The 56,503-nt window shown below is 60.5% G+C and carries 52 protein-coding genes (2 of these 52 only partly in view); 23 read left to right on the forward strand and 29 right to left on the reverse strand.

Translation table 11 applies throughout. The annotated features are described in order from the left end of the window. From smc to FPL22_RS00605, 7 genes are all read left to right on the forward strand, one after another. Positions 1 to 2,272: the 3' portion of a chromosome segregation protein SMC gene (gene smc, locus FPL22_RS00575; RefSeq protein ID WP_144228176.1), read on the forward strand. 1,589 nt of this gene lie to the left of the window's left edge; only the last 2,272 of its 3,861 coding nucleotides appear in the window; its start codon lies beyond the left edge, outside the window; the stop codon is at positions 2,270 to 2,272. A gap of 13 nt (positions 2,273 to 2,285) precedes the next feature. Further along, positions 2,286 to 4,259: a tetratricopeptide repeat protein gene (locus FPL22_RS00580; protein WP_144228177.1), complete on the forward strand. Its 1,974-nt coding sequence runs from the start codon at positions 2,286 to 2,288 to the stop codon at positions 4,257 to 4,259. Positions 4,260 to 4,441: 182 nt separating this feature from the next. Further along, positions 4,442 to 4,915, forward strand: a complete 474-nt coding sequence (locus tag FPL22_RS00585) for a redoxin domain-containing protein (RefSeq protein WP_144228178.1) — start codon at positions 4,442 to 4,444, stop codon at positions 4,913 to 4,915. Positions 4,916 to 4,991: 76 nt separating this feature from the next. Then, on the forward strand, positions 4,992 to 7,682 hold the full coding sequence (gene acnA, locus FPL22_RS00590) for an aconitate hydratase AcnA (protein WP_203235090.1): 2,691 nt from the start codon (positions 4,992 to 4,994) through the stop codon (positions 7,680 to 7,682). An 89-nt stretch (positions 7,683 to 7,771) separates the two neighbouring features. After that, a complete protein-coding gene (locus tag FPL22_RS00595) occupies positions 7,772 to 8,281 on the forward strand; it encodes an STAS domain-containing protein (protein WP_144228180.1) in 510 nt (169 codons plus the stop codon). 120 nt (positions 8,282 to 8,401) lie between these two features. Further along, positions 8,402 to 9,625 (forward strand): tryptophan synthase subunit beta, encoded by a 1,224-nt coding sequence (trpB, locus tag FPL22_RS00600; protein WP_144228181.1) that lies wholly within the window; start codon positions 8,402 to 8,404, stop codon positions 9,623 to 9,625. A gap of 81 nt (positions 9,626 to 9,706) precedes the next feature. After that, positions 9,707 to 10,579, forward strand: a complete 873-nt coding sequence (locus tag FPL22_RS00605) for a YicC/YloC family endoribonuclease (RefSeq protein ID WP_144228182.1) — start codon at positions 9,707 to 9,709, stop codon at positions 10,577 to 10,579. Positions 10,580 to 10,596: 17 nt separating this feature from the next. Here the strand turns inward: FPL22_RS00605 and FPL22_RS00610 are convergent, their stop codons facing one another. The 7 genes from FPL22_RS00610 to hemF form a co-directional block, all read right to left on the reverse strand. Then, the gene (locus FPL22_RS00610; RefSeq protein WP_144228183.1) at positions 10,597 to 12,591 is read right to left on the reverse strand and encodes a polysaccharide lyase family 8 super-sandwich domain-containing protein; all 1,995 of its coding nucleotides are present in this window, start codon (positions 12,589 to 12,591) and stop codon (positions 10,597 to 10,599) included. A gap of 26 nt (positions 12,592 to 12,617) precedes the next feature. Continuing rightward, positions 12,618 to 13,187: a signal peptidase II gene (gene lspA / locus FPL22_RS00615; protein WP_144228184.1), complete on the reverse strand. Its 570-nt coding sequence runs from the start codon at positions 13,185 to 13,187 to the stop codon at positions 12,618 to 12,620. Continuing rightward, entirely contained in the window at positions 13,184 to 14,239 is a 1,056-nt protein-coding gene (locus FPL22_RS00620) for a TraR/DksA family transcriptional regulator (protein WP_162525143.1), read from the reverse strand. The genes lspA and FPL22_RS00620 overlap by 4 nt, the downstream gene beginning before the upstream one ends. 100 nt (positions 14,240 to 14,339) lie before the next feature. Then, entirely contained in the window at positions 14,340 to 17,201 is a 2,862-nt protein-coding gene (gene ileS / locus FPL22_RS00625; RefSeq protein WP_144228186.1) for an isoleucine--tRNA ligase, read from the reverse strand. 76 nt (positions 17,202 to 17,277) lie between these two features. Further along, positions 17,278 to 18,657: a protoporphyrinogen oxidase gene (gene hemG / locus FPL22_RS00630; protein WP_238991269.1), complete on the reverse strand. Its 1,380-nt coding sequence runs from the start codon at positions 18,655 to 18,657 to the stop codon at positions 17,278 to 17,280. Positions 18,658 to 18,724: 67 nt separating this feature from the next. Beyond that, positions 18,725 to 19,756, reverse strand: coding sequence for a uroporphyrinogen decarboxylase (gene hemE, locus FPL22_RS00635; protein WP_144228188.1), 1,032 nt, complete (start codon positions 19,754 to 19,756; stop codon positions 18,725 to 18,727). A gap of 8 nt (positions 19,757 to 19,764) precedes the next feature. Next, a complete protein-coding gene (hemF, locus tag FPL22_RS00640) occupies positions 19,765 to 20,682 on the reverse strand; it encodes an oxygen-dependent coproporphyrinogen oxidase (protein ID WP_144228189.1) in 918 nt (305 codons plus the stop codon). Between the two features lie 152 nt (positions 20,683 to 20,834). On the opposite strand from hemF, the gene FPL22_RS00645 reads away from it, so the two are divergent. Beyond that, positions 20,835 to 21,563 carry a sulfite exporter TauE/SafE family protein gene (locus tag FPL22_RS00645; RefSeq protein WP_144228190.1) on the forward strand — a complete coding sequence of 243 codons (729 nt, stop codon included), beginning with the start codon at positions 20,835 to 20,837 and terminating at the stop codon, positions 21,561 to 21,563. A gap of 13 nt (positions 21,564 to 21,576) precedes the next feature. On the opposite strand, the gene FPL22_RS00650 is transcribed toward FPL22_RS00645, so the two are convergent. Both FPL22_RS00650 and FPL22_RS00655 read right to left on the reverse strand, forming a co-directional pair. Further along, the gene (locus FPL22_RS00650) at positions 21,577 to 22,611 is read right to left on the reverse strand and encodes a D-alanyl-D-alanine carboxypeptidase family protein (protein WP_144228191.1); all 1,035 of its coding nucleotides are present in this window, start codon (positions 22,609 to 22,611) and stop codon (positions 21,577 to 21,579) included. 51 nt (positions 22,612 to 22,662) lie between these two features. Next, positions 22,663 to 24,306 carry a peptide chain release factor 3 gene (locus tag FPL22_RS00655; protein WP_144228192.1) on the reverse strand — a complete coding sequence of 548 codons (1,644 nt, stop codon included), beginning with the start codon at positions 24,304 to 24,306 and terminating at the stop codon, positions 22,663 to 22,665. Between the two features lie 170 nt (positions 24,307 to 24,476). On the opposite strand from FPL22_RS00655, the gene FPL22_RS17640 reads away from it, so the two are divergent. From FPL22_RS17640 to FPL22_RS00670, 4 genes are read left to right on the forward strand one after another with little or no spacing between them, the layout of a single operon-like run. Further along, positions 24,477 to 24,626: a hypothetical protein gene (locus FPL22_RS17640; RefSeq protein WP_162525144.1), complete on the forward strand. Its 150-nt coding sequence runs from the start codon at positions 24,477 to 24,479 to the stop codon at positions 24,624 to 24,626. A gap of 36 nt (positions 24,627 to 24,662) precedes the next feature. Continuing rightward, entirely contained in the window at positions 24,663 to 25,844 is a 1,182-nt protein-coding gene (locus tag FPL22_RS00660) for a class I SAM-dependent rRNA methyltransferase (protein WP_144228193.1), read from the forward strand. A 23-nt stretch (positions 25,845 to 25,867) separates the two neighbouring features. Further along, positions 25,868 to 26,662, forward strand: a complete 795-nt coding sequence (locus tag FPL22_RS00665; protein ID WP_144228194.1) for an alpha/beta hydrolase — start codon at positions 25,868 to 25,870, stop codon at positions 26,660 to 26,662. Between the two features lie 14 nt (positions 26,663 to 26,676). Further along, positions 26,677 to 27,060, forward strand: a complete 384-nt coding sequence (locus FPL22_RS00670) for a response regulator (protein WP_144228195.1) — start codon at positions 26,677 to 26,679, stop codon at positions 27,058 to 27,060. A gap of 79 nt (positions 27,061 to 27,139) precedes the next feature. Here the strand turns inward: FPL22_RS00670 and eno are convergent, their stop codons facing one another. Both eno and FPL22_RS00680 read right to left on the reverse strand, forming a co-directional pair. Beyond that, positions 27,140 to 28,456 carry a phosphopyruvate hydratase gene (gene eno / locus FPL22_RS00675; RefSeq protein ID WP_144228196.1) on the reverse strand — a complete coding sequence of 439 codons (1,317 nt, stop codon included), beginning with the start codon at positions 28,454 to 28,456 and terminating at the stop codon, positions 27,140 to 27,142. A gap of 189 nt (positions 28,457 to 28,645) precedes the next feature. After that, positions 28,646 to 29,677: an ankyrin repeat domain-containing protein gene (locus FPL22_RS00680; protein WP_144228197.1), complete on the reverse strand. Its 1,032-nt coding sequence runs from the start codon at positions 29,675 to 29,677 to the stop codon at positions 28,646 to 28,648. 121 nt (positions 29,678 to 29,798) lie between these two features. Between FPL22_RS00680 and FPL22_RS00685 the strand changes: the two genes are divergently transcribed. The 7 genes from FPL22_RS00685 (at position 29,799) to FPL22_RS00715 (ending at position 35,563) form a co-directional block, all read left to right on the forward strand. Then, positions 29,799 to 30,239 (forward strand): response regulator, encoded by a 441-nt coding sequence (locus FPL22_RS00685; protein ID WP_144228198.1) that lies wholly within the window; start codon positions 29,799 to 29,801, stop codon positions 30,237 to 30,239. A 142-nt stretch (positions 30,240 to 30,381) separates the two neighbouring features. Next, the gene (locus FPL22_RS17895; protein ID WP_144228199.1) at positions 30,382 to 31,035 is read left to right on the forward strand and encodes a prepilin-type N-terminal cleavage/methylation domain-containing protein; all 654 of its coding nucleotides are present in this window, start codon (positions 30,382 to 30,384) and stop codon (positions 31,033 to 31,035) included. Beyond that, entirely contained in the window at positions 31,019 to 31,645 is a 627-nt protein-coding gene (locus FPL22_RS00695; protein WP_144228200.1) for a prepilin-type N-terminal cleavage/methylation domain-containing protein, read from the forward strand. The genes FPL22_RS17895 and FPL22_RS00695 overlap by 17 nt, the downstream gene beginning before the upstream one ends. A 40-nt stretch (positions 31,646 to 31,685) precedes the next feature. After that, positions 31,686 to 32,381 carry a prepilin-type N-terminal cleavage/methylation domain-containing protein gene (locus FPL22_RS00700; RefSeq protein ID WP_162525145.1) on the forward strand — a complete coding sequence of 232 codons (696 nt, stop codon included), beginning with the start codon at positions 31,686 to 31,688 and terminating at the stop codon, positions 32,379 to 32,381. Continuing rightward, the gene (locus FPL22_RS00705) at positions 32,378 to 32,905 is read left to right on the forward strand and encodes a hypothetical protein (protein WP_144228202.1); all 528 of its coding nucleotides are present in this window, start codon (positions 32,378 to 32,380) and stop codon (positions 32,903 to 32,905) included. Before FPL22_RS00700 ends, FPL22_RS00705 begins: the two co-directional genes overlap by 4 nt. Then, complete coding sequence (locus FPL22_RS00710; protein WP_144228203.1) at positions 32,902 to 33,840, forward strand: PulJ/GspJ family protein; 939 nt, start codon at positions 32,902 to 32,904, stop codon at positions 33,838 to 33,840. Before FPL22_RS00705 ends, FPL22_RS00710 begins: the two co-directional genes overlap by 4 nt. A gap of 256 nt (positions 33,841 to 34,096) precedes the next feature. Further along, a complete protein-coding gene (locus FPL22_RS00715) occupies positions 34,097 to 35,563 on the forward strand; it encodes a UDP-N-acetylmuramate--L-alanine ligase (RefSeq protein ID WP_144228204.1) in 1,467 nt (488 codons plus the stop codon). A gap of 5 nt (positions 35,564 to 35,568) precedes the next feature. Here FPL22_RS00715 and FPL22_RS00720 read toward each other — a convergent pair whose 3' ends face one another. Together FPL22_RS00720 and FPL22_RS00725 are read right to left on the reverse strand one after the other, a co-directional pair. Then, entirely contained in the window at positions 35,569 to 36,111 is a 543-nt protein-coding gene (locus FPL22_RS00720; RefSeq protein ID WP_144228205.1) for a DUF1802 family protein, read from the reverse strand. Between the two features lie 351 nt (positions 36,112 to 36,462). Then, a complete protein-coding gene (locus FPL22_RS00725; RefSeq protein WP_144228206.1) occupies positions 36,463 to 37,506 on the reverse strand; it encodes a small ribosomal subunit Rsm22 family protein in 1,044 nt (347 codons plus the stop codon). Positions 37,507 to 37,623: 117 nt separating this feature from the next. Here FPL22_RS00725 and FPL22_RS00730 point away from each other — a divergent pair, with 117 nt between their 5' ends. Both FPL22_RS00730 and FPL22_RS00735 read left to right on the forward strand, forming a co-directional pair. Continuing rightward, entirely contained in the window at positions 37,624 to 38,496 is an 873-nt protein-coding gene (locus FPL22_RS00730) for a DUF2092 domain-containing protein (protein ID WP_144228207.1), read from the forward strand. Between the two features lie 111 nt (positions 38,497 to 38,607). Further along, complete coding sequence (locus FPL22_RS00735; RefSeq protein WP_144228208.1) at positions 38,608 to 40,569, forward strand: S1 family peptidase; 1,962 nt, start codon at positions 38,608 to 38,610, stop codon at positions 40,567 to 40,569. A 36-nt stretch (positions 40,570 to 40,605) separates the two neighbouring features. Here FPL22_RS00735 and FPL22_RS00740 read toward each other — a convergent pair whose 3' ends face one another. The 13 genes from FPL22_RS00740 to coaD form a co-directional block, all read right to left on the reverse strand. Continuing rightward, the gene (locus FPL22_RS00740; RefSeq protein ID WP_144228209.1) at positions 40,606 to 41,832 is read right to left on the reverse strand and encodes a class I SAM-dependent methyltransferase; all 1,227 of its coding nucleotides are present in this window, start codon (positions 41,830 to 41,832) and stop codon (positions 40,606 to 40,608) included. Positions 41,833 to 41,839: 7 nt separating this feature from the next. Next, positions 41,840 to 42,838, reverse strand: coding sequence for an ABC transporter substrate-binding protein (locus FPL22_RS00745; RefSeq protein WP_144228210.1), 999 nt, complete (start codon positions 42,836 to 42,838; stop codon positions 41,840 to 41,842). Further along, complete coding sequence (locus FPL22_RS00750; RefSeq protein WP_144228211.1) at positions 42,835 to 43,659, reverse strand: aminotransferase class IV; 825 nt, start codon at positions 43,657 to 43,659, stop codon at positions 42,835 to 42,837. Before FPL22_RS00750 ends, FPL22_RS00745 begins: the two co-directional genes overlap by 4 nt. A gap of 5 nt (positions 43,660 to 43,664) precedes the next feature. Next, entirely contained in the window at positions 43,665 to 45,593 is a 1,929-nt protein-coding gene (pabB, locus tag FPL22_RS00755; RefSeq protein ID WP_144228212.1) for an aminodeoxychorismate synthase component I, read from the reverse strand. Next, the gene (gene folB / locus FPL22_RS00760) at positions 45,535 to 45,924 is read right to left on the reverse strand and encodes a dihydroneopterin aldolase (RefSeq protein ID WP_144228213.1); all 390 of its coding nucleotides are present in this window, start codon (positions 45,922 to 45,924) and stop codon (positions 45,535 to 45,537) included. The genes pabB and folB overlap by 59 nt, the downstream gene beginning before the upstream one ends. Before the next feature lie 46 nt (positions 45,925 to 45,970). Next, positions 45,971 to 46,807, reverse strand: coding sequence for a dihydropteroate synthase (gene folP / locus FPL22_RS00765; protein WP_144228214.1), 837 nt, complete (start codon positions 46,805 to 46,807; stop codon positions 45,971 to 45,973). After that, positions 46,807 to 47,601, reverse strand: a complete 795-nt coding sequence (locus FPL22_RS00770; protein ID WP_144228215.1) for an ABC transporter permease — start codon at positions 47,599 to 47,601, stop codon at positions 46,807 to 46,809. The genes folP and FPL22_RS00770 overlap by 1 nt, the downstream gene beginning before the upstream one ends. Next, complete coding sequence (locus tag FPL22_RS00775) at positions 47,598 to 48,365, reverse strand: ABC transporter ATP-binding protein (protein ID WP_144228216.1); 768 nt, start codon at positions 48,363 to 48,365, stop codon at positions 47,598 to 47,600. The genes FPL22_RS00770 and FPL22_RS00775 overlap by 4 nt, the downstream gene beginning before the upstream one ends. Positions 48,366 to 48,434: 69 nt before the next feature. Next, the gene (locus tag FPL22_RS00780) at positions 48,435 to 49,310 is read right to left on the reverse strand and encodes a tetratricopeptide repeat protein (protein WP_144228217.1); all 876 of its coding nucleotides are present in this window, start codon (positions 49,308 to 49,310) and stop codon (positions 48,435 to 48,437) included. After that, on the reverse strand, positions 49,307 to 50,515 hold the full coding sequence (locus tag FPL22_RS00785) for an ABC transporter permease (protein WP_144228218.1): 1,209 nt from the start codon (positions 50,513 to 50,515) through the stop codon (positions 49,307 to 49,309). The genes FPL22_RS00780 and FPL22_RS00785 overlap by 4 nt, the downstream gene beginning before the upstream one ends. A 5-nt stretch (positions 50,516 to 50,520) precedes the next feature. Next, a complete protein-coding gene (locus tag FPL22_RS00790) occupies positions 50,521 to 51,291 on the reverse strand; it encodes an ABC transporter ATP-binding protein (protein WP_144228219.1) in 771 nt (256 codons plus the stop codon). A gap of 17 nt (positions 51,292 to 51,308) precedes the next feature. Continuing rightward, positions 51,309 to 52,652 carry an efflux RND transporter periplasmic adaptor subunit gene (locus tag FPL22_RS00795; protein ID WP_144228220.1) on the reverse strand — a complete coding sequence of 448 codons (1,344 nt, stop codon included), beginning with the start codon at positions 52,650 to 52,652 and terminating at the stop codon, positions 51,309 to 51,311. A gap of 164 nt (positions 52,653 to 52,816) precedes the next feature. Further along, positions 52,817 to 53,308, reverse strand: a complete 492-nt coding sequence (coaD, locus tag FPL22_RS00800) for a pantetheine-phosphate adenylyltransferase (protein ID WP_144228221.1) — start codon at positions 53,306 to 53,308, stop codon at positions 52,817 to 52,819. 121 nt (positions 53,309 to 53,429) lie between these two features. Between coaD and pgsA the strand changes: the two genes are divergently transcribed. Further along, entirely contained in the window at positions 53,430 to 54,020 is a 591-nt protein-coding gene (pgsA, locus tag FPL22_RS00805; protein WP_144228222.1) for a CDP-diacylglycerol--glycerol-3-phosphate 3-phosphatidyltransferase, read from the forward strand. After that, positions 54,017 to 54,544, forward strand: a complete 528-nt coding sequence (locus FPL22_RS00810; RefSeq protein ID WP_144228223.1) for a phosphatidylglycerophosphatase A family protein — start codon at positions 54,017 to 54,019, stop codon at positions 54,542 to 54,544. The genes pgsA and FPL22_RS00810 overlap by 4 nt, the downstream gene beginning before the upstream one ends. A gap of 12 nt (positions 54,545 to 54,556) precedes the next feature. Here the strand turns inward: FPL22_RS00810 and nusG are convergent, their stop codons facing one another. From nusG to FPL22_RS00825, 3 genes are all read right to left on the reverse strand, one after another. Further along, positions 54,557 to 55,063 carry a transcription termination/antitermination protein NusG gene (gene nusG / locus FPL22_RS00815; RefSeq protein ID WP_144228224.1) on the reverse strand — a complete coding sequence of 169 codons (507 nt, stop codon included), beginning with the start codon at positions 55,061 to 55,063 and terminating at the stop codon, positions 54,557 to 54,559. Further along, entirely contained in the window at positions 55,060 to 55,488 is a 429-nt protein-coding gene (aroQ, locus tag FPL22_RS00820) for a type II 3-dehydroquinate dehydratase (RefSeq protein ID WP_144228225.1), read from the reverse strand. Before aroQ ends, nusG begins: the two co-directional genes overlap by 4 nt. Positions 55,489 to 55,716: 228 nt before the next feature. Then, positions 55,717 to 56,503: the 3' portion of a type III polyketide synthase gene (locus FPL22_RS00825; protein ID WP_144228226.1), read on the reverse strand. The gene runs 260 nt beyond the window's last position; 787 of the gene's 1,047 nt are visible here — the last part of the coding sequence; its start codon lies beyond the right edge, outside the window; it ends in the stop codon at positions 55,717 to 55,719.

A 56,503-nucleotide genomic window follows, 5' to 3' on the forward strand; every position in this document is an offset into this window, starting at 1 on the left:
CACCAAGGGGCTCGAAATCGCTCCGGCCCACGCCAAGGCCATCGAAGCGCTCCTCGGTTCCGCCGTGGAAGCGATCAACGTTGCTGACGTCGCCACCGCGCAAAAAATCCTCGCCCAGCTCGAATCCGAGCAGATCGGCGCGGCTGTTCTTCAGGTGTCCGGACTGGCCCCGCAGGCCACCGCCGCCGGTTCGCTGCCGGCCGGGGTCACCCCCGCGACCGCCGCGCTGCTGAATCTGGATCCGTCTCATCCCGCCGCCGCGCTGCTCGGCTCGTGCTACGTGGCCGAGAACCTGCACGCGTTCCTCGATTTCTGGCGCGAGAATCCCTCCTTCAGTTTCCTCGCCGTCGCCACCGCCAAGGGCGAAATCGTCGACCGTCGCGGTCTCGTGTTTGGCGGCTTCGCCAAGAAGTCCAACAACAGCATCGTCCAGCGCGAAATCGATCTGCGCGAAACCGCCCGTCAGCTCGCCGACGACCAGAAGGCGCATGACGAGCAGAAGGCGATCATCGACAGCCTTAACGCCCGCCTGGCCGAGGCCGAGACCACGCTCGAAGCCAAGCGCGCCGAGGTGCTCGAAGCCTCGCAAAACGTCGCCACCGTCCAGTCCGAAGAGCGCAACGCCCAGCGCGCGCTCGAAGAGATCGGCACCAAGGCCAACCGCATGGATTCCGAGCTGCAGGGTCTCGAAGCCCAGCGCAACGAAACACTCGCCCGTTTCGAGCGTGCGCAGGCCGCACTCACCGAGGCCAGCACCTCCGTGGAGGCCGGTCGCATCCGTATTCAGGAAATCGAGACACGCATCACCGAACTGCGCACGGATCGCGATGTGAAGCGCGACACGCTCGCCCAGGCGCGTCTCGAACTGGCAGACCGTCGCCAGAAGGTGGAAGTCCTCGACCGAGGTATTGCCGACATGGAGCGCCGCCGCCGCCAGTTGTCCGAAATCCTCGTCCAGCGTCAGCAGGAGATCGAAGTCTGGACCGAGCAGATCGCGTCCCTCGAAGCCGAGAGCGATAACCAGAAATCCCGCGCCGCGCAGATCGCCGAAACCCTCGTCGTCGCGCAGCAGCAGGTGGAGCAGATCCGCATGGAGTTGACGGAGGTCGAGCGCGAGATCGGTGGTGTCGAGAATTCGCAGGAAGGCATCCGCACCGATGCCGAAAAAGCGCAGACCGACTTCAGCCGCTGTGAAGTCGCTCTCGCGCAAAACAAGTCCCGCGCCCAGTTCATCGAGGAAGATGTGCAGCGCGAATTCCAGATTCGTGTCGGCCAGTATGACTGGCGTGCGCTCTTGTGGCGCTCCGAGGATGATCCGCCTGACTTGAAGGCGCTCGATCTCGATGACGACGAGGATGACAACGATGCCGGCCACGCCGCGCCTGCGGTTGCCGCCGTCGTTGAGGCAACACCCGCCGTTGAAGGCGAAGCCACCGAACAGACTGCGGAAACCGCCGAGGGTGCTCCGGTCAAACGCCGCAAAAAGAAAGGCCCGAAGCCCGATCCGACCGAGGAAGATCTTGTCGCGTTGGAAAGTTCCGCCGATTGGGATTCCGTCAAGGCCGAGGTCGATGCCCTGCGTCAGCGTCTCGCCGGCATGGGCGCGGTCAATACCGGCGCCATCGAAGAATACGCCGAACTCAAGCAGCGCTACGATTTCCTCAAGGGTCAGAGCGACGACTTGAACACGGCGAAGGGCGATCTGGTGAAGACCATCGACGAGATTAACAAGACCTCGATGGAGCAGTTCCAGATCACGTTTGACCAAATTAAGAAGAACTTCGTCTACACGTTCCAGACGTTGTTCGGCGGCGGTATTGCCAACCTCGAACTCATCGTCACCGACGATATTCTGGAGTCGGGTATTGAGATTACCGCGCAGCCGCCCGGCACAAAATTGAAGGGCATCACGCTTCTCTCCGGCGGACAAAAAACGCTCACCGCCGTGGCGCTACTCTTCGCGCTCTACATGGTAAAGCCATCGCCGTTCTGTTTGCTCGACGAGTTGGACGCTCCGCTCGACGAATCGAACATCGGCCGTTTCACGAACCTCCTCGGCAAGTTCGTGGACAACTCCCAGTTCATCATCATCACGCACAACAAGCGCACGGTTTCGGCCGCGCAGGCGATCTACGGCGTGACGATGGAAGAACGCGGTGTGTCCAAGACCGTCTCGATGAAGTTCAACCAGAACAAGAGCGACATCGAGCCGCACCAGGAAAACATCGCGGAGTCGGTGCGCGGTGCCAAGTCCACCATCGGCGCGTCCTGATTGAATCGAACCGATGGCACTGCCCAAGGTTAAGCTCTGCTGGAACGGGAAGCGCGTCGAAGCCGACTGGCATCTCGGGCTTTTCGGTTTCTACACGCGCGGCACATCGGGCAGTCGTTTGCAGGGCATCGTTATCAGTGGACGCGGCCTGCTGGCGTGGCTGGCGGGCCTTGCCGTGGTGGCGTATTTCACCGGCGCGGCGGCTCTTTGGTTCTGGCTGGACCGGCGCCCGTATAACTACGTCAGCTACACCGATCTGGTGCTGCCGACGCGCTGGAGCGGCATTGAAAAACTGCGTGGCCAGGCGCTGATCGCCGAAGGCATGGACGACATCAAGGCCCGCAAATGGAGCGAAGGCTTGCAGAAACTTCGCGTGGGCATCGCACGCAATCCCGAAGAAATCAAAGGCCGCCTGGTGCTCGCGGAAATCTTCCTCGCGATGAAGGCCCGCAAGCAAGCCATCGAGATTTACGACGGAGGTCTCGGCACCCAGTATCCGGGGCGCGACTACGTCGAGGCCATGCTCAAATCGGCCGCGCAAAGTGAAAACTATGAGTGGTGGTTGCGCACGTGCGATCGCGCGCTGGCCCTGATCGGAAACAATCCGGCCCACGCCGCCGACCACCGCTGGCTCATTCAGCAAAAACTCAGCGCGTTGCTCGCTGCCGACCGCCCGGCGGAGGCCCTCGTGCTGGCCGAGGCCGAAGGTGAATCGGGCAGTCCCACGATCAGCGAATTCCGCGTGCTCGCCTTGCTCAAGGAAGGTAAGCCCGATGCGGCGCTGGCATTCTTGAACGAATGGCAGAACCGTGCCGGTTCGCGCCTTGATCCGCAGATTTTGCGCCTGCAAGCCCGCGCCTTCCGTGAAGCGAAAGATGCCGCCTCAATGGATCGCGCACTCGAGGAGTTGCGTGAGTTGTCGCCGGCCGATCCGCGTCCGTATGTTTACGGCATCGTGCAGCGACTGCTGGCCGGCCGTCGTGACGAGGCTTTCGCTTCGCTCGATTCGTTCCTGCTGCGGTTCGGAAGCACGCCCCAGTATTTGCAAATGCTGGCTGCGCCGCTGGCGGAGATCGCCGAACGGCCGATGCTCGAAAACCTGGTGAAGTATGCAGCCCAGCAAGGTTTCGATCTGGAGCCGTTCCGCCGGTTTCTTCTGCAAGCGTTGATGGAAAAAGGGGAGTGGCGCGAGGCCTCGACGGTGTTGGCCGAGGCCAAAGGATCGGATAAAAAAGCGGAGTCGGTCGCCCTGTGGTATGACCTGATGGATGCGCAAATCAAAGCCGCCCTCGATTCTGGTGAAGCCGCGCAGTCGAACCTCGTGAGCCTGGTGCGCGGGCGACAGTTCGCGCTTAGCTTTTACAAGGATGCCATCACCAACATGCGGCGCGCCGGCCGGCTCACGACGGCGCGGGAGATCGTTACGTTTGCCCAAGGTATGTATCCGCAAAACAACGTCATCGAGACGTGGCGCAAGGAGCTCGACATCGAGCTCGCTGCCGCCGCCGAACTGGTTTCGAAGCCGGTGGTGACATTGCCTCGTCCGCAGGTTGCGGCGGCGACCGTGGTTGCGCCGAGCACCCCGCGAGTCGAAGTGACGACAGCTGATTTTGAGGCCCGACTCGAAGCCCTGACGAAGACCGGTGATTATGCGGGCGCGTTGCAATACCTTCGCGAGATTCGTGTCACCAAACCGGCTTGGCTCGACGCCCGCGAGGCGGACCTGTCCCGTGACGAAGTGCGTTTCAGCGGTCGGGCAGGGGACTTGGTGGCGTTGCGGTCGTCGGCGCGGCTTTACATCAATGGCGATCGGTTGCGCTCTGCGCGCACGATTGAGATCGCCCGCGAATTGCATGCCGCTGGGCGCATACCCGAAGCCGTTTTCCTGCTCAAGGAATTGCTGGCCAAGGTGCCGGATTACCCCGTCGCCCAGCGTCTGCTGGCCGAGTGGGTTCCGAAGCCGGTCCCGACAGCCGCGACGCCCTGATTGGGCATTCGCTGGTCTGCTCCTCGTCCGCAGCGGAACTAATGCTGGTTCAAGGAAAACTAGAATCGTCGCTTCTAGAGGTAAAAACGGATTGCGGGCGCCCGTCCGCGGGTCCTATTGTCGCCGCTCTTGTTCACGCGCAAGCTGCGCCGCTTAACGACCTTAACTCAAACACCTCGCCCATGCCCATCGCTGTCGGCTCCCAAGCTCCCGATTTCACCCTCAAGACGAAGACCTCGGAAGGTCTCAAAGACATCAAGCTGAGTGACAACTTTGGCAAAAAGCCGACCGTTTTGCTGTTCTTCCCGCTCGCCTACACCAGCGTCTGCACCGACGAGCTTTGCGACGTTTCCAATGGCTTGAGCGGCTACACCCGTTTTGGTGCCGACGTGATCGGCATCAGCGTTGACAGCCCCTTCGCTCAAGAAGCTTGGGCCAAGGCCAGCAACATCAAGATTACACTGGTCTCCGATCTGAACAAGGAAACCACTAAGGCTTACGACGTCCTTTTCCCCGGTCTCGCCGGCATCGGTGACACCTCCGCCCGCGCCGCGTTCGTCATCGGCATTGATGGCGTCGTGAAATATGCCGAGCAGACCGAGTCGCCCAAGCACCTGCCGAATTTCGAAGCCGTCAAAGCGGCCCTCTCCAAGTAACTCTTCATCGCGCCCTGTTGCAGTGGCGCGGTTTTATTTTCCACCAACCGACAACCTGACCAGACCCGACCTTTCCGTGAGCCTTCCCAACCCGTTCAACACGCTCCAGTCCTTCACCGCCAACGGAGCTTCCCATCAATTCTATTCGTTGCCCGCTCTCGAGCAGGCCGGCTTTGCCATCAGTAAGTTGCCCGTCTCGATCCGCATCGTGCTCGAGTCGCTCCTGCGCAATTGTGACGGCAAGCGAGTCTCCGAGCTCGCCATTCGCGATCTCGCCCGCTGGCAGGCCAAGTCCGCCCGCACCGAGGAAATCCCCTTCGTGGTTGCCCGCATCGTCCTTCAGGACTTCACCGGCGTGCCGCTCCTCGTCGACCTCGCCGCGATGCGCTCGGCCGTCGTCAAACTCGGCAAGAATCCCAAGATCATCGAGCCTCTCGTGCCGGTCGATCTCGTGGTGGACCACTCCGTCCAGGTGGATTTCGCCGGTTCCGCCGACGCCCTCGCGAAGAACCTTGATCTCGAGTTCTCCCGCAACCGTGAGCGCTACCAGTTCCTGAAGTGGGGCATGCAGGCCTTCGACACTTTCAAGGTTGTTCCCCCCGGCATCGGCATCGTGCACCAGGTGAATCTCGAGTATCTCGCCAAGGGCGTCCTCAAAGACACCCACGGCGTTTACTATCCCGACACGCTCGTCGGCACCGATTCGCACACCACGATGATCAACGGTATCGGCATCGTTGGCTGGGGCGTCGGCGGCATCGAAGCCGAGGCCGGCATGTTGGGCCAGCCCGTGTATTTTCTCACGCCTGACGTCGTCGGAGTGCACCTCACCGGCGCGCTCAAGGAAGGCGTCACCGCGACCGACCTTGCCCTCACGCTCACGCAGCTCCTCCGCAAGCACAAGGTCGTCGGCAAGTTCGTCGAGTTCTTCGGCCCCGGCGCCACCGCGCTGCCCGTCGTCGACCGCGCGACCATCGCCAACATGGCGCCCGAATACGGTGCGACCATGGGCTTCTTCCCGATCGACGCCGAGTGCTCCAACTACCTTCGCGCCACCGGCCGCCTCGATGCCGACATCGAAACCTACGAGGCCTATTACAAGGCCCAGAATCTCTGGGGCATCCCGGCGAAGGGTGACATCGAATACTCGGCCGAGCTCGAGTTCGATCTCTCCAACGTCGTCCCCAGCGTCGCCGGCCCGAAGCGTCCCCAGGACCGCATCGAGCTTACCGCGATGAAAGACGAATTCATCACCGCCTTCTCCCGTCCCGTGAATGAAAACGGCTTCGGCAAAAAGATGGATGAGTTCGTCACCGTCAAAGCTCACGTCGCTGGCACCGATATCCGCCACGGCAGCGTGCTGATCGCCGCCATCACGAGCTGCACCAACACCTCCAACCCGAGCGTCATGCTCGCCGCCGGTCTGCTCGCTAAGAAAGCCGTCGAACACGGCCTCACGGTCAATCCGCTGGTCAAGTCCTCGCTCGCCCCCGGTTCCCGCGTGGTCACCGATTATTTGGAAAAGACCGGCCTCGCCCCGTATCTCGACCAGCTCGGTTTCCAGACCGTCGGCTACGGTTGCACGACCTGTATCGGCAACTCCGGCCCGCTCGATCCGCGCATCGAAGAGGCCGTGGTGAAGAACGATCTCGTCGCCGCCTCCGTGCTCTCCGGCAACCGTAACTTCGAGGCCCGCGTCCATCAGAATATCAAGTCGAACTTCCTCATGTCGCCTCCGCTGGTCGTGGCCTTCGCGCTGGCCGGCCGCGTGGACATCGATCTCGCCACCGAGCCCCTCGGCACGGACAAAAAAGGAAAGCCCGTTTACCTGAAGGACATCTGGCCGACGCTGAAGGAAGTGCGCAACCAGATGCAGGCCGCGCTCAAGCCCGAGGTCTTCCGCAAGCTCTACAGCGACTTCGCCGAGCAGAACCCGAAGTGGAACGAAATCCCTTCGACCACGGGCAACGTTTACTCGTTCGAAGCGAATTCGACCTACATCCAGGAGCCCCCGTTCTTCACGAACTTCTCGCTCACGCCCGGCACGATCAACGAGATCCACGGTGCGCGCGCGCTCGGCATCTTTGGCGATTCGGTCACGACCGACCACATCTCGCCCGCCGGTGCCATCAAGAAGAGCTCGCCCGCCGGTCGCTTCCTCCAAGAAGCCGGCGTTTCGTTCGAGGACTTCAACTCCTACGGCTCGCGTCGCGGTAACGACCGCATCATGACGCGCGGCACCTTCGCCAACGTCCGCATCAAGAACCTCATGCTCGGTGGAGAAGAGGGTGGTAACACCATTTATCAACCCACGGGCGAGAAGCTCGCGATCTTCGACGCAGCCGCCAAGCACAAGGAAAACGGCACGCCGCTTATCGTGATCGCCGGCCAGGAATACGGCACCGGATCGTCCCGTGACTGGGCCGCCAAGGGCACGAACCTTCTTGGTGTTAAGATCGTCGTCGCCCAGAGCTTCGAGCGTATCCACCGCTCCAACCTCGTCGGCATGGGCGTCCTCCCGCTCCAGTTCAGCGAAGGCACCACGGCGCAGACGCTCGGCCTCGACGGCACGGAGACCTACGACGTGATCGGCCTCGGCATGACGATCAAGCCGCAGCAGGATTTGACGCTCCGTATCACCCGTTCGGATACTTCGGTGAACAACATCACGGTGCGTTGCCGCATCGATACTCCGATCGAGATCGATTACTACCAGCACGGCGGCATCCTGCCGTATGTGCTCCGCCAGATCATCGCGGCTAACTAAGCACGCTAATAAAAGCGCAAGGCTGCGGGTAGTATCCCTCAGTCTTGCGCCTTTGCATTTCGTCCGGTTTAGATTAATTTATTCAGACCATGGCAGATGCCACCAAACCCACGTTCCTTGTTGATGCCGGTTCCGACCCTGTCGCGATCCGTATCGAAGGCCGCGCCTCGTTTCAAAACAGCGCCTGCCTGAACGACTTCTTTAGCGAACTCATCGCGGCGGGGAAAACCCGTTTCATGATGGATTTTCTCAACTGCACCAGCATGGACAGCACCTTTCTCGGTGTGCTGGCCGGTGTGGCCCTCAAATTGCGCAAGCAGACGCCTCCGGGCAGTCTCGTGCTTTGCCGCATGGCGCCGCGTAATCTCGAGCTCGTCCGCAATTTGGGTCTTCATCGTCTGCTGACCGTCGATGCCGATACCGCAGACCTGAATCTCAACACCACGTCGGCACTGCCCTGTTCTCCTGACAAGGGGGAACTGGAGAGCGCGCGTCTGGTGCTCGCTGCGCACGAAAATCTCGTCGCCGCCGACGAGGATAACCGCGCCAAGTTCCAGGACGTGCTCGCGTTCTTGAAGAACCGCGTTTCGCAGGGCTGATTCGCCGAATCGGGAACCGTCGGTTGGCTTTGGGTTCAGTAAACGGGTGGACCTTGCGGTCCTCTTTTGACCAAAACCCGTTTGCGTCCTCCTGTCTTCGTCGCTCCATTCATTTTTCCCATGTGCGCCGCCACCTCACCGATTGATTGCCACTCCCTGCCTGATGCCGCCGGACATTTCGGCCAGTTTGGCGGAGTCTATGTGCCCGAGACGCTCATGACCGCGCTGCAGGAGCTGACCGCCGCCTATGAACAGGCCAAGGCGGATCCCCTTTACCGCGCCGAACTGCGACACCACCTCAAGGAATTCGCCGGCCGTCCGACCGAACTTTATTACGCGGAGCGCCTGACCACTCACTGCGGCGGCGCGAAGATTTTTTTTAAGCGCGAAGATTTGCTGCACACCGGTGCGCACAAAATCAACAACGCCATCGGCCAGGTGTTGCTCGCCATCCGCATGGGCAAGAAGCGCATTATTGCCGAGACGGGCGCGGGTCAGCACGGCGTAGCGACCGCCGCAGTCTGCGCGAAATTTGGACTGCAGTGCGTCATCTACATGGGGGCCGTCGACATGGAGCGCCAGGCCTTGAACGTGTTTCGTATGCGTCTCATGGGCGCTGAAGTTCGCGGCGTGGAAGCCGGCCAGAAAACGCTCAAGGACGCCGTGAACGAAGCGATGCGTGATTGGGTGACCAATGTGCGCGACACCCATTACATCCTCGGCTCCGCGCTCGGTGCACATCCGTATCCGATGATGGTGCGCGATTTTCACCGCGTGATCGGCCAGGAGGCCAAGGAGCAGATCATCGCACGCGAGGGACGCTTGCCCGACGAGATTGTTGCCTGCGTGGGTGGCGGTTCCAACGCGATCGGCGTGTTCTTCGATTTCCTGCAGGAGGCCACGGTCAAACTCATCGGCGTCGAAGCCGGCGGTCGTGGCATCAAACTGGGCGAGCACGCCGCGCGTTTTGAAGGCGGAAAACTGGGCGTCCTTCAAGGCTCCAAGACCTACATTCTCCAAAATCCGGATGGCCAGATCGAGCTCACGCATTCCGTGAGCGCCGGTCTCGACTACGCGGCGATCGGGCCGGAGCACGCCTATTACCGTGACATCGGCCGCATCGGCTACGCCTACGCGACGGATGACGAGGTGATGGAAACCTTCCAGCTCGTTTCCCGTCTCGAAGGCATCATTCCCGCGCTCGAATCGACGCATGCGATTGTCGAAGGTCTGAAGCGCGCCAAGGCTTTGCCGAAGGATAAGATCGTGCTGATCAACCTGAGCGGTCGCGGCGACAAGGACGTGAATCAGGTCGCGAAGATGCTGGGCGTAAAATTGTTCTAACCTCGGCTGCGCGCGTGCGCGCGGGTGGGGGTGAAGGATTTTAGCCGTGTTATCCGCGCAATCGCCGGTTAGTGATTGGGTATGAAATCGATGACCGGCTACGGCCGCGCTTCCGCTCCCCTCGGCACGCATACGCTTACTGTTCAAGTCAGCTCGGTGAATCGCAAGACGCTCGACCTGACCGTCAAACTTCCGCGCGAATGGGAAAGTCTTGAGCCCCTCGTCGGCGAACTCGTCCGTCAAAATGCGATGCGTGGAAAAGTGCATGTTGATGTCGAGCTGACTGGTGCCGCCGGTGTGACCGAGATCGATTGGGACGAGACGGCCGCAGCCGCGTTGTTCAAGCGCCTCGCGCAATTTGCCTCCAGTCGCGGTGTCACGTTCACGCCCACGCCCGAGTTGTTGCTCACGTTGCTCAACAGCCAGCGCAAGGGATCGTCGCTACCCGATGTCGAGATCGCCGAGCCGGTGCTGGCTGAGACACTGGCCGAGGCCTTGAAAAGTTTTGCCTCCATGCGAGCCAAGGAGGGATCGACGCTGCTCGTCGATTTTATGAAGCGTTTGGAAACGCTCACCGGTCACGTGAATGCGGTGGCGGCACGCGCACCTCAGGTCGCTGCCGGCTATCGTGATGCGCTGCACAAGCGTCTGCGCGAAGCGGGCCTCGAGCTCGATGTGAGTGATGAACGCGTGCTCAAGGAAATCGCGCTGTTTGCAGATCGTTGCGACATCACCGAAGAACTCACGCGTCTACGCAGTCACTTTGACCAGTTCACCGCGCTGCTGAAATCCGGCGGCGAAATCGGCCGTAAGTCCGAGTTCATTTTGCAGGAAATCGGTCGCGAGGTTCACACGATCGGCAGCAAGGCCAACGACCTCGAAATCTCGAAGAACGTGATCGAGCTCAAGAATGAGCTCGAACGCATCCGCGAGCAGATCGCCAACGTGGAGTAATCCACGCGGGCCTGCGGTTATAGCGTGATGCGGGCGGTCTGACCGAGGTAATCGCCTTCAGGGAAAATGACCGTGCCTTGTTTGCTTGGGCCGGACGGACTGCTCAATTCGACAGACAGGCGTCCGCCGAATTGTTTGATATCCGCGGCGTCCAACGTCCATCCGCCCGAGCCATCGGATTGAAGCATCACGCAGCATTCGCGATCCACGGTGAGCGTGCAGCCGGGCAGCCACGACACCGAACCGGGGGAGAAAAACGAGACTTGAAGCAGGTGGGTTTCCGGCCACCACACGGCCTGGCAGCTATCGGTGTTGGCGGCGATTTGGAAAGCGGGGGATGCGGCGAGTGTCGTGAGTTCGTCAGCCGAGGCATCGGTCGTCACGAGGTAGGCGTAGGTGGCGTTATCCGGCGTGTCGCCATGATTCACATACGCGAGGAAGACGTCGGCTTGCGCGGCGTCGCTCAAGCTGCTGCCGATCAAATCCCATGAGCCGGTCTTCGGTCCGCATTCGACCGTGACCTTGGTCGCTTCGGGGAAAATAAATCCCCACGGGCCGTGGCGGAGCCAGCGGTCACCACGCTCGACCTGACCTTGGACGATGCTCTGATCGAGGGTTGTCACCACGGGACCGGCGAAGGAACTGCGGATGCCGGCACCGAGACAAACGACTCCGCCGGGACCGAAGAACCAACTCTTGTGCGCGTTGAGGTGATCGGAGCGCAGGTGCTGCATGCAGGCTCCATGGCGACCATTGCTCACGCCACCGACGAGATCGGCGTTACCGCGGTTGCCCACGGTCTGACGCGGTTCGGGTTTCGGAGTCTGCAGACAGGTGATGCCAGGGAGCTTCTGCCAGTCCCAAACCGGAAAGATGTCCTGATACTCCGATCCATCGCGCAACAGGTAGGTGAGGCCGTCGGCGACGTGGTGGGTGAGCTTGCCCTCGTCGTTGCAACATTCGGCGCGGATGGTGCGCTTGGAGTGCATGCGGACGGAAATGCAGGCCGCCGCTTCGTGCTGCACCATGAAATCGGCGCGGTAAAACATCCGGTTGCCTGACAGGCAGCCCGGTGCTGCACCCGTGCGTAGGGCATCGGCCAGATCGCGGAGCTCGGCCTGACGTGTGCCGCCAGCTTCGGCGAGAAACGCTGCGACCGGAGCGAGGCTGATATTGGTCTGGCGCGGGCGGGTGATTTCACGGTCGCGGCAGCCGTGATTGTAATCCTCGCCGCGCAACATCCAGCGCGTGCCATCGAGGAGGAAATTGGCGATCAGCTCGTGGTAGTGCGGCTCCGGGGCCCAACGAGTGCCGTGGGTGCTTTCAAAAAAGAAAAGTCCCTCGCAGAGAAAGGAGTTTCCGTAGCCGCCGTTGTAGAGCAACGGGCCATGTTGGTGGAAGCTGCCATCGACTTGAATGCCTTCTTCGGTGCGGGGGGAAATCCGCACTTCCTGCAAGGCGGCGGAGACGGCGGAGCCGATGAGGGCTTCGTCGCCGGTTAACGCACCGGCGAGAACCTGGTTGGCGGAAATCCAAAGGAGATTGGCGCCCGTCCAGGTAAATGGAGAACGGGATACGTTATCTTCCTTCAGAACAAAGTTGCCGGCACGGTCGAAAATTTTGCGACTGCGGGCGAGAACATCGGGCGGCACGTGCTCACCGAGCAACAGCATCGAGTGGGCGAGCAGACGTGGAGAGCCGATCTGATTGTGCCACCAGTTGGCGGACATCGGATCGTTTTCGATCCACCATTTCAGCGCGGCGACGGCTAAATTGATATGGGCGGTGTTGCCGGCGGCGGTCGCTTCGGTGACCAGCTTCTGCATGCGCAAAAGGTGGAGGCGCGGCATCCAGACTCCGCGTGCGCGGGTGGAGTAATCAATGTCTGCCCAATTTCCAGCCGGTGTCGGGGGCTCGCCGGTGACGACGGGGAAGTCCGAATTATGCGGAGACACTGAAAGGATCTGACGACGAAGCTGGTCACGAAGACGCTGCAGGTCGGGGGAAGCCATAAAGAAAAGCTAGGGTGCGCTGGGCTTCAGCTCTGTGCGGGGGCACGCAGGCTGTAGATCAAATAAATCACGACGCCCACGCAGATGCCGGCATCGGCGACGTTGAAAGTTGGATACACATAGTCGCCAAAGTGAAAATCGAGGAAATCGATCACGTGACCGTGGATCAAGCGGTCAACCAGGTTGCCGATGATGCCGCCGCAGAGCAGGCCGAAGGCGAATTGGATGGGGCGTTTTTTGAGCTCAAGGGCGCGGCGCCAATAATAGATTCCGCCGAGGGTGATCAGGGCGAGCAAGGCGAGCATCGTGGTCTGGCCGGCAAACAGGCTCCACGCCGCGCCGGTGTTGCCGACGTGGGTGATGTAGAAAAAACCATCGATAACGGTGATCGCGCCGTCGGAGGGGTCGTAGGTGGGAAACGGCAGGGTCGCGGAGATCCACGCCTTGGTGAGCTGGTCGAGAACGAACACGCCGAGGCTGAGCCACCAGAGAAGTTGATACGCGTGAAGGCGCTCCCAACGCGAAACCGCCACTTGAGGAGTGGCGGTCGGCGTGGGTTGGATATCTGGAGGAGGCGTGATGGACGCGGGGCTCATTCGTCGTCGCCGTCGCCGCTGCTGCCGGCGGACAACGTGCCGCCTTCTTCGCCGAGTTCTCCGAAGAGGCCGGCTTGGGAACGGGAGCGCATGCGGTTGCGCTCGATATCTTTTTGGGCTTCGGCCGAGTAACGGGTAAACGGCACGGCGAGCAGACGCTCCTTGGCGATGGGCTTCTGGGTGTTTTCGCAGATGCCGTAGCTGCCGTCTTTGATGCGCTTGATGGCGGACTCGACTTCGGAAAGGGCTTCCTGTTCGGAGGACACGAGGGAGAGCGCGAAGTCGCGGTCAAAGGTGTCGGTGCCGGCGTCGGCCATGTGCTGGCCGTAGCTGGAGAGATCGCCCGAGTCGTCTTTGGACGAACGCTTCAGGGTCTCCTCGGAGTGGGTGTCGATCTGGCCGGTGAGGTGGTTGCGCAGCTCGATCAGGAGTTTGTAGTAGCGCAGGAATTTCTCGGGGATGTCCAAGGAGTCGTCGTGCGGGACCTGTTTTTTCTTGGGATTGAAGCCCAGGATGTCGGCGAGGGAGGCGGCCTTGATGTGATGGGGCTGCGCGGGCTTGGCGATGACCGTCGAAGCGGTGATCAGCTTGGTGGTCTTGGTGGTGGTCTTCGCGGCGACCGACTTGGTGTCGACCTCGACTTTGGCGGTCTTGGCGATTTCGCGAATCTCATCGAGGGAGAAGGCGATCGGGCGGACTTTTTCCTTGGCCTTGCTCTTTTCGAGGATGCGGCTGCGCAGGCTGTCGCGTGCCGAGGACTTGGCCGAGACGGCGGCCTTGGGAGCGGCGGCGGCGGGCTTGACGGGAGTTTTTTCGACTTTGGAAGAAGAAGGAGCGGGTGCTTTGGATTTGTCGGACTTCACAGGTGCTACGGACTTAGGGGCCGGCTTGGCGGCGGGAGAGGATTTTGATTTGGTGACGGGTTTGGCCACCGGTTTCTTGAGGATTGCTGGTTTCTTTGTGACCGCTTTGGCGGCAATCGGTTTCTTGGCGGGAGCTTTTTTTGGAGAGATTTTCGAGGCCTTGACGGGCTTCGGTGGAGACTTTTTCACGGCCGGTTTAACAGGTTTGCCAACGGACTTCTTTTTTGGAGCGGGAGCGGGCTTTTTAGTTTTTTTGGCCATGATGTTAGTTGATGGACTGAGGTAAGTGTTACGGGGCGTGCAAAGCTTCGGCGCAGCGGGAGCAAAGCTCGCCGTGCGTGGTGTTTTCCAGGGCCGGCACCCAGCGCCAGCAGCGCGGGCACTTGGCGTCGCCCAGTTCTTCGCAGTTGCGGACGGCCGCCGTGAGCGGGGCTCCGGTGGCGGGCGTCAGCGTGACGTGCGAGACGATGAACAACTCTGGCAGGAAATCGCGGTGCTTCTCGAGGGTGCCGAGCGTGGTGTCGGCCGAGTCGGCGGAAAGGGTGATGGAGGCGTCGAGGGACTTGCCGATCTTGCCGGCCTGACGGGCGGGCTCGATGGCCTCGGTGACCAAGCTGCGAACCTTGAGGAGCGCGGCCATGTCGGCCTCGATCTCGGGGTTCGTCCACGCGGCGTCGGCCACGGGCCAGTCCTGAAGGTGGATCGGGTTGTCGGTGAACTCGGTCTTGGTCGTTGCGTAGGCCCAGGCTTCGTCGGCGGTGAAGGTGAGGACGGGGGCGAGGATTTTGACGAGGACTCCGAAAATGTGGTGGATCGCGGTCTGCGACGAACGGCGCAGCGGATTGGTGGTGCCGAGCGTGTAGAGACGATCCTTCAGGATGTCGTGGTAAACGGCCGAGAGCGTGGTGGCGCAGAACGAACTCACCGCCTGGATGACGCGGTGGTATTCATAAGCATCATACGCGGCGGTCGCCTCGGCGAGGAGTTTGGCGGTCTGGTGGAGCGCCCAGCGGTCGAGCGTGTCGATCTGCGCGTAAGGCACGGCATCGGTCGCGGGATCGAAGTCGCTGAAGGTGGAGAGCTGGTAGCGCAGGGTGTTGCGCAGGTTGCGGTAGCCCTCGGCGGCGTTGTTGAGGATTTTCTCGGAGAGCGTGATGTCCTGCGTGAAATCCTGGGAGGCGATCCAGAAGCGGATGACGTCGGCACCGTATTGCGCGATGAAGTTGTCGGACGTCGGGGGCTTCTCGTATTGGCCGGACTTGGAGATCTTCTTGCCGTCTTCACCGACGATGAAGCCGTGGGTGAGAACGGCTTTATAAGGCGCTTCGTTGAAGGCGATGATGCTGGTCCATAGCGAAGACTGGAACCAGCCGCGGTGCTGGTCGGAGCCTTCGAGATAAAGATCGGCGGGTGCGGAGGTGTTGCCCTGATGGTTGCGAAGGACGGCGGCGTGGGAAGAGCCGGAGTCGATCCAGACATCGAGCGTGTCGCGGCCGATGGTGAGCGTGGACGGCGCGGGCCAGCCGGCAGGAAGCGCGACGCCATCGAGGATCTCGGAGGCGGGGGCGTCATACCAGAAGTTGGTGCCCTTGGTGGCGATCTTGTCGGCCACGGCGCGGATCACGCCGGCATCGATGAAGGCGTTTTTATCGGCGTCGTAGAAGGCGATGATGGGAACGCCCCATGAACGCTGGCGGCTGATGCACCAATCCGGACGGGCTTCGACGGCGCCGGTGATGCGGGCCTGGCCCCAAGTCGGAACCCACTGGACAGCGGGAATGGAGGCGAGGGCGGTTTCGCGGGGAGAAGCCGGAGTGGCAGAGGACGTGCGGTCGAGGCCGACGAACCACTGGTCAACGGCGCGGAAGATGATCGGGGTCTTTGAGCGCCAGCAGTGCGGGTAGCTGTGGACGTATTTGGCCTTGGCGAGGAGAGCGCCGGCGCCGGCGAGTTTTTTGAGGACGGCGAGGTTGGCGGGCGAAGGCTTCTTGGCGGCGATGTCCTCGATGGTTTCGAGGGTGCTGATGCCGACGAGATCGGCGGGGACTTGTCCGTCGTCGAGGTAGCGGCCGTCGCCGCCGACGGGGCAATAGATATCCAGTTTGTATTTGAGGCCGGTGAGATAGTCGTCGGCACCGTGGCCGGGGGCGGTGTGGACGGCGCCGGTGCCGGAGTCGGTCGTGACATAGTCGGCGAGGACGACGGGCGAGGCGCGGTCGATGAACGGATGGCGGGGGGCGAGTTTTTCGAGCTCGGCGCCCTTGACGGTTTTGACGATGGCGGGGGCGGCCTCAATCTTGGCAGCGGCGAGCACGGCGCCGAGCAGGGCCTGAGCGACGATGATGCGTTCGGCCCCGAGGTCGGCGACGACGTATTCAACTTCCGGATGCAGGGCGATCGCGAGGTTGGCCGGGATCGTCCACGGGGTGGTCGTCCAGATGACGACGAAGAGTGGCTTGTCGGAGGGAAGGTTGAACTTCGCGGATTCCTCGGCGGGCACGGCGAACTTTACCCAGATCGCGGTCGAGACGTGGTCTTTATATTCGATCTCGGCCTCGGCGAGGGCGGTTTCGAAGGGGATGGACCAGTAAACGGGTTTCTTGGAACGGTAGACCAGGTTCTTTTCGACGAAGGCCGAGAAGGTTCGGATGATGTCGGCCTCGTAGGCGGGAGCCTTGGTCTTGTATTGGTTGGCCCAGTCGGCCTGCACGCCAAGACGTTTGAATTGTTTGGTCTGGGTGGTGATCCAGCTCTCGGCGAAGGCGTCGCAGAGGGAGCGCATTTCGGCGGTGGAGACCTGCTTGTTTTCGGCCTGGAGGCCGCGCATGACCTTTTGCTCGATGGGAAGGCCGTGGCAGTCCCAGCCCGGCACGTAGGGCGTGCGGTAGCCGCGGAGAGATTTGTAGCGAAGCGTGATATCCTTGAGGGACTTGTTCAGGGCGGTGCCAATGTGGACATCGCCGTTGGTGAACGGGGGACCGTCATGGAGGACGAACGTTTTGCCGGTATTCGCGTTCTTGCGCTGAATGGCGGCGTAGAGATCCAGTTTCTCCCAGTGGGCGAGGCGGGAGGGCTCGCGCTGCACGAGATTTGCCCGCATGGGGAAATCGGTTTTAGGAAGCTGGAGAGTGTCTTTCAGGTCTTGCGCCATGCCAAAGAAAAGCGGCGAAGGCTACCCCCGGCACCTCGGTAGTCAAGGCCCGCGAACGACTCGTTTTGGGAAGAAGTTACGCCAAGGCGCGGACGGCCAGTTTTTCGCCGGCGGCGAGGCAGTTAGGAAGCGAGATGCCGTCGCGAACGTGTCCGCCGATCAAAAGTCCGGGGCGGGCGGCCTCGGTGCGGGCGATAAGGTCGAGAAAACGCTCGTAACCGAGATTGTATTGGGGGATGGCGTGCGCCCAGAAACTGCGGCGGATGAAGGCGGGGGCACCGCTCACGCCGAGGAGTTCGGAGAGTTCTTTTTGGACGAGGGTGAGCAGGGAAGGCTCGTCAAGACGGGCGAGGTCGGGGCGGAGGGCGCCGCCGCTCATGACTGTGAGGGCAACGTGGCCGGCGGGGGCGCGTCCGGGGAAAAGCGTGGAGTTGAACAGGACGCCGAGGATGGAGCGGCTTTCGGCGGGCGGGACCAGCATACCGAAGCCGTCGAGCGGGTGGGTTACCTGTTCGCAGCGATAACCGAGGAAGAGGGAGGAAACAGGTGGGTATTCAACGTCGGAGAGAGCTGAGAGCGGACGTTCGCCCATCGGGCCGATGGTGAGCTCGGAAAGTGCGGCCGCGGGCACGGCTAGGACGACGGAGGAGAATGTTTCAGTGTGCGAGACCTGATGGGAATCTTTCCAATACAGCTTCCAAGGTTGGCCGGGGACGATTTCGGTGACGCGCGCGTTGAGTTCGACGCTACCGGCGGGGAGGCGGGCGGCCAAGGCGCGAGGGAGAGTTTCGAGTCCGTCGGTGAAATTGACGATGGGTGACGGGCCGGAGGGCTCGCCGCGGGCGCGTTTGGCCTTGGCGGAGGCGAGTTGGGCGCGGATGAGCGACCCGTGGGTGCGTTCGGCTTCCCATAGAGAAGGGAAACTGTGACGCGCGGAGAGTTTTTGGGCATTGCCGGCGTAGATTCCAGAAACGAACGGACGCAGGCCGTAATCCACCAGTTCGGAACCAAAATGATCGGCAACGAAATCGGCGAGACTGACGTCGGCGGTGCGGTTGCGACGGCGGGAGAAGACCTCGATGAGCAGCTGGAGTTTCGCAATGCCGGAAAAAAGCGGAGAGGTGAAAAAGGCCGGAGGAGAGGTGGGCGCGGCGACGGGGCGGCCATCACGGACGATGTAGCGGTTTTTGGCGGCGGGCGACGCGGTCAGCGGGGCGAGGTCGAGTTCGGAAAGGAGTGCGGCGACCGGCGGGGTGAGTTGGAGGGAGTTGGGACCGGCTTCGTGGAGCCAGTCGCCTTCACGTTCGCTGCGGATGTTGCCGCCGAGGCGAGGCGAGGCTTCGAAGAGACGAAATGCACGGCCTTGACGCGCAAGCCGGTGTGCGGCGGCGAGGCCGGTGATACCGCCGCCGATGATGGCGACGGGGAGGGTTTCGGAGTTTCTGACAGGATTCACGGGATGGGAACAGGATGTCAGAACGGAGCGTATCGGACTACGCAGATTTTGCGCTTTGCGAAGCGGGTTATTTCCACGTGGTCACCGTATCCACGAGCGCCTGCATGTTTTCGATCTTGGCCTGCGGGGTGATGCCGTGGCCGAGATTGAAGACGTGGCCGTTGAGCCCGCGCATGGATTCGAGGAGGCGGGCGGCTTCGCGGGAGACGATCTCGGGGGTGGTCTGCATGAGGACAGGGTCGAGATTGCCCTGGAGCGCGACGTTGGCGGGGAGGTTACGACGGACGATGGCGAGGTCGTTGGTCCAGTCGACGCTGATGGCGCGCACGCCGGAAAACGCCTGGTCGGTGAGGTGGGGCGCGGTGCCCTTGGCGTAGAGAATGATCGGGAAATCAGCGGGCAATGCGGCGATGATGCGGCGTATCCATTTCAAGGATGCGGCTTCATAATCGGGGCCGGCGATGAGTCCGCCCCAGGAGTCAAAGATCTGGATAGCATCGGCGCCGGCGGCGATCTGCATGTGGAAGTAGGCGATCAGCGACTCGGTGAGTTTTTCGAGGAGCGCGTCGAAGGTGGCGCGGTCGGTATAGAAGAGGAGCTTGATGCGCTCGAAGTCGTCGGAGCTGCCGCCCTCGACCATGTAGGTGGCGAGGGTCCATGGGGAGCCGCCGAAACCGAGGAGCATTTTGCTGCCAGCGAGTTCGGTTTTGAGGAGGCGGAGGGTTTGCGCGACGTAGTCGAGTTTCTCGGGGACGGCGGAGACGGGGTTGAGCGCGTCGATGTCGGCACGGGTGGAAATGCGACGGTCCATGGCGATGCCGCCACCGTCGCGAAAACTGTAGGGCTGGCCGAGGGCTTCGGGGATGACGAGGATGTCGGAGAAGAGAATGGCGGCGTCGAGTCCGGGGAAACGACGGACCGGCTGGAGCGTGACTTCGGCGGCGAGCGCGGGGGTCTGCACCATGTGGACGAAGGACGACTGGGCTTTGAGCGCGCGGTATTCGGGCAGGTAGCGACCGGCCTGGCGCATGACCCACAAGGGGGGGCGGTCAAGCGGCTGGCAGGCGAGGGCGGAGAGGAAACGTTCGCGGCTGTTCATCTGTTTTTTTAAAGAGCGGCCCAATCACGAGGGCGGAGGAAATCGGTATGGAGGCGGGCTTCCTCGGTGCCGGGTTCGGGGGAGTAGTTGTATTTGAACGACACGAGCGGGGGGAGGCTCATGAGGATGGATTCGGTGCGCCCGCCGCTTTGCAGGCCGAAGTGGGTGCCACGGTCCCAGACGAGGTTGAACTCGACGTAACGACCGCGTCGATACAACTGCCAGTCGCGTTCGCGTTCGCCGTAGGGCGCGGCCTTGCGGTGGGCGACGATGGGCTGATAGGAGGGGATAAACGCGTTTCCGACGGCGCGAAAAACGGCAAAACACGACTCGAAACCGAGGGCGTTAAAGTCGTCAAAGAAGAGGCCGCCGATGCCGCGAGGTTCGCCGCGATGCTTGAGGAAAAAGTAGTCGTCGCACCATTTTTTCCACTTGGGGTAAAGATCATCACCGAAAGGGGCGACCGCATCGCGTGCGGTGCGGTGCCAGTGGGCGCAGTCGTCCTCGAAACCATAATAAGGCGTGAGGTCGAAGCCGCCGCCGAACCACCAGACGGGATTGGGGCCGTCGGGATCGGCGATGAAAAAACGGACGTTGGCGTGGCTGGTGGGGACGTAGGGATTGCGCGGGTGGATGACCAGCGAAACGCCGAGGGCCTGCCACGGTTTGCCCGCGAGTTCGGGACGGTGTGCGGTGGCGGAAGGCGGGAGCTGCGTGCCAAAAACGTGGGAGAAACCAACGCCGGCCTTTTCGAAAACCGAGCCGTCTGCCATCACGCGCGAGCGGCCGCCGCCACCTTCGGCACGGGTCCAAGGATCTTCGGCAAAAACCGCCGAACCATCCTCGGACTCGAGGGCGCGACAAATACGATCCTGCAGGTCGAGCAGGTAGGCTTTGACGGCGGAAAGATCGGGCGCGGTGGACATGGCGAAGGGAAAAACAAAGAGAACGAGAACGCTTAAGACAATGACAACGATTTTGGTCCGCGGGGCGGGGGGCTTGACGACTTTGCTACAGTTCGCGTTCGACAGGGGACGAGGCCTGATGGCTTTATGTCCGCTTTCGCCTTTTTAATCGAATGAACTCAACCGCCCTGGCCACCATTGCAGCGACCGGCTTTTTCGTCGCCTTTCTGCATGCGGCGATCCCGACACACTGGCTGCCGTTTGTGTTGGTGGCGCGCACCCGCCGCTGGAGCCGCTCGAAGGCGTTGATGGTTTCGGTTTTCGCGGGATTGGGCCATGTGGCGTTGACGAGCCTACTCGGTCTGGCGATCGCGTGGTTCGGCTTCCAACTCGACGAACACTTCGGTCACGCGTTCACGATGATCGCGGGCGGCGTGTTGCTCGTGGTGGGCGCGTTTTATTTTTGGCGTCAGTGGCGGGGCAAAGGCATCCTGCATCACCATACGCCGGGCGGTAACCATGAGCCGAGTTCGCACTGCGGTCATGAAAAGCACGGTCACAGTCACTTGGAGGCCGAGTTGGAAGGCAGCGCGCTGGTGTCGGATCGCAAGGGCGACTGGGCGGCGATCAGCGGGTTGTTCATCATGCTGACGTTGTCACCCTGCGAAGGGTTTTTGCCGGTCTATCTCTCGGGCGTGCAGTTTGGCTGGCAGGGCTTTTTTGTGCTCAGCGGCATCCTCGCAGTGGGCACGCTCGGCGGCATGTTGGTCTTTACCTGGCTCACCCTCGTCGGTCTCGAAAAGGTGGAGCTGAAGCGCATTGAGCGCTGGGAAGCCGGCCTGCTCGGAATCGTGTTTACGGTGCTCGGCGTCGTGATGCTGACGCTCAAGCACTCGCACTAAACAATCAGTCCCGTTACTTCTTTTTTGGGGGAAGCGTAAACTTTACCATCGGTGCGTCGGCAGCCGGTGTGGACGCAGGTGCTGCGGCGGCGGGAGTGGTGCCAACCGGTGAAGCGACGGGACTGAAAGGGGAGGTGGGCGCCTCCTTCGGGCCGATGAACGTGGGCGAACCGGCAGGAATGGCGGCGAAACTCTGCGAGAGGAGTTCGATCGTTTTGCGATCACGGGCGGCGCCCAGATCGATGGTTCCGCCGGGGCCGAAGGCGCCCATGATGACGATGATGACGCGGTGGCCGTTGCGAAGCGCCGTGGCGCTCAGGCAATATCCGGCGCTCTTCGTATAACCGGTTTTGAGTCCGTCGACTCCCTGGATTTGGCCGAGGAGCTTGTTATGGTTGATCATGTGCATGGGGCCTTTCACGCGGGCGGATCCGAAGTCGCGTTCTTTGACGGAAGAGTATTTGAGGACGTCGGTTTTCTGCACGAGATAGCGACAGAGAATCGCGAAGTCGCGGGGCGTGGTGAGGTCGCCATCGGCGGTCAGGCGGCTGCTCGGGGGCAGGCCATGCGGCGAGCGAAAGGTGGTATTGGTCATGCCGAGGGAGCGGGCCTTGGCATTCATGAGTTCGACGAACGCCTCAACCGAGCCGGCGGAAAACCGGGCGAGGGCGTGGGCCGCATCGTTGGCCGACTGGATCATCAAGGCGTGGATGAGGTCTTCCACGGGGAAGGCTTCGCTCGGATCGAGAAACACTTGGGTGCCGCCCATGCCGGCATCGTCCGGAGTGATTTGCACGACGGTGTCGAGGGTGAGGGAGCCGCTCTGGAGTTTGTCGTAAACGACTGCAAACGTCATGAGCTTCGTCATGCTGGCGGGTGGCGTCACGACGTCGGCATTTTCCTCGGCGAGGGTCTGGCCGGTGGCGGCATCGATCGAGATGTAACCCTTCCATACGCCGGCTGGTTTCTGGGGTTTGGCGGCGCGCGCGACCGGCGTGAGCACGGCGAAGGCAAAGACGGAGAGAGCGAGGAGACGGGTGAAGTTCATACGCTGGTCGGGAGAGTTAGGAAGGTGGGAAGGGGAGTGTGGCGACGGATATTATTTGGCGCCGCGGGTCTGCTCGATGGGGAGCTCGTGGAGTTTGAGCTCGGGGTTCTTGTCCATGAAGTAGCGCAGCGTCCAGTCGTTGGGGAAGAGGACGATGGGCTGGTCGAATTTATCGACGCCGAAGCTCACGCCGCTGGCGACGATCAGCGTGGACGTGTCCTTGAGCGCGGGATGCGGTTCGAGCCAGCGGAGGAGCGTCCACGGCGTGGCTTCGAGACGGGACTCGGCGTTGTATTCGGATTTGAGGCGGAACTGCACGACCTCGAATTGGAGAACGCCAACGGCGGCGAGCAGGGTGGCGCCGGGAGGAGCGTTGCGCGGTTGGAAGGACTGCACGACGCCTTCTTGGAGGAGCTGCTCGATGCCGGCGCGGTATTTCTTGGAGTCGCCGGAGTTGGGGTTCGAGATGTAGGTGAACACCTCGGAGGGGAAGCGCGGGATCTCGTCGTAGGCGATGGTGCGGTCTTCGGTCAGGGTGTCGCCGATGCCAAAGGCGTCGTGACCGACGAGACCGATGACATCACCGGGCCAGGCAACGTCGACGGTTTCGCGCTCTTGTCCGAAGAGACGGTGCGAGGAGGACAAGCGCACGGTGCGACCGGTGCGTTGATGGACAACGCTCATGTCGCGGGTGAATTTGCCGGAGCAGATGCGCACGAAGGCGATGCGGTCGCGGTGCTTCGGATCCATGTTGGCCTGAATCTTAAAAACGAAGGCGGAGAATTTCTCGTAGGTGACGGGAATCTCGCGGGCGAGGGTCGGAGCGGGCGCGCCGGGAACGGTGATGCTGACGGAGCTGCGGGTGGTCGGCGGAATCGAGTTTTTGAGGAAACCCTCAAGAAGGATCTGGATGCCGAAGTTGTTCACCGCGGAGCCGAAGAATACGGGCGTTTGTTTGCCTGCCTGGACGTCAGCGAGGTTGAACGGCGCGCTGGCACCATCGAGAATCTCAATCTGTTCGGAGACCTGGTCGAACGTGTAGTCGTCGAGGCGGTCGCGGACGACGGGATCAGTGAGACCGGTGACATTAACGGGGGCGCGGTAGGCACCATGGGGCGTGCGCTCGAACAGGTGAACTTCCTTGGTGCGGCGATCGTAAACGCCACGGAAGCCGGGGCCGTTGCCGAGGGGCCAGGTGACGGCGCAAGGCGTGAGGCCGAGCACGCGTTCCAATTCATCGAGGAGATCGATGGGATTGAGCGTGGGGCGGTCGCACTTGTTCATGAACGTGAACACGGGGACGCCGCGGCGTTTGCAGACCTCGAAGAGTTTGCGGGTCTGCGGCTCGATGCCCTTGGCGGCGTCGATCACCATCAGCGCCGCATCGACGGCGGTGAGCACGCGGTAGGTGTCTTCCGAGAAGTCCTTGTGACCGGGGGTGTCGAGCAAGTTGACCGCGTAGCCCTGGTAGTCGAATTGGAGAACGGTTGAGCTGATGGAAATGCCGCGCTGTTTCTCGAGCTCCATCCAGTCGGAGGTGGTGGCGCGCTGGCTCTTGCGGGCGGTGACGGTGCCGGCGAGGTGGATGGCGTTGCCGTAGAGGAGGAATTTCTCGGTCAACGTCGTTTTACCGGCGTCGGGGTGCGAGATGATCGCGAAGGTGCGGCGGCGGGCGATTTCCTGGGCGGGCGTCATGGCTAAACCCTCAACGCAACAGGTCGCAGGCGGGGAGGGGAAGCCTTATTTGGAAAGTCGCGAACGGACCAGCATTGGGGCAACGCCGGGTAAATTTTCACAAAGTTATGCAACTTGCAGGATGGATATGGGGCTGCCCGCGCACATCGTCATGAGCGCACCCCTCGTTTATGCTCATCGCTTTCATGGTTATCGCGGCGCTTTACCTCGCCGGACTGCTCGTCCTGACGGGCGCGGTCATGCGTGCGCCCGAGGGTTTCGAGGATGAAGACGGTTTTCATAAAGGCCGCGGTCCGTTGACCGACGATCTTTCACTTTGAGCTTCTACTGGCAGGGCGGCGCGTGATGATGTCGCGATGTCGTCGCCTGTCGCTTCACTGAAACTTAAAGCCAACGCCAAGTCGCGCGTTCTCACCGGCCACCCGTGGGTGTTTGCCAACGAGGTCGAGACGCTCCTTTCCCCCGACAACGATGGCGCCGTCGTGGAATGCCGTGACCGCGCCGGCCGTTTTCTGGGCAGCGGTATTTATAATTCGAAGTCGCAGATCATCTGGCGCCGCCTGAGCACCCAGCGCGTCACGCTCGACGAAGCCTATCTGCGCAACGCGATCACCAAGGCCATCGCCCGCCGCGATGCCAGCTCTGCCAGCCCCACGCACCGCCGCTTGATCTGGTCGGAGTCGGACGATCTGCCCGGCGTGGTGGTCGATCAATTTAGCGATACGCTGGTGTTGCAGATTCAGACGCTCGCGATGGATCAGCGTTCGCAGCTCATCACGGATCTGCTCGCCGAACTGGTTTCGCCCGCCGAGATCATCGTGCGCAACGACGCCCACATTCGTAAGCTCGAAGGCCTTCCTCTCGGCGTGCACACGCGCAGCGGAAAATCCTGGGAGCCCCGTTGGGAGAAAATCGACGGCTTTGATTATTGGCTCGATCTGCAAAGCGGTCAGAAAACCGGTTTCTATCTCGATCAACGCGAACAACACGCCGTCCTCGCGAAACACGTCGCCGGCAAACGCGTGCTCGATGCCTTCTGTAATCAAGGACCGTTCGCGCTTCACGCCGCGCGCGCCGGTGCGAAGGAAGTGCTCGGTCTCGACAGCGCCGGTGACGCCATCGATCAGGCTCGCAAAAATGCCGAGCGCAACGGCGTGAACGCGTCGTTCAACGTGGCGAATGTGTTCGACTGGTTCAACGATCCGGCGCGCCACGGCGAGCCGTTGTGGGATGTAATCGTGCTCGATCCGCCGCCGTTCGCGAAGTCGAAGAGCGCGCTCGAAGGTGCGTTGCGTGGCTATAAAGAAATCAATCTCCGCGCCATGCAGAGTCTCGTGCCCGGCGGCATTCTGGCGACCTACACGTGCTCGCACCACATGCAGGATGCCGAGTTGCGCACCGTGCTCGCCGAGGCGGCAACCGATGCGAAGCGCAAGGTGCGCGTCGTCGAGTTCTGCCACCAACCCGCGGACCATCCCGTCCTCGTGACGATGCCCGAGAGTGAATACCTCCGTGGCTACATCGTGCGGGTGGAATAACCGTATTTGGATCACGATTTTTTATGGCTTGGAGCACTCTTCATTGGAAAAGCGACGTCATTGGTAAGCAGACCACCGCGCAGGTGTTGCTGCCGGAAACGGGCAAAGGTCCGTTCCCGGTGTTTTATCTTTTGCACGGACTGAGCGACGACTCGTCCATGTGGCTGCGCCGCTCGCGGATCGAATGGTATGTGCGCGACCTGCCGTTGATCGTGGTGATGCCGGACGGCTACCGGAGTTTTTATACCAACGCGGTCGAGGGACAGGAGTTCGCGCGGCACATCGGCGAGGAGCTTCCGTCCTTCATCGAACGCACGTTCCATGCGCGTCCCGAACGGTCGGCGCGCGCCATCGGTGGTCTGTCGATGGGTGGCTACGGTGCGCTGCGCATCGGCCTGGGTTACGCCGATCGTTTTTGTTCGGTGAACAGCCACTCAGGCGCGGTGGCGTGGGGGAATTTCGATTACAAGACCGGCCCGAACGCCCCGGTGTCGTTGAACGGCCGAGGCGCGGAGTTTTTGCGTGAGTTGAGCAAGATCTTCGGTGCTGATCCGCGTGGTTCGGATCACGACTTGAGCGTGCTCGCCCAACGCGCGAAGGCATCCGGGATGCTGCCCGAATTACTGCTTGATTGTGGAACCGAGGATTTCCTTATCGAGGACAACCGCTCGTTTCATGCCGAGCTCACGGCGGCGCAGGTGCCGCATACCTATAACGAATTTCCCGGCGCCCACACGTGGGACTATTGGGATACGCACATTCAGGAGGCGCTGGCGTTCCACGCGAAGAACCTGCGCTTGCCGTTGGCGACCGCCTGAGGTTAATCGAAACCATGGCCCTGCTCGTTCCTTCGTCTGCCCTGATTGTCGATGACGAGGCTCACATCCGCTCGTATGTGAAACTCCTGCTTATGCAGCTCGGCGTGGAAACGTTTTATGAGGCGGGTAACATCACGGAAGCGCGTGAACTCTGGCAGGCTCATCATCCGGGGCTCGTGATGCTCGATGTGAATATGCCGGGGGGCAACGGACTCGCTTTGCTGCCGGAGATACGCGGCGAGGACGATGAAGTCTTTATCGTGATTTTGAGCGCGGAAGCGCAGTCAGGCACCATCAAAGAAGCGGTCGATGGCGGAGCGGATGGCTTCCTGCGCAAAGACCGTCCGCGCGAGGATCTGATCAAGGAACTGGAAGGAATTTTCGAAACGGAGGAGTGAGGGAAGCACGAGTCCGGCGGACGCAAAAAAGGACGGACCGTGAGGTCCGTCCTTTTTTTGCGATGTATTCGTCAAACGATTACAGGCGGCCGGCGTAGATGCCGGTGGAACCGAGCTCTTCCTCGATGCGGAGGAGCTGGTTGTATTTGGCGACGCGGTCGGTGCGGGAGGCGGAGCCGGTCTTGATCTGGCCGCAGTTGGTGGCGACGGCGATGTCGGCGATGGTGACGTCCTCGGTCTCGCCGGAGCGGTGGGAGAGGACGGCGGTGTAGCGGCTCTTGTGGGCGAGCTCGACGGCGTCGAGGGTCTCGGTGAGGGAGCCGATCTGGTTGACCTTGACCAGGATCGAGTTGGCGGTGCCGGTGGCGATGCCCTTCTTGAGGAACTCGACGTTGGTGACGAAGAGATCGTCGCCGACGAGCTGGATCTTGTCGCCGAGGGCGACGGTGAGCTTCTTCCAGGTGGCCCAGTCGTTTTCGGCGCAGCCGTCTTCGATGGAGTCGATCGGGTATTTGGCGCAGAGCTCTTTGTAGTAGGAGACGAATTCGTCGCCGGTGAAGATGCGGCCGTCGGATTTCTTGAAGACGTATTTGCCGGTCTTCTTGTCGTAGAATTCGGAGGCGGCGACGTCGAGGGCGAGGGTGATGTCCTTGCCGAGCTTGTAACCGGCACCCTTCACGGCCTCGGCGATGGCGTCGAGGGCTTCCGTGGTGGAGGGGAGCTTGGGGGCGAAGCCGCCTTCGTCACCGACGGCGGTGGCGAGGCCACGGCCCTTGAGAACCTTCTTCAGGTTGTGGAACACTTCGGCGCCGGCGCGGAGGGCCTCGGAGAAGGTGTCGAAGTTGATCGGGCGGATCATGAACTCCTGGAAATCGATGGGAGCGTCAGAGTGCGCGCCACCGTTCATGATGTTCATCATGGGAACGGGGAGGACCTTGGCGTTCGGGCCGCCGATGTATTTGTAGAGGGGCTGGCCGAGGGAGTTGGCGGCGGCGTGGGCGGTGGCGAGCGAGACGCCGAGGATGGCGTTGGCGCCGAGCTTCGACTTGTTCTTGGTGCCATCGAGCTTGATCATGGCGTGGTCGATGCCGACCTGATCGAGGGCGTCGAAGCCGATGAGCTCGGGGGAAATCACGTTCTTGACGTTGCCGACGGCGGCGAGGACGCCCTTGCCGAGGAAACGGGTCTTTCCGTTGATGCCCTTCGGGAGGGATTTGGCGGTCACATCGCTGTCGCGCAGCTCGTGGGCCTCGTGTTCGCCGGTGGAGGCGCCAGAGGGAACGGCGGCGCGGCCAACGACGCCGTTGGCGAGCTTGACGTCGACTTCAACGGTCGGATTGCCGCGGGAATCGATGATTTCGCGGGCGGTGATTGCACTGATCGTGGTATTGCTCATGTGGAAGGGAAAGGTGCAGTGAAGCGAACGGCGCGAGGGAGGGAAGCCGAAAGACTGCGCATGGGTTGGCTTTGGATCCGCGCAAGGCAGGCGGCTGGCGCTATTTGATCCGCCTGTAATGGCTCGAAACACCGGGCGCACTGGAAATGTTGCACGTGCGCGTGGGGCGTGCGCCCTAACTCCACGGGATCAGAGCGGCGAACGTGAGAAACCGAGTTTGATCATCGCACGTCCGATCAGACCTGGGGCCTTGGGATGAAGATGAGGAGGTAATTGCTCAATGTGCCCGCGGCGAACGGCCGTGGCGAGCGGAGTGACTCCCTCATAGTTGCGGGTGGCCAGTAACTCGGCGGTCAGCAGCGACGCGGGGAGCTGATTGAGGTGCCCCTCGAAAGCGGCTGCATGCAGCGGGGTGTCGCCGTGGTCGTTGGGCGTGAGTAACAAGTCAGCGGTCAGGCTCACTGCGGGCAGGCGATTCAGCTGGCCGGTTTCCGCGATGGCGTGAATCACGGTGTAACCCGCCTTGCTCTTAAGGATGAGGTGTTCGCGCACCAGCGATTCAGGCGGCAGCTGGTCGAGATGGCCGGCGATGGCCGCAGCGTGGATGACGGTGTCGCCGGCCTTGGTCGTCAGTAGTAGCGCACGCGGAGTCAGCAAAGACGGCGGGACTTGATTCAGATGACCATTGAGCGCGGCAACGTGGAGAATGGTTTCACCACTGAGGTTGCGTTCGGTGAGAAGACCCGCGGTGAGGGTCGCTGGAGGAAGACGGTCCAATGTGCCGTTTTCGGCTGCTTCGTGCACGAGGGTGTTACCGAGGTCGGTGCGGAGCAGCAGGAGTTCGCGGTCCAGAGGTCCGATATTGGGCGGCAGTTTATCGAGATGACCGCTGGCGGCCGCCGTGTGCAGCGGAGTGTAACCGGAATTGCTGCGGATAAGAAAATGGCTGTGCGACAACAGCCCTGGTGGCAGTTGTGCCAAATGCCCGCCATGGGCGAGGTGATGCAGCGGCGTGTAGCCCGAGTCGTTTTTTAGCGTCAGCAGGGAGGGCGTGAGCACCGCTGCGGAGAGATCGCGCAGACGTCCGTATTTGGCGGCGGCGTGGAGGACGGTGTTGCCGGCGGGATTGCGCGCGGAAAGTTCGCCGGCAGTGAGTGCCTGGGCAGATTCGCGGGGCAGGGTGCCGTCGCGTAAAGCCGCGACGAGCGCATCAGTATCCATAGCGCAGAGCGAAACGTGCGCTCGGGTGTCGCGCAAAACTAAAAGCAGGCCCCCTGCATCTTACGCGGCTTTGAGTTTGCCATGAACCGGTCCGAACTCAATCTGACCCGAATACCCATTTATGAGCCTCGAAGAATCCACACCATCCGCCCCGGAAGTAGCTCGTGAGGCGGTTTTGGTGGTTGATGATGAACGTCCCTTGCTGGAGGTCTTTGCCGAGGCCTTGGGAACCCGTTTTGATGTGACGACGGCGACATCGGCGCGTGAGGCTGAATTCATCCTGCGCAAAAAGAATTTCAAAGTCGTCATCGCCGATCACCTGATGCCCGGTGGCAATGGCATGAGTTTCCTGGTGCGCGCCCGTGAGGAATATCCGCACATGCAACGCGTGCTGGTGACTGGTTACATGAAGCCCGAGATGTTGCTGCGCAGCGTGAACGAGGCGGCGTTGTTTCGCTATTTGCTCAAGCCGGTGTCGGTCGTCGAGCTGGTCAACGTGGTGGTCGAAGCAGCCAAATTGCACGACGCGCTGGTCAAGGTGGCCGCAGACGACGTGTCGTAATCGAGGCGTGGCGGACCTTGTTTCGCCGCAAGCTGTTTGCCGTGCGCTTACGTTGATTTGAACGAGGGGTATTCTTTTTGGCGGCAGGTAACTTTTGCGTTGAAGATACGAGGGAGTTGGATTGGTTGGGTGTATCCCCTCTATGCATACCCTTGCACGTATCCCCGCGCGTGAGGCCCGCCTGAACCGTCAGACTGGCAATCGCGCATTCACCCTGATCGAGCTTCTGACCGTGATCGGCATTATCGCCATTTTGGCAGCCATTACTTTTGGCGTGGTGAAGGGAGTCAACGAGCGTGCGGCGATCGGTCAGGCAAAGACTGAACTGGCGGTGCTCTCACAAGCGTTGGAGGCTTATAAAAAACAATATGGCGATTATCCGCAGACTGGATTAGTCGCAGTGGGTCCAAACACGACGACCGCTCTGGCTGCCACGCATACGCAAGCGCTTTTGTTTAATGCTTTAGCGGGTAAATTGGGTCCTAAGCTTGGGTCTGCTGCCGAAATAACCAACTCTGCAATTAACAGTAAAAGCTTTGTAGAGCTTTCTCGTTTTTCTTTGGAAACGACAACCTTGCCCTCTGTCAATAATGCAACGGCTGCTTTAAATAGTTTTTTAGATCCTTGGGGGCGTCGTTATATGTATTATTATAATTCAGCCGCTGCTGGCTGGCGTCACCCTGGGTATATTCTTTTTTCGGTTGGACCTAATGCGGATTATCAAGCCCCTACAAATACGGTTAACAACTACACTCACGCAAATAATCTCGATAGCATTTATGCAAACAAGAACTAACACTCCAGTTGCACGCTCACTGCAGGCCTTTACATTGATTGAACTTTTGACGGTGATTGCCATTATCGGTATTCTGGCTGCAATCATTATTCCTACGGTTGGCTCTGTTAAAATTTCGGCTAACAAAGCAAAGTCCAAGGCTCAGTTTAGTCAGTGGTCCGTTTCTATGGGTTTGTTTAAAAATGAATATGGTTATTATCCTTCCATTGGGACTGGTAATAAGGTTGTCGCAGCTTCATTTTTCGGTGCGCTAACGGGAAAAAGTTACAGTGGTGGAACGGCTTCGGATCTAAAGGGGAATAGTAAAAAATTGTCTTTTTATTCGGCCTCTGATTCTGAGGTTACATTAATTGCTAATGGGGATGCTGCTGATGGCTTGCTCAAAGATGCCTTTGGGAATACTGATATTGTATATTTCGTAGATTCTAATAGCGATGGTATTATTAATGATCAGGATTCTCCGGCCTTGTCGCTCGCACCTGTAACTCCAATCGATGGCGCTCCAGTTACGCCTACTGGATTTACGGCCGCTGCTGGTGTGCGATCTGGTGTGATTTTTTATTCGGCAGGTCGCGGCCTGACGGCCAATGACATAGTCTATAGCTGGTAAAATAATCATAATTTAATTAATGAAACCTAGGAGATTTTCAATGCAGCGCAGCAATTATAGGGGCTTTACGCTGATTGAGCTGTTAGTGGTGATTGGCTTAATAAGTCTTCTTGCGGCGGGTATTGGCATTTCCATGCGTAATGGGAATCCTACGTCTGCATTGAGGGCCGGACAAGGATCTCTTGTCAGTTTGCTTTCAGGTGCTCGTGGTCAAGCTGCACTTAATCAGTCGGATGCGATGATCGTTGTCGATGTTACCAATGCTGGAAATGACGATTTTTTGCGATCATTACAAGTGGTTGTTCGTGCTGGTTCAGGATTGGATGAATGGCGTGCTGTAGGTGATCCGATTATGTTGCCGCAAGGTATATATGTCGTTCCTCCCTCAAGTCCTGCTGTGCTTACATTGACTGGATGGTCTGCAAATAGACAGTCTAAGGGATTTCAGCCTCTAGCTACTTCTCTTGCTGAAAGATCCTACGACGCCGTTAATTATCAATACTATCCCACGGGTGCTTTTGCTTCTAAGACTTATCTTAAGTTTCAAGTCTTTAGCTCGTTAGGCAAAACTACCGGTGAGGGCACTATTTTGGTAACTTCTGGGCGTCGCACTGACGCCACTACTATTACTCTAGACAATCCTGATTTCATCCGAGGCGTATTTGTTAGTCGCTACGGTGTTCCTACTCTTATTAACGAAGCGCAAACATTTGATTTAGTTACTGTAACTCCATGACCTTTAATAGTTCCAAATCTGCACTGGACCCAACAGCTCGACATATTAAATACTCGGCATTTTCTCTGGTCGAAGTGGTTGTAGCCGTCGGTATTTTTGCATTAGCTATTGTGGGGGTAATTGGGCTTTTAGCTCCTACTAGTAAAAGCATTGCAGATGTTGCTGATTCAGATGCTGCGTCTCGAGTGATTACGGTTATACAATCTCAGTTGCAGCAGGCTGGGTTTACTACTGTAAAAGCCAGTTTGGGCGGGACTTTATTTTACGCATCAAAAGATGGGTCTAAGGTAGGGTTGGGGAGCAATCCTACTTTATGGACAAGCAATCAAGAAAAGTTCTTTGAGTTTACGCTTGTGCGAAACGATACATTATCTCCGGCTGCATCTGACGATGCGGCTGGATTTTTGGCTTTCACCGTGGTTCTGAAATGGCCTGCATACGTTTCGAGTGCTGATGGTCAAGGCACTGCTGTTGTCGATAATCAGAAAAGCGTTATGGTGGTTCCGGCTGCAATTACACGATGAGAACTCAAAATTTTATTAGGTCAGCCAATCGCTCTAACTCGACCAGCAAACTTGGATTCACTCTGATTGAGCTTCTGGTTGCTATCGGTGTTACGGCTCTTTTGGTAAGTCTTATGCTGGGTATTGTTACTAACATTACCAGCGGATGGAATAGATCGTCAGGCTCTTTGGAGAGCGGCAATCAAGCGCGGTTGGTTCTGGATCAAATGGCAGGCGATTTGCAGGCTGCCGTTATCAAGCGTGATACTAACGCGTGGTTGGCAGCTACAGTTCAGACCACGGGCCCAGGGTGGACAGCAGGTGGCACAAATACTTTTTCCATACCTAGCGGCGTGCCGCCGAAATTGGAGGATTATCGATTTGGTCCTTATGGAGTATGGCTGCGTTTTATTTCCACGGTTCCGGGTTCGAATGCAGACCTAGCCAATTTATCTGCACCTCGTGCAATTTCTTACCAAATCATTCGCCTGCCGGTTGTATTGGGAAGCAGTGAGGTTCGCTATCAAATGTTTCGTGCAGAAGTAGCCCCCGATGTAACATTCAGGGTTGGCTATAACTTGCTTGATGCCAAATATAATACTACTGATGACGGTGGTTCACTTAGTGTTCGATTACCCGCAGGTAGCTCAGTAACCAGAGCTAATGTAATTGCGAACAATGTTGTCGATTTTGGCGTAAGGATTTATGAGGGCACCACGCTAAAATTTCCTCTTTCGTCTACTGATGCTTATCTAGCAACGACTGATACTACAAAGGGATCAAATATTGGGTTTCCAGATTCGATTGAAGTCTTTGTTCGTATATTGAGTTCGGAAGGGGCTCAGCAATTGGCCTTGTTTGAAGCTGGCACTATAACTGGCAATTGGTGGGACATTGTTTTGGCTAACTCGCGCGTCTATACCCGTCGCGTTGAGATCAAATCCAAAAGCCTCTGATCGGTGTTTTGTTGGATTGCGCCCCGTGCCCCTCTTGGTGGCCGGGGTTTTCTTTTGTCTAAGGCATATCATTTGGTGGGGCTTTTTGCTGCCTGAAAGCGGTGGTGATTTCCGGACGGCAATCATACCTCCAGTTGGGAGATCTGCAGGGAGTGAGTCGTCGCGTGGAGGTCTTTTAGCTGGCGAACTAAGAACTGGCTTCACGCAGTCGTTGGTTTTGATCCATGGTCGCGCCACAACTATCCGGTCACACTGAATGAAAATCTACTTCATGGGGATTTGCGGCACGGCGATGGGCAATGCGGCGCTTTTGGCGCGGGCGGCCGGGCATGAAGTGCTGGGGGCTGATACCGGGGTTTATCCTCCGATGAGCACCGTCCTCGCTGATGCGGGGATCACGTTACACGAGGGATATGATCCCGCTCGGCTGCAGAAACTCGCTCCTGATCTCGTTGTGATCGGTAACGCGATGTCTCGGGGTAATCCCGAGGTGGAGTGGTTGCTGGATACCCGTGCGCTGGCGTTCACTTCGCTGCCGGCGTTGCTGCACGATACCGTGCTCAAGACGCGTAAGAATATCGTCGTGTGCGGCACGCACGGTAAAACCACGACGACTTCGCTCACGGCTTTTTTGCTGCGGGAGAACGGTCGCGATCCGGGGTTCCTGATCGGGGGCGTGCCGCTGGATCCGCCGGTAGGCAATCACCTCGGCACGGCCGCTGATCCGTTTGTGATCGAGGGCGACGAGTATGACAGCGCGTTTTTCGACAAGCGTTCGAAGTTCATCCACTACGCGCCTCACGTTGCAGTGTTGAACAACCTCGAGTTCGACCATGCGGATATTTTTCGTGATCTCGCGGATGTGCAACGGACGTTTTCGCACCTGACGCGGATCGTCCCGCGCAACGGTTTCGTGGTGATGAATGGCGACGATGAAAACCTGAAGGCGCTCGGGCCGTTGCCGTGGACGCGGGTGGTGCGCGTGGGCACGGACGCAGGCAACGATGTGCGCATCACCGGATTCTCGGAGACGCCGGCGGGCGTGAGCTTCACCTTGTCCTGGAGCGGCCAGCCGTGGGAAACGGTGACTTGGACGACGCCCGGCCTTTACAACGCGCGCAATGCGGCGATGGCGGCGGTGGCAGCGGCGCTTTGCACAGAAGACGGACTACAGAGGACGGAGGACGGACGGGTGAGGATCGGAGCTGGTGGTCGACCTTTGTTGAGTTTGGCTCCGCTGGCGCGGTTTCGTGGCGTGAAGCGTCGGCAGGAGGTGCTGGTTTCCACGCCTGCGCTCACGGTCATCGAGGATTTCGGGCATCACCCGACGGCGTTGGCTGAGACGTTGAAATCGTTTCGCAACCGGTTCCCGGAGGCGGTGATCACCGCGGTGTTCGAACCCCGTAGCAACACAGCGCGCACCAACACGCTTCAGGCCGGTTTCATGACGGCACTGGCGCTGGCGGATGATGTTTATCTCGGTGCAGTCAATCGGGCGGACAAGCTCAAGGCGGATGAGCGTTTCGATACGGAAGCGGTGATCGCCCACGTGACTGCTCATGGACGCAGGGGCACAAGCGGCGCGAGCAATGCAGAGGTCTTGGAGAAATTGGTGGCGGCAACGTTGCCTGCGATGGAATCAAAACCTCGGCTCGTGGTGTTTTTCAGCAACGGTAGCTTTGACGGGATTATTGCTAAATACGCGACGGCGGCTCGCGTGTGATTTAGCTAGCGTAAGCCGATGAGGGCTTTTCGAGCTTGGAAGCTCTCATCATCAAGGACTGGCGCACTCCCTTGCGCGGAAAAATCGGCGGGGACTTCGATCCATGATTTGCAGCCGCCCATGTCGGCGGTGAGCGAAAGGATCAGCGGAGTAGCGAGACGATGGACGCGCACAACAAAAGCGTGGACTCCCGGCGGCTGCGACCAGTCGAATTTTTCGCGGACGGCGGCTTCGTTCCAGAGATGATGGGAATCGAGAGCGGCGACATCCGGCCAATCGGTGAGAAAGGTGTGGTGAACGATGTCGGCGAAATAGGAAAGCACGACGGTGTCGCTGCTGGTCGCAGGGCCAAAAAAACGCGCGGCGTGGGGTTTGGTTTTATCGGCCTGCGCGTGAAATTGAGTGGGGAAGAGCCAAAAGCGTCCGGCGCGGGCGGCATCGAAACCACCGCGACCTTCGGAAATGCCGCCTTTACGGAGAACCAGGATTTGTTCGCCGTGGCCCAAGGCTTCGACGATCGCGTGCCATTCTTTGAAAGCGGGAAACATGGAAGAAATTGGAGTTTTAACGCAGAGGCGCGGAGACGCAAAGATTGCAAAGAGGGAAATGCGCTTGGGCTTGAGATTTTCTTGGCGGCCTTTGCGTCATGGCGTCTTTGCGTTGAATTTAGGAAATAAAAAAACCGCAGCGGTGAGGCGGCGGTTTTTAAACGTCTAAAAGCGGTAAGCGGGCTTACTTCTTGGACTTGGAAGCGGGCTTTTTGGAAGCAGCGGCGGCAGCGGCGTTCTTGCGTTTGTGGTAAGCGATGCGGCGCTTCTTCTTGATGACTTTGTTAGATTGTTGGCCCATAGGTTTTTTAAAGGTGAGTGGGTGACGTTGCGGGATAGAGGCGGGGGGAGTCAAGCGTCGGGGTGGCCTTCGTCGGATGGAGTGGATTCCGAGGATTCGTCGGCGACGAGTTGCGTGATCGCGGTGACGCGACGGCCTTCGTGGGCGAGGGCGTAGAGAGGCACGGGCGGGTTGCGGTCGAGGCGTTTGACCAAGGCGGAATCGGTGCGCTTGGACAATTCCAGCAGGTGCAGACCTGCGTTGTCGCAGGCGAGGAAGCGCGCGTAAGGTTTAAAAACCTCGACCCGGCCGAGGAGCCGGGCCGGTTGCGTGGAGGGCGGGGTGGTGAACACCGGGAGTTCGGAGCGATCCAGCACGAGGCAGCTGTAGGCCTGGCTGCGCAGATCGAGGCCGGCGCGATGGGAGAAGCGGACCCAGTTGGAATCGTTTTGAATGCCGGCGGGGGCGTGGGCGAAGAAGTGGCACCAGTCGCGTTCGTTGGCGGCTTGGAAGAGCGGGCAATCTTCGCGGTGAGTGCACGGGGCGACGATGCGGTGGCCGGAACGCAATTGATCCCGCAAGGTGGCGAGTGCGCGGCTGTCGCGGTGGGTGCCGGGCTCGATCCAGATCACCGCGGCGGCGCGTTCGACGAGCGCGAGCAGTTGGGCGCGAGCATCGTCGGGCAGCTCGTTGAGCACATGACTGATCACCAGCAAACCGATGGGCTGGCCCGTATCGGTAAACTCCGATACCTCGATCGAGGGAAACTGTTCGCGGGCGCGTGTAGCCGAAAACGTGCGTGCAAGGGGCGAGTGATCCCACACGGCAAGTGCCGAAAACCGGTCTGCGCCGAAGGCGGACATTGCGCGCCGGCCGGCGACACCACTGCCGCAGCCCCAATCGAGGAGCAGGCCGCCGGCGGGCGGACTCCAGTGACGCAGGCGAAGTTCGCCGAGCAGCGCGTCCCATTTCCAACCGATGCGTTCAGCATAGGTGACATCGTAATTGGACAAATCGGAAAGTGACTCCCAGTAGGGGCCGTTGGCGGCCGAGCCAGTGAGAAAGCCTTCGCGCAGGCGGTCGAGCGCGACCCAGTCGAGTTGCTCTGAGTTCATGGCGCGGTTTGGAGGTAGGACAAAATCAAGGGCTCATGATTTGAGGGTTTGCGCCGCGGCGTCAAAGCGCATGAGTAGAAACGCTCATCAGAATTGGTCGGCGAGCCTATCACCCCTATGAAACCCATGCGCTACCTCCAAGGACTGTCTCTGGTGTTAATCGTTTCCCTGAATGTGTGTGCTCAAGAGGCGCAACCCTTGGTCGACGCCGCGGCGAAATTGTATGCGGAGTGCCAGACCTACTCGATCGAACTGGATAATCGAATCGTCCAGTTGAAATCGGCGCCGGGAGCAGACGGACAGGCGGCTCAGTTGGAGGTGATTTCCACGGAGTATCGCCGGCTGAATCTCAAGGTGCAGCGTCCCTATGGTTACTGGTTGATGGCGCAATTGTGGCGGGATGGATCCGCCTCGCGCCCGAATGCTGCAAACGGCGCGGTGGCTTTCTCGGTCGTTTCGCGGTCGGACGATGCCTTGCCGCGACAAGGCGTGGTCGAGGGCGGCACATTCAAGATTTTGCTGGCTCCGGCCGAGCAGTTTAACGCGATGGCCAACACCCGTCTGGGCCCACAGGCGATGGAGGATCCAGTGTTGCGATATTTTCACGCGCATCGGACGGAGCCGGAAAAGAACATGTCTCTCGGTTTGACCGAGGCTGATGTGATCGGTCGTGAAACGATCAATGGGAAAACGTGTTTTCGCATCATCGGAAAAACGGGCAACGGACACTCGGTCATGCTCTGGATTGACCGGGAATCCTCTTTGGTTGCGCGTTCGGTCATCTGGTATCCCGGCACCGATTCAGAATCGGGGCTGAAAATGCTGACGGTGATCGAAGCCTTTTATAACCAGCAAAAGATCAATCCGGGTTTTGCGCCGGCCGATTTTTCGATTGGAAAATCGACGGGGAGCGGACGGGTTTCAGCCCAACAAATGGGGTTTGGGGAGACGGCTGATTTGTTGAAGTTGACGGAAATTTCGGCGCGATAGCACGCTGTGTGCGGCTAAGGAATCGGGGATTTGATTTAGTGATGGCGCACTCTGAATAATCGTTCTTATTGGGCCGGATTAAGTAATAAGCCGCTTATTACTCATTATCCCATGCGCATCTTACCCTTTTGCTGTCTTTTGGCGTTCGGTTTTGCATGCAGCGGTCTCAGCGCGCAGACGGCACAGGAAATCGTCGACAAGGCATTCCTGAACTATGATCAGATGCCCGGGTATTCTGCGCAGCTGAACAGCCGGCGGGTCACGGTGATGCTGGCTCCGCAAAAGCAAGGTGAGGAAACGAGATTCGATGTGCGGATGGTTCAATATATCCGTCTCGAGCTTAAGTGGCGCAAACCGGAGGATTGGCTGGTCATCAAGACCACGGGTGTGGAAGCCACCAACAACAGTGGTGGCAGCAGTTCTTTTTCCGCCGTGGCCCGAAACGGAGCCGGTGCCGTGCAGACCAGCTACTATGAACAGTATGGAGGCAACAAGGTGGTTACGCGGACGCTGGCGGCCAATCAATTGTCCAGCCAGCTGAACAATATTTTGAACGGCATGGTCGACTCGCCGGTGATCAAGCAGCTGCGTGTCACGTCCGGTGATTCGGGCAACATCGCGTGGGGCTTGCTGGAGCTGGAGTTGAAAGGGGAGGATGCCGCTCAAGGTCGATCCGCGTATCGGATCATGGCGCGCAATGTATCCGGAGCCGAGCTCATGCTCTGGATCGACAAGGAGAACTTTGCCTTGCTGCGCACGCTTTCGGTGAGACGCGGCGGTTCATCTTATGGCTATCGTCCGCCGGGAAGTTTTGGTTCACCTCAGGATCCCAACCTGGCGGCACGGGTTTTCACCTTCGAGGAAACGCTTTACCTTCAACAGCAGTTTAATCCCAACCTCAACGCGGCGGCTTTTGCCGTCCCGACCACCGGGCGTCCGGAATCGTTGCTCGGGGAGAAGTCAGGATTCGCCGGCATTGGCGAACTGGTTAAATGGGCGCCGGTTTCAGCTTCCACGGAAGTGCCGGGGCAAACTCCCGCAGTCGCACCGGCGGTCAATCCGGCGGCGGTGGTGGCTCCTGCCGTGGTCGAGCAAGCGCTGACGCCGAGGCAAATGTCGGGAATTGTTTTGATCGAAGGCGATGAAAGCACCGCGAGCGGTTTCATGACGAAGATCAAGGGCGTGGATTTCGTGGTCACCAATCTGCACGTGTTGGGCGGCAATAAAAAATTCACATTGAGAACCTTGAGCGGGCAGGAGCTGCCCGTGCTGGGTATTTTCGGCGCCGCGGGAATCGACATCGCCATTCTGCGTATTGGAACCGGCGAGGGGGATTTAAAGCTCACCGAGGACGTGTTTAAATCGTCCAAGATCGGCAACAAAGTGGTCGTGGTGGGTAACCGGCTGGGTGGAGGCGTGGCCACCCAAACTGCCGGGAGCATCGTGGGTATCGGGCCGACGCGCATTGAGGTGAGTGCCAATTTCGAGTCGGGCAACAGCGGCAGTCCCATTGTGGATTTGACGACCAATGAAGTCGTCGGCGTGGCGACTTATGCCGAGACGCGGCGCATTCGCATCGAAGACGGTTCCGCCGCGGGTAGAACATCCAACGTTGAGAAACGCTGGTTTGGATATCGCATCGATGGCGTGACGAAATGGGAGTCGATCGACCTAGCCAAGTGGAACGCCCAAGCCGGACGGATTGATAAATTCAGGGAGACCTCGGAGGCGTTGCACGCCGTGATCCGTTTCGATTTCAAAACCGCGCGCCAGCATCCACGGCTCACGTCCATCGTGGATGGATTCGAAAACCGTTATCGGGCGGCGGGTGTCAACAGCCTGGTCGCGGCCACCGAAGTGAAGGATCTTTTCCGCGTGATCCGGACAATTTCAGACGACGGCATGCGAGATCTGAGTTCGGGTGATTACTACGACTATTACCGCACCTGTCTTTATTGGGAAAACAGCATCTCGTCGCAGCTCGATTACCGAAAGGCGATCATTGAGGTGCTTAAAAAATATGAGGCCAACTCCAGTCTGTATCTTTCGCGTATGCGCAGCGGCAACCAGTAGTCTCGGGTGCAGTTGAAGGCACCGGCGGGGTTTGTCTTACAGTGAGAAACCCAAGTGGGTCGCGAGGCTATGACGGTGGATGCCGTAGAAGGCGGCGAACGTGCGGATGCGGGTGGCGAGGGCGGTGTCGGCTCCGCGGGCATGGCCGGTCTTGATCGCGGTGATCATGATGTTTTTAGCCGTGTGCTCGGTGGAGATGAACTCGAAGACCTTGGTGCGGTAACCGGCCCATTCCAGAAGCATGGCTCGCAGTGAATCGGTCACGAACTCGGCCTGGCGTTCTTGGAAAATGCCGTGGCGGAGAGCGTCGGTGAGAACGGGCGGTGCGGTGAGTTGCGCACGCAGTTCCTTCTGGCAGCAGGGTGAAACGACGAGGAGGCGCGCACCGGCGGTGATACCTTTGATCAGTGCGTCGTCGGTCGCGGTGTCGCAGGCGTGCAGGGCGACGAGCACGTCGAGACGTTCGAGCACGGTCGAGGCGATGTCGCCGGCGGCGAAACTCAGGTGAAGCGCGAGTCCGTGCGTGCGCGAGAGGTCGTTGCAGAGTTGCACGAGCTCGGGGCGGAATTCGATGCCGGTGACTTCGGCACGCGGGCCGAGATGCGCGGCGAGGGCGAAGGTGAGGTAGCCTTTGCCGCAGCCCATGTCGGCGATGCGGATGGGGGCGGGAGAAGGTTGAGAGTTGAGCGTTGAGAGTTGAGAGACGGAGTCGGCGGACGGGAGGAGTTCGGACTCGGTTAGGAGTTGGGAGAGGAGTTCGGTGAACTTTTGGATCTGGCGGAATTTATGCGCCATGCCTTCGCGGGGGAGTCCGCGGTCGTTGGTGACGCCGAGGTCGCGCAGCCACGGAGCGTCTCCGGCGATGAGATGAGCTTTTGCGCGATCGTGGGTTTCAGCGACGGGCGTCGGGGCGGTCGACGCGGTTTTCACGGAGAGACGTGCGGTGCCGTCGGCGCGGGTTTCGAACTGGGCGTTTTGTGCGGGAGTGAACAGATGCGCGTCGAGAAAGTCAGAGCCGAGGAGTGGCTCGATCAGCGCAAGCGCTTCGGCGGGCGGGTGGTTTTTGGTGATGTCGCGCGTGGCGTGCCGCCAGAGCAGCGAGAGGTGCGGGCCGGACTTCAGCGTGACCGGCCGCACGAAGAGATTGTTCAGCGTGGCGTCGGCGCCGCGGTGTTTTCCTAGGGTGAGCTTCACCAGCGTGCCGTCATGGACGGCGGAGCGGAGCAGATCGAGAAAACGGAGGCGGGCGTCAGGTGCGGACATGTTTGGTTTATGGCAAGTAGTCGGTGGTCATGGCCTGATCAACCGTGACCTTGTCCTTGGGGAGAATGGCGAGTTCTTCGAGCTGGTTAATCTGAGTTTGGAAACGTTCGCGGGTGATGCGTCCGATGTTGGCGGAACCGCCTTCAGGGCCGCGACCGGTGACGAGTTTTTCGTCGATGATCATTTTGCGCGAGAAGAGCATGAACTCGTCGGTGTTGTTGGCATTGGCCGCCTTCATGAGCGCGTGGGCCGGAGCGGGGTCGTTGGTGAGGTAGTCGTTCCAGCCCTTGATGTAGGCTTTCACAAAAGCGCGGGCCTCGGCGGGGTGGGCGGCGAGCCAGGCTTTGTTGGCAACGAGCACGGCATAGGCGTCGAAGCCGGCGTCCCAGGCGTAGAGGAAGCGGGGCATTTCACCGCCGGCTTTGATGATGTGGTAGGGCTCGGCGATGTAATAGCCCTGCTGGATGAGATCCTTGGTCGCGACAAAATTGGCGACGGAGTAGTTCTGCGGAATGAGCTTAAAATCGATGCTGTATTTTTTCTTTAGATACGGGAGAAAAGCCCATTCGGGACGGGCCATGAGCGTCTTGCCATTGAGGTCTTCGAAGCGGGTGACGGGGTTGCCGGCGTGCAGCATGAGCACCGACGGGTCATTCTGGAATACGGCGGCGATCTGCGTGACGGGGATGCCTTGGGAGATGGCGAGGAGCGTGTTGGTGCTGTCGCCCTGGCCGATGTGGGCTTGGCCGGTGGCGACTTTCTGGATGACAAAGGCGTTGGGGCCGCCGGGGATGATTTCGACGTCGAGGCCGGCGTCTTTGAAAAAGCCTTTGGCCTGCGCCTGATAAAAACCGCCGTGCTCGGGTTCGGCGACCCAGTCGAGCTGGACGATGATTTTGGCGGGAGTTTTGACCAAGGCGACGTCGGCGGAGACCCAGACTTTATCGCACGAGGTGAGGAGTAGGCAGACGGCGACGGCCGATAAAAAATGAGGGAGAAGTCTCATGATAGAGATTGGGTTTCGGAAATGTGGTAGAGGTTTTTCAGGCTGCGGGTGAGCGGTCCGATTTCGAGGTGGCGATCGTCGATTTGGGTGACAGGCATGACACCGAGGAGGGCGTTGGTGACGAACACTTCGTCGGCATGGAGCAGATCGGAGTGGGTGAGCAGACCCTCGCGAACGCGGGCGGAACCGAGGAGCGCAAGGACTTGGGCGCGGGCGATACCGGGCAGGGGGCCGCTGGCCAGTGAAGGCGTGTGGGCGATTCCGTCCCGCACCGTAAAGATGTTGCTGGTCGCGCCCTCGATCACGATGCCGGCGGGGGTGAGGAAAAGGGGCTCGTCGAAGCCGGCGGCAACGGCGACGCGTTTGGCGCGGATGTTGGCGAGGTAGTTGAGGGTCTTGTGGCCGGAGAGGGCGCCGGTGCGTTCGCCGGTGAAGACCGTGTTGACGCGGAAGCCGCGAGCGTAGGTTTCGAGCGGATACGCGTTGGCCTTGGTGGAGATGAGTTCGCCCGTGGTGGTTTCGTCGCGGGCGAAGAGGACGATCTTGACGGAGCCGTCGGTCAGGGTGTTGGCGGTGGTGACGAGGGCGAGGCGTTCGCGAAGGGTTTCGATGGAGACGGTGTAGCGCAGGTCGAGGGCGCGGGCGCTGGCGGTGAGGCGGGCGTGGTGTTGCGCGAGGAAGGCCGGGCGACCGGAAGTGATTTTTACGGTTTCGAAGATGCCGTGGCCGTAGAGAAATCCCTCGCTGGTGGCAGGAATGAACGCCGAGGCGGCAGGCAGGAGAACGCCGTCGAGAATGACTTGTGAAGATGCGTCGGTCATGGCGGTTAAGCGGGGCTGGTCAGAGCCTCGTGCATGGCGCGGCCTTTATCGAGGGTTTCTTGATATTCTGCGGCGGGCTCGGAGTCCCACACGATGCCTCCGCCGACGTGGTAGTAAGCGTGGTTGTTGACGCACGTGATGGTGCGGATGGCAATGTTGAGGTCGGCGTTGCCATCGAAACCGATGTAGCCGATGGCGCCGGTGTAGATGTGGCGTCGGTGTGGCTCGAGTTCGTCGATGATCTGCATCGAGCGAATTTTGGGGGCGCCGGTGATGGAGCCGCCGGGGAAAGACGCGCGAACGCAGTCGATGATGTCGAGTCCGGCGCGGAGTTGTCCGGAAACCGTGGATACGAGATGATGAACGGTGGGATGGGATTCGAGCCGCCAGAGCTGGTCCACGCGGACCGAGCCGAATTCGCAGACGCGACCGAGGTCGTTGCGCTCGAGATCGACGATCATGAGGAGTTCAGCGCGGTCTTTTTCGCTGGAAAGGAGTTCAGCGGCGAGGGCGGCGTCGGTGGTCGGGTCGGCGGAACGCGGGCGGGTGCCTTTGATGGGGCGGGTTTCGACGTGGCGCTCGCGCAGGGTTAGGAAACGTTCGGGGGAACTGCTGATGAGTTGGACAGGACCGTAGGAGAGATAGGCGGCGAAAGGAGCCGGGCTGCGATCGCGAAGGCGCAGGTAGAGATCGTAGGGCGCGCAGGGCAGCGGAGTGGAGAAGCGTTGGGTGAGGTTAACCTGATAAACGTCACCCGAGGCGATGTAGTTTTTGATGCGACCGATGGCCTGCTTGTAAGAGTAGAAATCAAAATTAGCGGTCGGCTTGGACTCGGTCGGAATGCCGGGTTTGTAACTTATTAAGTTACAAACTGGATTGGCGACGGAATGTGATGAAAGGGTTTCGCGGAGGCGGGCGAGGAGCGCGGCGGCGGGAGTGGTGGCGACGGGGTTGGCGACGATCCAGGTGCGGCCGGTGGCGTGTTCGTGGGCGATCAACGCGTCGTAGAAGGCGAACTCGCAGTCGGGGATTTCGGGGAGATCATCGGGGCGGACGCGGGGGAGTTTTTCGAGCTGCGTGCACAGTTCGTAACCGAAAAAACCAACCGCACCGCCGGTGAAAGGGAGCGCAGGGGGCGCTGAGTCGTCGGGAAGTTTGTCACTTATTAAGTTACAAACTGGATTGGGGCGGTGGTAGCGCGCCAGGAGGGTTTTGAGGGTGCCGAGGGTGTCGGGCTGATGCTTGGTGCGGAAGACGTGGAACGGTTCGAAGCCGATGAAAGAGTAGGCGCCGAGACCGTTGGTGGAGCGGCCGCTGTCGAGGAAGAAGGCGTGGTCGCGGCCGGCGATGCGGTGGAAGAATTCGTGGGGCGGGCAGGGTAGGGTGACTTCTTCGAGCAGGACAGGCGGGGTCAGTGCGAGTTCGGGGCGTGCGACGACGCCGGTGGTGTCAGCACGGGCGGCATGCGTGCGGACGGATTCACTGTGAATGATCAGGTCGGGTGCGAGATCGGCGAGCGGCACGAGCACGAAAGCGCGTTCGTGGAGGCGCGGATGGGGAAGGATCAGGCGGTCGTCGGACAGCGTGGTGTTGGCGAAGAGAAGCACATCGAGGTCAATCGTGCGCGGGCCCCAGCGTTCGGCACGGATGCGTCCGAGTTGTTGTTCAATGATCAGACACGCAGCGAGCAACGCGTGCGGCGTGAGTGTCGTTTCTAGTTCGACGACCAGGTTAAGGAAATCCGGCTGCGCATCCTGATCGGGAAGGCAGAGGGCGGCCGTTTCGTAAACCGGCGAGACACGGGCGATGCGGACCTCGGGCGTGGCGGCGAGGCGGGCAAGGGCCCCGGCGAGCAGGGCGCGGCGGTCTCCGAGATTACCGCCCAGTCCGAGGTAGGCGGTCTGCACGCGATTTGCTGGTTTCGACGGCGACATGGTCGAGGATGCCGGCGATGGGAACGGAGGGTTTTTTGATGGTGATATCGACCTTGTCCAGGATGGGGCAAGCGGCGAGGACGCGGTCGATCACGTGACTGGCGAGCGCTTCGATGAGTTTGAAGCGGTCTTTCTCCACGGTCTCGCGGCAGATGGCGTAGACCTTGGTATAGTCGACGGTCTGGTGCAGATCGTCGGATGTGGCGGCGGCGGCGATGTCGAGAGTAAGCACGAGATCGACGATCCAGCGCTGGCCGAGTTTGTTCTCCTCGGGGAGGTCGCCGTGGTATCCGTAGAATACCATGTTGGAGAGGGTGATGCGGCCGGTCATTTTGCTTGGAAGTAGCGAGCAATGAGTAGCGGGTAGCGAGTAGAAATCAACGGGCATCCCTGACGGCGGCGGCCATGAGGGCGACGCGGTGATTGGCGCGCACGTCGTGGACGCGGTGGAATTGAACGCCTTGGGAAACTGCAAGCGAGGTGAGGGCGAGGGTGCCTTCGAGACGTTCGTCGGGAGGAAGATCGAGAACGTGGCTGATCACGGATTTGCGGGAAACGCCGAGAAGGAGCGGATGCCCGAGCGAGTTCAGCTCCGCGATACGTGAAAGGATGGCGAGGTTTTGCGGCTGGGTTTTGGCGAAGCCGATGCCGGGATCGAGAATGATGCGGGTGGGGTCGATGCCGGCGTCTGTCGAGAGGGCGAGCGTTCGGGTGAGGAATTCTTTGATGCCGATGATGACGTCGCCGGCCGATTCGCGGAAGGCGGCGTCGTTGTGCATGAGGATCGCGGAGGCGCCGTGACGGGCGATGACGGCGGCCATGGCGGGGTCGCGTTGGAGGCCATGCACGTCGTTGACGAGGTGGGCACCGGCCGCGAGCGCGGCATCGGCTACAGCGGCGTGGTAAGTGTCGATCGAAAGAGGTGCGGCGACGTGGCGAACGAGTTCGCGAATCACGGGAATGACGCGGCGGATTTCTTCGTCCGGGCTGATCTCGGTGTAACCGGGGCGCGTGGATTGACCGCCGATGTCGATCATCGTCGCGCCCTCCGCGACGAGCAGCCGCGCGTGCGAAACGGCGGCGGGGAGGCTGTTGTGTTTACCGCCGTCGAAGAAGGAGTCGTCGGTGACGTTGAGAATACCGACGATGTGAGGCGTGCCATCGAGGATAAGGCGGCGGTCACGACAGTGAAATTCACGGGAGTTGGTCGTCATCAGGAGTCCTTGGTTTGATAAGAGTCGTGCCAGCGGTGAAGGGCGGCCCAGCTGAGCCAAATGACAGCACCGGCGAACACGAAACCGAGCAGGCAGCTGATGATGGCGGTGGCGAAGAGCGCAGGGATTTGGAGCTGGGAACTGTAGATGATTGCGAGGAAACCGAGTCCGCCCTGACCGCCGCCGGAAGTGCCAGCGAACATGTCGCCGGAAATCGCTCCGATCGGCGCAAGCGCGGCGGCGATGCGCAAGCCCGTGAAAAAGTAAGGCAGCGCGGCGGGGATGCGCAGGAGAAACATTTGCTGGAGACCGGAGGCGCGACCCATGCGGAAAAGATCGATCAGGTTGCGGTCGGTGGAGACGAGACCTTGGGTGGCGTTAACGACCAGCGGGAAAAAGCTGATGAGGAACGTGATGATCACGACGCTCTTTAATCCCGCGCCGACCCACAAAATCAGGATGGGCGCGAAGACGATGATGGGCGTGAGCTGAAGCGCCATGAGCCACGGATAAAGCCCGGCGCGAACGAGCGGAGATAGTGACAGCACAAGCGCGAGACCGGCACTGACAAGGACAGCCGATGCAAACCCGAGAGAGGCCCCGATGGCGGTATTTAACGTGGCGGACCAGAGCTGCGGCCATTTTTCGGAGAAGGCGCGGGCGACGGCACCGGGCGAAGGCAGCAGGAAGAGCTGATCGTCGGAAAGTATCCACAAACGCACGACATACCAGATGGCGATCAACAAGAGGCCGGTCAGAACGGGCAGCGTGAAAGTGAGGATGCGGCGCTTCATGCGGAGACTTGGCGGAGCAAACGGGACACGTCGGCGACGCGTTGGTGAAACGCAGGGTGCTCGCGGGTGGCGGCATTGCGCGGGAATGGCAGATCGACAGGTAGATCGTGGGCGATACGACCGGTGGACAACACGAGGATGCGAGTGGAGAGAAACACGGCTTCGGTCACGGAGTGCGTGACAAACAGCGCGGTCCACCGCTGGCGTTCGTGGAGGGAGAGCAGTTCCTCGTTGAGATGTTCTCGAGTGAGCTCGTCGAGGGCGCCGAACGGTTCGTCGAGGAGCAGCAGTGAAGGCTCGAGGGTGAGGGCGCGGGCGAGGGACACGCGCATTTTTTCGCCGCCGGAAAGCTGGCGCGGGTAGCGATCGGCGAGGTGGCCGATGCGGGCGAGCGAGAGGAGCTGCGTGGCGAGTTCGCGGCGACGGTCGGCTGGGACACCACGGATTTTGAGGAGCAATTCGGCGTTGTGTTGAACGGTGAGCCAAGGAAGCAGCGTGGCGTCTTGAAAAATGAAAGCGCGTTCGGTGCCGGAGGTGGCGGCCGGTTGGTTTTCGATGAGCACGCGGCCCGCGGTCGGGGTGGTGAGACCGGCGATGAGGCGGAGCAAAGTGGATTTTCCGCAACCGCTGGGGCCGATGAGACTGATGAACTCTCCGCGGGCAATTTGGGTGGTGATACCGGAGAGAACGGGTGGGCGCGAGTTGTCACCGAAACGCTTGGTGACGGATTGGAGATCGACGAAGGTGTCGGCGGTGAGGCTCATGCGCGCAGAAGAATGATAATGAACGGCGCACGGGCGCGGGCAAGCGCGGGGGCGAAATGCGCGGCGATCTTACTTCAGGCGGGCGAGGGCTTCGGTGGCTTTGTCCAGGCTGGGTTCAAGGGCCAAGGCAGCCTGATATTCGCGGCGGGCGTCGGCGGGGCGGTTGTCTTTTTCGGCAATGAGGCCGAGGCGATAGCGGGCGCCGGCGTGGTCGGGCTCTTCGGGGCGTGCGGGTATTTCCAGGCAGCGGCGGAGAGCGGCTTCGCCTTTGGCAATGTCGCGGCCGGTTTCGGAAACGATGCGGCCAATGGTGTAGAGCGCGAGGTAGGTGTCGGGGTGGTCTCGGAGGAAGGTTTCGCAGGCGGCGAGGGCTTCGTCGTAACGTTTTTCACTGCAGAGGACGTTGGCCCGGAGGACGGTGCCGCGAATCGGGTCCCGCTTGGTGATCTCGGCAATGTGGGCGTAGGCTTTTTCAAAACTGCCGCCCGCAAAACCGGGTGCGCGAGTGTAAAACTGAACGAGACCTTCGCGATAGGCGATGGTGTCCGGCGAGAGTTTGACGGCTTGTTCGAGGGCGTTGCGTCCGCGGCGGGCGAATCCGATGGCCCCAAACGTGGTGCCGAGTTCGGTGGCGCGGAGGAGACTCGCCGTGCCGTAATCGGCGACGATCAGGGCGTTGTCCGGGGCGAGTTCGGCGGCCTTGGCGAGCGTGGTGGCGGCGGCCTCGCGGTGCTGCAGCTTCAGGTCGCAACGGCCGAGATACCACAGGGCGCTGACATTTTTCGGCTGCTTGGCGACGATGGCGGCAAACAGGTCGCGGGCTTCGGGAACGCGTTTGGCGTCGAAGAGGGCGATGGCCGAAGTGAGCGCCGGTGAATCGGCGGCGAACGCGGCGAAAGACGGGAAAATAAGCGCGAGTAAAAAAGCGAGACGGAGACGGCTCATTCGAAACGAAGGGCTTCGATAGGGTCGAGCTGGGCTGCCTTGTGCGCGGGATAAAAACCGAAGGCGATGCCGACGGCGCCGGAGAAAACAAACGCGACAATCACCGAGGAGGATGAAACGAGGACGGGCCAGTTGTTGAGATGGGATACAAGCTGGGATGAGCCGATGCCGAGCACGATGCCAAGGGTGCCGCCCATGAGACTGAGGACCATGGCTTCGATGAGGAATTGGAGGCGGATGTCGCGGTCGTGCGCACCGATGGCGAGACGGATGCCGATCTCGCGGGTGCGCTCGGTAACGGAGACGAGCATGATGTTCATGATGCCGATGCCGCCGACGATGAGAGACACGCCGGCGATGGCACCGAGCAACGCGGTCATGGTGCGCGAGGTGGCGGTGGCGGCTTCGGCGAGCTCGAGCTGGTTGCGCACGGTGAAATCGGGATCGCGGCCCTGGCGACGCTGCTGGAGGAGATCGGTAATTTCCTGCTGGATACGCGGCATCTGGTCCTGCACGGCGGCCTGGATAAGGATGGTGTTGAGGTTGGTGCGGCGGGAGACGCGGCGCATGGCGCTCGTGTAGGGGATGATCACGGCGTCGTCCTGGTCGGTGCCAAAATAATTGAAGCCCTTGGATTTCAGCGTGCCGATGACTTTGAACGGAATGTTGCGGATGCGGATGGTTTGTCCGATTGGATCGCTGCCGGGGAAAATCTGGTCGGCGATGGTCTGTCCGATGACGGCTATCTTGGCGGCGCTGCGCACCTCGGCCTCATTAAACATGACGCCGTCGGAGAGCGGCCAGTCGCGGATGCCGGGGAACTCGGGGGATTCGCCGTAGACGGTGGTGTTCCAGTTGAGGCCGTTGGCGAGAACCTGCTGCCGATCGCGGACCTCGGCGCTGACGGCGACGACGCCGGTGATTTCGTTTTGGATGGCGAGGGCGTCTTCGGGGGTGAGGGAGCTGGCGGAGCCCCAGCCGCCGCGCGCGCCACCTGAGGTGAAATTACCAGGGAAGATGGTGATGACGTTTTGCCCGAGGCTGGCGATGGAAGCCTCGACTTGGGATTTGGCGCCGTTGCCGATACTGACCATGGCGATGACGGCGCCGACGCCGATGATCATGCCGAGCGCGGTGAGGACCGAACGCATCTTGTTACGACGAAGCGCGCGGAGGGCGATAATGGTGGTGGCAATGATGCGCATCGGGATCAGTCCTCGGCGTGGGTGAGTTTGGCGGCGGTTTCGGCCTCGGCGACTTTGCGCAATTCCACGGCGGCTATCGAACGGTCGGCGACGGCGTCATCGCGGACAACGAGGCCGTCGCGCACGATGAGGTTGCGGCGGCAGTAGCGGGCGATGTCGAGCTCGTGGGTGACCATCACGATGGTGATGCCCTGGTCGTTCAGGCGCTGGAAAACGCCCATGACCTCGACGGACGTCTTGGTGTCGAGATTGCCGGTGGGCTCGTCGGCGAGGATGACCTGCGGGTTGTTGACGAGGGCGCGGGCGATGGCGACGCGCTGCTGTTGTCCGCCCGAGAGCTGGTTGGGTAAGTGGTCGTAACGCTGGGCGAGACCGACGATCTCCAGTGCGTGCATGGCGCGGTCGCGCATCTCCTTCGCGGAAACGCGGGCGGGGGCGTAAAGCATGGGGAGCTCGACGTTCTCGAGGGCGCTGGTGCGGGAGAGCAGATTGAAGCCTTGGAAAACGAAACCGAGCTTCTGGTTTCGGATATCGGCGCGCTCGTTGCGACCGAGATTGGAGACGTTGATGCCATCGAGCAGGTAGGTGCCGCGCGTCGGCCGGTCGAGGCAGCCGAGCGTGTTCATCAAGGTCGATTTACCGGAGCCCGAAGCGCCCATGATGGCGATGAATTCGCCCTTTTGGATGTCGAGAGAGATGCCGCGCACGGCGTGAACCTGCACCTCGCCGCTGGCGTAGGTTTTGTGGATGTCCGTCAGTTTGACGATGGGCTCCATGGCGCGGGTGATAACGATTAACGACGGGCGCCGCCGAAGGGATTGGCCGCGGCGTTGCCGGCGGGAGCGCTGGCTTGGTAGGCACTGGTGATGATCGCGTCGCCCTCGTCCACGCCGCTGATGATCTCGGTCGCGCTGCCATCGGTGATGCCGACCTTGATGGTAATGGGGATGACCTTGGGAGCGGCGGGAGTGCCGCCGAGCTTGTAAACGGTGCGCTCGGTGATGCCGCCGGATTCGTCCGCGCTGGCGCGCAGGAGACGGGCGGGCAGCTCGATGTTCCGCTCCTTGGCGAGCTGGATGAGACGGGCGCGAACCTCGGGGGCGATGCGGCGGGAATTGGACGGTGCGCCGGCTTCGGTCATGAGCTGCTGGATCTGTTCGCGGGTGGCGGGTTTGGGCGCGCTGGCGGACGTCGCGGTGGCGGGCAGGAGGTTTTCAGGGATGCGGACGCGGAGCGCGCTGTTGGCGACTCGGAGAACATCCTCCTTGCGGGCAACGATGATGGAGACGTTGGCAGTCATGCCCGGCTTGAGCTTCAAGTCGTCGTTGTTGACGTCGATGATGGTGACGTAGGTGACGACGTTCTGGACGATCACGGGGGAGTTGCGGATCTGGGAAACCTTGCCGCGAAATTGACGGTTGGGGTAGGCGTCGACGGAGAAGTTTACATGCTGGTCGATGGCAACGGAACCGATGTCGCCCTCGGCGACGTCGGCCTCGATCTGCATCTTGGTGAGGTCGGCGGCGATCCCGAAAAGCTTGGGGGCGTTGAGGCTGGCGGCGACGGTTTTTCCGACCTCGGCGAGACGGTCCATGATGATGCCGTCGATGGGCGCCAGAATACGGCAACGGGCAAGGTCGACCTCGGCGGTTTGCACGGAGGCTTTCTGAATCTGCATCTGCGCCTCGGCCTGGGTGAGCAAAGCCTCGGCCTGGTCGAGCTCCTGCTGCGAGACGAGTTGTTGGGAGCGCAGGGCGCGGGTGCGCTCGGTGTTGAGTTTGACGAGATTGTGATTCGCGCTGGTGTTGGCGAGCTGGGCTTTGGCCGAGTTGAGACGGACCTCGTAGGTGGCGGGATCGATGCGCGCGAGCAGGTCGCCTTGTTTCACTACGGAATTGAAATCAACGAGGACCTCTTGGATGAGGCCGGAAATCTGCGAACTGATTTCGACGGTTGTGACCGGTTGCAAGTCGCCGGTGGCGGTGACGGACTGGACGATGTCGTTGCGGCTGATGGTCGCGGTGACGAACTCGGCGGTCGGAGCGGCCTTGCGGGTGAAATAATAATAAGCACCGCCGGCGAGGGCGGCGACCACGAGAATGATCAGCCAGAGTTTGGAGGAACGAGGGTTCGCCATGATGGGAAAGTGGGTCGAGGGATCGGGCGGCGGGCGCGGAAAACGAGAGGGGAAAAGGGAAATTAATTCCTCCTCAAAGCAAATCACGCAACGCCGGAATCTGACAGACGCCAGCGGGCAGGTGAATGTTTCGTCACCGTCGCAGAAACCTGACGCGGGGACGGCTAGGCGGCCGGAGGGCGGGGGAAGGCCGTGGCAAGGGCGGCGGCGACGTTGGCGGGAACGAAGTGGGCGATGTCGCCGCCGTAGCGGGCGACCTGTTTCACGAGCGATGAACTGGTGTAGCTGAATTGCTCGTGCGGCATGACGAACAACGTTTCGATACGCGGTTGCAGGTGGCGGTTCATCAAGGCCATGTTGAACTCGAATTCGAAGTCCGAGAGGGCGCGCAAACCGCGGATGATGGCATCGGCTTTTTGGGCGACGGCAAATTCCACGAGGAGACCGTCAAAAATCACCGCGGTGACGTGAGGGTATTTGGCGAGGTTGGCTTTGACGAGATCGAGGCGTTGCTCGGCGGAAAATACGGGGCCCTTGCCGGGATTGCGGGCGATGGCGACGGTGATGCGATCGAAAAGTTTTGCCGCACGGTCGAGGACATCGAGGTGACCGTTGGTGAGAGGATCGAACGTGCCGGGATAAATGCAGTGACGCATAAGCAACGACATCATCCTGTCGTGCGGTCGCGGTGCGAGAACCAAATCGTTGCGTTTCCGGGGTTGCCTTTGACCGAGGCGGTCACTGTCGTTCGGCCCAAAGCCCGACCTTTCCAAGACCATGAACCTGCCCAACCTGATCACTCTTTCGCGCATCCCGCTGATGTTCGTCGTGGTGTGGTTGATGTATCAGCAGTGGACGGGCGCGGCGACGCTGGCGTTCTGGTTGTTCATCGCGGCGGCGATCGGCGACTGGCTGGACGGTTACTTGGCGCGCAAGATGGGTCTGATCTCCCTCTTCGGGAAATTCATGGACGCGCTGACGGACAAGATTTTTGTCGTTGGTATCATGATTGCTTTCGTAGAGCAGAATATCATCCCGGTTTATTTCGTGCTGATCGTGCTGTGCCGGGAATTTTTGATTTCTGGCATGCGCATGATGGCGGCGGCCAAAGGCGTGGTCGTGGCCGCGGAGCGCGGTGGGAAAACCAAGACGCTGACGCAGCTGATCGCGGTGGGTTTCCTGCTCTTCGTGCCGATGCTGCAAGGTGACATGGCGGGCTGGTTGAGATTCGATTTCTCGGATTATTCCAACGTGATTCATCACATCGGACTCTGGCTGTTCATCCTTGGCGTGTATTTCACGGTGAAGTCGGGCTGGGATTATCTGGTGAAGTATCGCGCGGTGCTGTTCGACGAAGACAAGAAATGAGCACGCTGAAACAGCCGGTGTGGCCGCGGTTCCTGCCGACGGCGTGGGTGGTTTCCTGTGCGACGCTCGGACCGATCGGACGGATTCGTCACGCGCCCGGCACGTGGGGCTCGGTCGCGGGTCTGTTGTATTTCACGACGCTGTTTGCCGGACGTATCGGTGACGTGGGCGTGATTCTTTTTAGTATCGTGGGATTCTATTTCTCGGTGGCGATATGCGGAGAGGCGGAGTTTCGCCTCGGTGAACGCGATCCGGGTAAAATCATTTTGGACGAATTTGTCGCCATGCCATTGTGCTTCATCGGTTGGTCGCGATTCGAGCACGTGGTGCCGAACTGGGCGGTCTTTCTGACGGGCTTCGCACTTTTCCGACTCTACGATATCACCAAGCCGTTTGGGATTAAAAAACTTCAATACCTGCCGGGCGGCTGGGGCGTGACGGTCGATGACACGGTGGCGGCGCTGGCGGTGTGCGTGACGATGCACGCGGCGCACTTTGGCTGGGTGATGTGGCTGGCGCGCTGAACCAACCGCTGCTCAGGGCAACGGCTCAATGTTCTCCAGTGATATGCGCACATGGAGGCCCTGCTGGAGCACGTCGACGGCCACGATGATGCCTTGCGGATCGGCGGGGTCGTCGACCACGCCCTCGAGTCCCCAGAGCGGTCCGGCGGTGACGCGCACGCGGGTGCCGCGTTTGATCAACGGACGCAGGCTGAGATCGAGTCCCGACGCGACGATTGTGCGCACGGCTTCCATCTGGCGCATAAAAAGTCCCTCGTCGCCCACGGGAATCACGCGGGCAAGCAAGTCCTGCTGATAAATGCGCGCCTTGTTCTCGAGGACGATTTTCGCGAACACGTAGCCGGCGAACAACGGCTTGGTGAAACGCTTCGTCTGGGTGCCGTAACGCTTCACGCTCTCGATGAGCGGCAGGTAGTGATCAACGCCCTCGGCGGTGAGCAGGGCGGAGAGTTTTTTTTCGCAACGCGGTTTTGTGTGACACACGAACCAGTGCGCTTCGCCGGGAGCGGGGGTGTTCACCGCTTCAGCAAGAAACGCACGGCGGCAAAGTAACCCTCGAGCCCGAGCCCGCTGATGACGGCGAGGGAGACGGGTGCGGTCAGTGACGTGTGGCGGAATTCCTCGCGCTTGTAGATGTTGGAAATGTGGACTTCGACGGTCGGCAGGTGGGCGCCGGCGAGCGCGTCGCGCAACGCCACGCTGGTGTGGGTGAGCGCGGCGCCGTTGATCACGATGCCATCGAACTTCGCGTCGGCGAGGGCGGCGATTTTGTCGATGAGCGCGCCTTCGTGATTGGACTGGAAGAAATCGAGCGACGTCGTGGCGGCGAACTCCGCGCGCAGCGAAGCCTCGAGGTCGGCAAGTGTCGTGTGCCCGTAGATTTCGGGTTCACGTTTGCCGAGGCGGTCGAGGTTCGGGCCGTTGAGGATGGCGATTTTCTTCATGGAGCGTGCAAAGACTTAGGGTGTGTCTGGGAAATAAATCAACCCATCGCTGACGCTCTGCGAGCGAAGAAGAAAGGGCACTGGGCCGGCGTTGCCCTCGGCGGCATGGCCCGCTGGGCCACCTCCGCCTCGGTCGCCTTGGCCGAGCACCCTTTCTCCTTCGCGCTGGGCCGTTTTATTTCCCAGGCACACCCTCCAAGAAAACTCGGGGTCGCGTCACGTTTTCTTTCAAGGAGAGCTCAGGCGGCAGCTGTGCGCGCTGAAACCGGCACCGAAACTGACCAGCCACCAATCGTGGCCGGCGTCAGGGAGCGCATCGCGTAGGGCGATCTCCAACGCGAACATCACGGAAGGACTGCTCATGTTGCCATGGTCGCGCAGGACCTCGCGGGTGGCGTCGAGCGGATAGGCGGGCAGGGCGGTTTCGAGGGCTTTGATCACCTCGCGTCCGCCGGCGTGGGCTAGGATGCGGCTGATGGGCGGCGCACTGGCAGGCTCGGCGGCGAGTAACTGCGACACGGCGGCGGCCGCGAGATTGGGCACGGTTTTGTGAAGCAGGTTGCGGAGTTTTCCGTCCTTCATTTCGAAGCGCAACGTGTCGCGAAGTTCGGGGCGGTGAAGGGTGTTGAACCCGTGGCAACGCACGCTCTTTCCCGATTCGGACGGCGAGGCGCGCCAGATGCTGGCGGCGGCGCCGTCGCTGAAGAGACACGCGCTGATGAGCACGCCGGGATCGTCATCGAGGAAGAACGCGGCGGAGCAAATCTCCACGGCTATGCAGGCGACAGTGGCGGAAGGTTGCGCGGCCAGCACCGCTTGCGTGGCGCGCAAGGCAGGCACGGCGGCACCGCAACCATGCCCGACGAGATCTTGAAGAAAGACGTTGGGACGCAGCCCGAGTTGCTCGGCCACGTAACTCGTCACGCCGGGACAGATATAACCCGTGCACGTGCAGATGACCAAGGCATCAAGTTCGTCGGCCCGCAGACCGGCCTGGGCGAGCGCGGTGGTCAGC

The organism is Rariglobus hedericola (assembly GCF_007559335.1).
GTDB lineage: Bacteria > Verrucomicrobiota > Verrucomicrobiia > Opitutales > Opitutaceae > Rariglobus > Rariglobus hedericola.

Bases quoted from the DNA above. Each gene is read 5' to 3' on its own strand.
- aroQ (WP_144228225.1), bottom strand. From the start codon at position 55,488: ATGAAGAAAATCGCCATCCTCAACGGCCCGAACCTCGACCGCCTCGGC.
- FPL22_RS00735 (WP_144228208.1), top strand. From the start codon at position 38,608: ATGCGCATCTTACCCTTTTGCTGTCTTTTGGCGTTCGGTTTTGCATGC.
- FPL22_RS00775 (WP_144228216.1), bottom strand. From the start codon at position 48,365: ATGAGCCTCACCGCCGACACCTTCGTCGATCTCCAATCCGTCACCAAG.
- FPL22_RS00585 (WP_144228178.1), top strand. From the start codon at position 4,442: ATGCCCATCGCTGTCGGCTCCCAAGCTCCCGATTTCACCCTCAAGACG.
- trpB (WP_144228181.1), top strand. From the start codon at position 8,402: ATGTGCGCCGCCACCTCACCGATTGATTGCCACTCCCTGCCTGATGCC.
- eno (WP_144228196.1), bottom strand. From the start codon at position 28,456: ATGAGCAATACCACGATCAGTGCAATCACCGCCCGCGAAATCATCGAT.
- FPL22_RS00810 (WP_144228223.1), top strand. From the start codon at position 54,017: ATGAGCACGCTGAAACAGCCGGTGTGGCCGCGGTTCCTGCCGACGGCG.
- FPL22_RS00770 (WP_144228215.1), bottom strand. From the start codon at position 47,601: ATGAAGCGCCGCATCCTCACTTTCACGCTGCCCGTTCTGACCGGCCTC.
- FPL22_RS00720 (WP_144228205.1), bottom strand. From the start codon at position 36,111: ATGTTTCCCGCTTTCAAAGAATGGCACGCGATCGTCGAAGCCTTGGGC.
- coaD (WP_144228221.1), bottom strand. From the start codon at position 53,308: ATGCGTCACTGCATTTATCCCGGCACGTTCGATCCTCTCACCAACGGT.
- FPL22_RS00685 (WP_144228198.1), top strand. From the start codon at position 29,799: ATGAGCCTCGAAGAATCCACACCATCCGCCCCGGAAGTAGCTCGTGAG.
- FPL22_RS00795 (WP_144228220.1), bottom strand. From the start codon at position 52,652: ATGGCGAACCCTCGTTCCTCCAAACTCTGGCTGATCATTCTCGTGGTC.
- FPL22_RS00610 (WP_144228183.1), bottom strand. From the start codon at position 12,591: ATGGCTTCCCCCGACCTGCAGCGTCTTCGTGACCAGCTTCGTCGTCAG.
- FPL22_RS00695 (WP_144228200.1), top strand. From the start codon at position 31,019: ATGCAAACAAGAACTAACACTCCAGTTGCACGCTCACTGCAGGCCTTT.
- FPL22_RS00710 (WP_144228203.1), top strand. From the start codon at position 32,902: ATGAGAACTCAAAATTTTATTAGGTCAGCCAATCGCTCTAACTCGACC.
- FPL22_RS00745 (WP_144228210.1), bottom strand. From the start codon at position 42,838: ATGAGACTTCTCCCTCATTTTTTATCGGCCGTCGCCGTCTGCCTACTC.
- FPL22_RS00645 (WP_144228190.1), top strand. From the start codon at position 20,835: ATGAACTCAACCGCCCTGGCCACCATTGCAGCGACCGGCTTTTTCGTC.
- FPL22_RS17895 (WP_144228199.1), top strand. From the start codon at position 30,382: ATGCATACCCTTGCACGTATCCCCGCGCGTGAGGCCCGCCTGAACCGT.
- FPL22_RS00780 (WP_144228217.1), bottom strand. From the start codon at position 49,310: ATGAGCCGTCTCCGTCTCGCTTTTTTACTCGCGCTTATTTTCCCGTCT.
- FPL22_RS17640 (WP_162525144.1), top strand. From the start codon at position 24,477: ATGCTCATCGCTTTCATGGTTATCGCGGCGCTTTACCTCGCCGGACTG.
- FPL22_RS00705 (WP_144228202.1), top strand. From the start codon at position 32,378: ATGACCTTTAATAGTTCCAAATCTGCACTGGACCCAACAGCTCGACAT.
- FPL22_RS00725 (WP_144228206.1), bottom strand. From the start codon at position 37,506: ATGAACTCAGAGCAACTCGACTGGGTCGCGCTCGACCGCCTGCGCGAA.
- pgsA (WP_144228222.1), top strand. From the start codon at position 53,430: ATGAACCTGCCCAACCTGATCACTCTTTCGCGCATCCCGCTGATGTTC.
- FPL22_RS00665 (WP_144228194.1), top strand. From the start codon at position 25,868: ATGGCTTGGAGCACTCTTCATTGGAAAAGCGACGTCATTGGTAAGCAG.
- FPL22_RS00595 (WP_144228180.1), top strand. From the start codon at position 7,772: ATGGCAGATGCCACCAAACCCACGTTCCTTGTTGATGCCGGTTCCGAC.
- folB (WP_144228213.1), bottom strand. From the start codon at position 45,924: ATGACCGGCCGCATCACCCTCTCCAACATGGTATTCTACGGATACCAC.
- FPL22_RS00785 (WP_144228218.1), bottom strand. From the start codon at position 50,515: ATGCGCATCATTGCCACCACCATTATCGCCCTCCGCGCGCTTCGTCGT.
- FPL22_RS00580 (WP_144228177.1), top strand. From the start codon at position 2,286: ATGGCACTGCCCAAGGTTAAGCTCTGCTGGAACGGGAAGCGCGTCGAA.
- pabB (WP_144228212.1), bottom strand. From the start codon at position 45,593: ATGTCGCCGTCGAAACCAGCAAATCGCGTGCAGACCGCCTACCTCGGA.
- hemE (WP_144228188.1), bottom strand. From the start codon at position 19,756: ATGAACAGCCGCGAACGTTTCCTCTCCGCCCTCGCCTGCCAGCCGCTT.
- FPL22_RS00670 (WP_144228195.1), top strand. From the start codon at position 26,677: ATGGCCCTGCTCGTTCCTTCGTCTGCCCTGATTGTCGATGACGAGGCT.
- folP (WP_144228214.1), bottom strand. From the start codon at position 46,807: ATGACGACCAACTCCCGTGAATTTCACTGTCGTGACCGCCGCCTTATC.
- FPL22_RS00605 (WP_144228182.1), top strand. From the start codon at position 9,707: ATGAAATCGATGACCGGCTACGGCCGCGCTTCCGCTCCCCTCGGCACG.
- ileS (WP_144228186.1), bottom strand. From the start codon at position 17,201: ATGGCGCAAGACCTGAAAGACACTCTCCAGCTTCCTAAAACCGATTTC.
- hemF (WP_144228189.1), bottom strand. From the start codon at position 20,682: ATGTCCACCGCGCCCGATCTTTCCGCCGTCAAAGCCTACCTGCTCGAC.
- FPL22_RS00790 (WP_144228219.1), bottom strand. From the start codon at position 51,291: ATGGAGCCCATCGTCAAACTGACGGACATCCACAAAACCTACGCCAGC.
- FPL22_RS00715 (WP_144228204.1), top strand. From the start codon at position 34,097: ATGAAAATCTACTTCATGGGGATTTGCGGCACGGCGATGGGCAATGCG.
- FPL22_RS00730 (WP_144228207.1), top strand. From the start codon at position 37,624: ATGAAACCCATGCGCTACCTCCAAGGACTGTCTCTGGTGTTAATCGTT.
- FPL22_RS00650 (WP_144228191.1), bottom strand. From the start codon at position 22,611: ATGAACTTCACCCGTCTCCTCGCTCTCTCCGTCTTTGCCTTCGCCGTG.
- FPL22_RS00655 (WP_144228192.1), bottom strand. From the start codon at position 24,306: ATGACGCCCGCCCAGGAAATCGCCCGCCGCCGCACCTTCGCGATCATC.
- FPL22_RS00660 (WP_144228193.1), top strand. From the start codon at position 24,663: ATGTCGTCGCCTGTCGCTTCACTGAAACTTAAAGCCAACGCCAAGTCG.
- FPL22_RS00740 (WP_144228209.1), bottom strand. From the start codon at position 41,832: ATGTCCGCACCTGACGCCCGCCTCCGTTTTCTCGATCTGCTCCGCTCC.
- FPL22_RS00750 (WP_144228211.1), bottom strand. From the start codon at position 43,659: ATGACCGACGCATCTTCACAAGTCATTCTCGACGGCGTTCTCCTGCCT.
- lspA (WP_144228184.1), bottom strand. From the start codon at position 13,187: ATGAGCCCCGCGTCCATCACGCCTCCTCCAGATATCCAACCCACGCCG.
- FPL22_RS00680 (WP_144228197.1), bottom strand. From the start codon at position 29,677: ATGGATACTGATGCGCTCGTCGCGGCTTTACGCGACGGCACCCTGCCC.
- FPL22_RS00700 (WP_162525145.1), top strand. From the start codon at position 31,686: ATGCAGCGCAGCAATTATAGGGGCTTTACGCTGATTGAGCTGTTAGTG.